Below are 56,195 nucleotides of genomic sequence, written 5' to 3' on the forward strand. Positions count from 1 at the left end.
GTCGTAGCCCGCCAGGAACTTGTTGATCTGAGGGTTGTCGGAGCCGCCCATGAACGCAATGTGGTCGTTCTTGGTGGTCATCGCCGCCGCCACGCCTGCTAAGTAGGAGCCATCCTCCTGCTTACTGATCAGGGACTTCACATTGGGAAGCTCGATCTCGCTGAATACCATGATAAACTCGCTGTCCGGGTACTCTGCGGATACCTTCGCGCAGGCGTCCTCCAGGGCGGACCAGCAGGGCATGATAATGTCATAACCTTCCTGACACAGCGCACGCAGCGTCTCCTCATACTCTCCAGCCTGAACCTCCACCACGGTGGGCTCGTAGCCAAACTCCTCACAGCCTCTCTTAAAGCCCTCGTAAGTGTTGTCCGTCACGCCCTTGTCCCCCAGGGGCTGCGCCGTGATCATCGCCGCTTTCTTGCCGCCCTCAGACTGCTCCGGAGCCTTCTGCGCCTCCGTGGAACCAGCCGCCGTAGTCTCGCTCTCCTTCGCCGCCTCCGTCGCAGTTGTCGCCGCTTCCGTTGCCGCCGTCTCAGGCGCGCCGGCTCCGCCGCACCCCGCCATGCCGAGTACCAACGCCGCTGCCAATGCTACTGATAACATTTTTTTCATTCGTTTTTCCTCCATTTCTCTTTTCCGCTTCACTGCTCATCTATGATGAGTATGATTATATTATAAAGACATCCACTATTTTTGTCAATATGTTTATGTTTTTTTATTTTTGATTTTATTAGTACGTTTTATTGCTTATTTTTTTAGATTTTAAGCTTTATTTTATAGATATTTTGTATCAATCATTCATCGTCAGCAAGTATCAGTGGTTAATTTTGCAGACATTCTCCTCTACATTTTCGCAGAACCCCCCCCCCCCCGCCCTAGCTCATCATAAAAGAGCTGTGATATTCAAAAATATAGCGGTGGAATCTGTTTATTCCACCGCTTTTCACTCTGTGCCGCTCTTGTAACTCCCGGCATGCGTATCCCGTTGTTCAGGCTCCGGCATTTTCAGGCTCATCCTCCTCTGCCATCTTCTCAATCTGTTCCCGAACCGCATTTAAAAGTGCGTCAATATGCCGTTCCATCAGCTGGACAGCCAGTTCCTCGTCGCGGGCCTCAATGGCGTTCGTAATGTCGTCGTGCTCAACCACGTACGCATCCCCTCGCTCCCTGGTCACCAGCTGCTCCATATTGTTCTCAATCTGGCGCTCCTCAAAAAACAGCATGTCCAGCATAGCCTTGATAAAACGGTTATGGCTCATATCCGCCACAACCATGTGGAAATCCAGAGCCGGCTCTGTGGGATCCCGGTTCTCCGCCACGTAGCGATAGTGGATCAACACCGATTTCTTCAGCGCTTCCACCTCCTGGGCCGTAGCGTTGGCTACCGCCAGGCGCACCGCCTCCACCTCAATGGCCTTTCTGGCCTGGATCAGATCCACCAGATCCGAGTATTTGTTCACCCTGAGCGCTTTTGAAGATTCATTGTGCATTTGGGCTCTGGCCACATTGCCGGACACCTTTGCCAGCCATTTTTTACCGTCCTCCGTCAAAATACGCCCCTGGTTACTCCGCTGCTCTGTCATCCCTCTGGAATCCAGTTCCTTCAGATAACGGCCGACCGTCGCGGTTCCGTAGTTGATCCCGCTCTGCTCCAGCTCCTCCTTCAACGTCCACGCGCCTACCGGTGACTCGCTCTTTCCGATCATGCGCGCCAACAGGTAGGTCACCACATCGTTCTGTGTGCGGAATACACCGGTCTGCATCAGACGTTTTTTCTCATCTCCTACCGCCGCCATATATTTCCCTGCTTTCTTCTAAAATAATTCCATCTTTTACCATCATACCATGAGGATTTCATTAATTCAATACAACCAAAGCAAGCGCGCCGGAAATTTCCCGGCACGCCATCAAGCTAACCACGCTCGTGCTTAAGCCATTCATTATAAAGCACAATTCCCTCTTCCACCGTCACTCCGGGCTTCCAGCCGAAATCGCGGTACATGCGCTCCATACTCATTGCGCCCAGATTGTCGTAGCCCAGCGTTCCCCCGCCGATCTGAATGGGGACCTGGGGATAAAGCATTTTCACCTGCTCCACAACTCTGGAATAGGGTACATTTTCCCCGCCTCCCACATTATATTCCCTGTGGGGAAGTTTCTTTGCCATAGAAACAGTCGCAATCGCCTCCACGCAATCATCCACAAATATATAGTCCATAACCTGGTCCATGCCGTGCTCCCAACATACCTCTTTGTGGTTCATGCAGTCGTCCAACAGCATATGGATGGGACACTCGAATTTTCTTCCCGGTCCGTACACAAACCCGATCCGCAACGACACGCTGTCCAGCCCATAGTTTCTGACCAGCTCCTCGCAGGCCACCTTTGTGGCGCCATAAGGACTTTCCGAATGCAGCGGCGTCTCCTCAGGCACCGTTTCCAGGGACACGTTCCCGTAAACCGCGCCGGAACTCATATAGACAAAACGTTCGACGCCATAGTTGCGCGCCGCTTCCAGAGCAGTCAGCGTTCCAACCACGTTGGTGCGGTATATCTTGTAAGGGTTGTCCAAAAACAGCTTTGGATGGGAGACCGCCGCGTTGTGCAGGATCCGGTCCACTTTGTGGGTGTGCAGAATCTGGTTGATCGTCCCGTACTCCGTCACGTCGCCCTGCACATAGGTACAGCCCTTCACCTCACAGGAAGGCTTATGTCCGCTGAAGCTGATCACTTCCTCCCCCATGCCGCACAGATGGGACACCAGCCTCGTTCCCACCAGACCGTTTCCGCCGATGATTAAAGTCGCCATTTATCATACCTCCATACTGAATTCTTTTGCTAATGTGCCCGTAAGCAGCCCGCAGTCCCATTCCCCCGTTTTAGCGGGACCAGTCATTTCCCCAGTGTATCCCAGATCCGGTCCGGCACAACCGCGTGAACTCCGCGTATCCCGTTGACAATCTGCGTCACCCGCAGGTCGGCTCCGACGCTGCAAAATGTCATTGCATCCGTTTCCTCCATATCAAACGCCCGTTTAAGAAGCAGGCGCATATTCCGCAGCGCCTCGTAAGCCGCCACCGTCAGGTCCTCGTGAAACCCAAATGTCATCCAGCCCTCCGCCGTATGCGCCACCGGGCTTTTAATCAGGTAATCCACAGCAGACAGGCGGAGGGAAATGCTCCGAAACGGACATTCCACAGCCGTCCCGCCGGACTCCCCATCCCCCTGCGCCCCATGGCCGTCTCCCACGGAAAACAGAGCGCCCGGGTGGAACACCGGCAGATACACAGTGCTTCCTGCAGTCAGGGCGCGGCAGTCCAGATTCCCGCCATGGTTTCCGGGTATGTGGGTCCGAACCGGACCCTCCCCCTCCGGCGCCACGGCCACAACGCCCGGAAAAGGAGAAAGCGGAACCGTCATGCCATCCGGCCCCTGGCATATTCCCCGATGGACGTCCAGATCCCATACCCTGAAATCCTCCTCCCCGGAGAACCCCAGCCGGTTTAAATGATCCCGGTTTCCGATTCCAACGGAGCTCCAACCCCAGTTCTCCGTGACGATCTCAGCAATTTCAACCTTTAGCGCCATGCCGGACCGCGCGCCCTCCACATAGATGGGACCGGACAGCGCATGCCCGTCGTCCCGTCCCTTGATCCTTGGAAACAGCGGCGCCTTAAGAGGTGATCCCTGGGGTCTGCCCAGCCGCCAGTCCGCCTCCAGAGTGGTCACATGGACCGTATCCCCAGACCGGACCCGGAGTGCCGGAGGAAGCTCCGGATCCAGAACTCCGTGAAGATTATCCCGCTGCGGCAGTAATGTATATTCGGCCATAGCGCCTCCTTTTAATCTTCCAGCACAGCGAAGGCCCGTACCGGAGATCCCGTTCCCTGATCCAGGAGCAGCGGAACCCCGTAAAACATAAATTCACCCGCCCCGATCAGAGCCGTCAGATTCACCAGCCACTCATAGTGGGTCAGCCCCGCATCCCGACAGGCTCTGTGGCTGGGAAACAGCTTGGTATCCATAATATCCGTGGACGGCCCTTCGACGCCATGGACCTTCGAGCCACGCGCAGCCAGCCACCGCACCACTTCCGGGGATATCTCCACATTCTGGGTAAGGACTTTGGGATCCGGGTAGTATCGCTCATGAAGTCCGGTTGCGAACAGGACAATATGCCCATCGATTTTAACCCCGTTCTCCCGCTCAGCACGCTCTACATCCGCCACGGTCACCTTCCCCCGCTCCGGGATGCAGGTCATATCCAGGCAGACCGCCTTCCCGAAAAACATGGACAGCGGCATCCGGTCAATGGTCAACCCGTCCGGCCTCATATGATAGAACGAATCTACATGAGTTCCCACATGTTCAATGATTGAAAGATAGTTATAAGAAGAAGTGATTGGATCATCCTTGGTCCCATTCCCCATTGCAACCGACTGTTCATGGGTCATCGCCTTTACGTAAACCGGGCGCTGGAAACAGTCGGGCGCCAGCATATTGTTCTCAATACGCAGTGTCAAATCCACGATACGTTGCGCCATATGTGCCCTCCTCGTTTATTCTTCGCATATTGCTCATCATTTATGAGTAGTTACAGAATAATCATAGCTTTGACACTTATGTTTGTCAAGTATTTTTTCCCATTTCAGCTCTGCACCCCTCCATGTTTTTATTTATTTTATATAAATCATCCTGCATTTGTTTCATCAATATCCAATAATAAGCCAACCAATCCCTTTATTTTTTCCATTTTTTGAATATTATTGACAATCACTCCGTTTCATGATAAGCTCTAATCACTCACCATTAATGATTAGTCAAAAGGAGGTTCTTATGAGCAATCCCAATTCTTCCATGACACCGGCTATCCTATATGTAGAGCCCGACGCTCCCCGTTTCCAGGACGATTATCGCAGATGGCAGGGTATTCCCTCCATCGAAGTCACAGAAAAAGGGCGTATTTTTGTAAATTTCTTTTCGGGTCAGGGCGCGGAGGTCGGCGGAAACTTCCTCATGCTGTGCACCAGCGACGACCGCGGGGAAACCTTTCGCTCCTGCGTCACTGTTATTGAACATCCGGACCCCCTCTGCCGTATTTACGACCCCTGTCTGTGGATATCGCCCGCCGGAGAACTGTGGATGATCTACAACCAGACGAAGGGATTCAACGACTGCCGCAGCGGCGTCTGGGCCACGGTCTGCAAAGAGCCGGACGCACCACGGCTGGAGTGGACACCGCCCCGCCGGATCGCCAATGGCATCATGATCAACAAGCCCATTGTGGACGCCTCCGGCGACTGGTTGTTCCCGTGCGCCATCTGGCGGGATGAGTGCGGCGCTCCCCCAACCGAGCGCCACGGCCTGGAACAGGAACAGTTTTCCAACGTTTACGCTTCCACGGATGGAGGTGAGACTTTCTCGCTGCGCGGCAGTGCCGACGTGCCCAACCGGAGCTTCGACGAGCACATGATTGTGGAAAAGAAAGACGGAACCCTTTGGATGCTGGTGCGAACCTTTGATGGAATCGGAGAGAGTTTCTCCCGCGACGGCGGGCGCACCTGGACTCCCGGACGTAAAAGCCATATTGACGGCCCCTGTTCCCGCTTCCACATCCGCCGGCTGAAATCCGGCCGACTGCTGATGATCAATCATTTTCATTTCGGGGAGCGCATCGATCTGGACAATATCCTTCAGCAGGGTAACGTGAAAAGCTGGAAGGGCCGCAGCCATCTGACTGCCATGCTCAGCGAAGATGATGGACAGACTTGGCCTTACACACTGCTGCTGGACGAACGCAACGACGCCGCCTACCCGGACGCAAAGGAAGGGGCGGACGGCTATATCTACGTGACCTACGACTACGAGCGCGTCAAACAGCGGGAAATCCTTATGGCACGTTTTACGGAGGAGGACGTTCTGACGGGCTGCTTAAAATCTCCCGGCGGAAGGAAACGCGTGCTGGTGAATCAGGCACTGGGGCAGCCGGATGTGAGCTAACACAGGAAATAAAAAGAGCCGTCCTCCCGCATCCCCGCGGCAGACGGCTCTTCACCCCTCTAATTTATCCTCAATTTATTCCGTATCCAGCGCACGCTTCAGAATACCGACCAATCCCTTTTCCTCATAGATGGTCTCCCCTTCGTCCCGGACCGGCATTTTGTCCATGGTTTCACAGTTCATGGTGCTCTCCCGCTCCACCTTGCGCTTGTAGTCTGCAAGATATTGCTCAATAGCGGAAATCTTATCCGCCTTGGCGGCGTAATCCTCCGCGGTCAAACCCAGGGCGCTCAGAATAATGTTTAAGTCCTGCTCGGACCAGTCGCCCAAAAAGGTGTTGGAAAGCATGTCAATACGCGCTCTGACTGTGGTGCACTCTACAAATTTTTTAATCATCGATATCTTCCTCCATCTCAAACCGCACTTGGCGGCCCACCCAAGCAAAAAAATAATGTTAGCAGCTTTTACACTGCTAACATTATAATGAATCTTAAGTATTTTTTCAATCGCTTTATTCACCAAATACAGCCTTGTAATCCGCCTGAAACTTAGCAATTCCCTGGTCGGTCAGGGGATGCTTCGTCATCTGCTCCAACACCTTGTACGGCACGGTGGCAATATCGGCTCCCGCCTTTGCACAGTCGATTACGTGGATCGGATTGCGAATGCTGGCGGCGATGATCTCCGTCTCAATATCGTGCATCTGGAAAATCTCGGTGATCTCGTAGATCAGGTCGATTCCGGGCATGGAGATGTCGTCCAGACGGCCCAGGAACGGGGAAACGTAGGAAGCTCCCGCACGAGCTGCCAGCAGCGCCTGCGCTGCGGAGAACACCAGGGTCACGTTGGTCTTTACGCCCTCGGCGTTCAGAACCTTGACCGCCTTTAAGCCCTCCACGGTCATGGGGATCTTCACCACCATGTTGGGGTGGATCTTGGCAATCTCGCGGCCCTCGGCGATCATACCCTCGGCGTCCACGGTGGTGGCCTTCACCTCGCCGCTGATGGGGCCGTCCACGATGTCGGTGATCTCCTTGATCACCTCCGCGAAATCGCGGCCTTCCTTGGCGATCAGGGACGGGTTGGTGGTTACGCCGCAGATGATGCCCATGTCGTTGGCCTTCTTGATCTCCTCAACGTTCGCTGTATCAACAAAAAATTTCATTTTCTTCCTCCTCATATGGGAGGCCGGCAGGGCCATTCCCAGCCGCCGCCGGCCGTCTTTGTTATGCCAGGCTTCTCATCTCAGCGATCTGGGCCTCGGTCAGGTTCAGAATATCGCTGTTTTCCATGGATGTGTTGGAATCCTCGATCAGGATCATCTTGGTGTCCTTGCAGGTGATGGTGTTGTGCCATAAGGTGGCCGGAATGTTGTAGACTTTGTCTTTCTCCATCTTCACAGCGCCGAACTCCAGTCCGCCCTCTGTCTCGTTGGCGTACACCAGGGTGCAGGAGCCTTCCACCAGCACGAACAGCTCGTCGGTCTTGTTGTGGCGCTCCAGGCAGTCGATGCCGGTCACGTCGTTGGCCGGTTTCCAGTTCTTGATACCAACCGTCCACTTCTCGTTCTCAAATACCCGCTGCATTCCCTCGCCGGTAAACTCATAATTTAAAATATTCATTGCCTCGTCCTCCGAAATGAATCCTGATTTATTTGAGCAGCTCTTTCGCCTTGGCGGCCACGTTGGCGGCGGTCAGACCGTATGCCTCGAACAGCTGATCCGGCTTGCCGGACTTGCCGAACTTATCCTGAATGCCGACCATGGCGAATTTCGCGCCGTCGTGGCCCGCAAGCACCTCTGCAACCGCGGAACCCAGCCCGCCGATCACGGAGTGCTCCTCAACGGTCACGATGGCCTTGCAGGTCTCGTTCATTTTCAGCACAATGTCCTTGTCGATGGGTTTGATGGTGTGCATGTTCACAACCGCGGCGCTCACGCCCTCTTTCTCCAGCTGCGCGGCAGCTTCCAGCGCCTTGGGAATCATCAGTCCGCAGGCGATGATGCACACGTCCGTGCCTTCCTTCATCACATTGGCCTTGCCGGGGATGAAGGGGGTGTCCGCCGTTGTGATATCGTCGCACACAGGTCTGGCCACGCGGATGTAAACCGGTCCGTCGATCTCAGCGGCTGCCATCACGGCCTTCTCGGTCTCAGCGGGATCACAGGGAACGAAAATGGTCATGTGGGGCAGTTCTCTCATCAGCGCGATGTCCTCGATGGACTGGTGGCTTCCGCCGTCCTCGCCCACGCACAGGCCGGAGTGGGAGAATCCGAACTTCACGTTGCAGTTGGTATAGCAGATGGAATTGCGGATCTGCTCAAACGCACGTCCCGCGCCGAACAGGGCGAAGGTGCTCACAAAGGGAACATAACCGGTGTGGGCAAAACCCGCGGCTGCGCACATCATGTTGGCCTCCGCGATTCCCATGTTGAAATGGCGGTCCGGATACACGTCCTTAAACATACAGGTCTGGGTGGCATGGGCCAGGTCGGCGTCCAGCACCACTACTTTATCATTTTTAGCGCCTAATTTTACCAGCGCCTCACCATAAGCAACTCTCAATGACTTTCCCATTTACTCCACCTCCTGCTCGCTTAACGCCTTCTCAAACTGTTCTTTGTTCATGGGGCTGCCGTGCCATCCGAACTGGTCCTCCATAAAGGAAACGCCCTTGCCCTTGACGGTGTTGCAGCAGATGAATTTCGGCTTTCCGGACACAGGGGCCTTGAGCGCCGCCACGATGGCGTCCATGTCGTGGCCGTCTACCTCGAAGCACTCGAAACCGAAGGCGTCGAACTTCTTCACAATATTTCCAAGGCTCATAACCTCGTCGTTGCTTCCGTCGATCTGCAATTTATTGTAATCCAGCATGAAGGTCAGGTTATCCAGCTTGTAGTGAGCCGCAGCCATGGCCGCCTCCCACACCAGACCTTCCTGGCACTCGCCGTCGCCCAGAACCGCATATACCTTGTACTCCGCCTTCGCATGCTTTGCGGCCAGAGCCAGGCCCATGGCCAGGGATGCGCCCTGTCCCAGGGAACCGGTGTTCATGTCCACGCCCGGGGTCTTGGTGCAGTCCGGGTGGCCCTGCAAATGGCTGTTAATCTGGCGCAGATCGGCCAGGTCTTCCTTCGGGAAGAAGCCTAAGTCGGCCAGGATCGCGTACAGGGTGGGGCAGGCATGGCCTTTGCTCAGCACAAAACGGTCGCGGTCCGGATCCTTGGGGTTCTTGGGATCCACCTTCATCACCTCATAGTACAGCGCCATCAGCATTTCCACACAGGAAAGTGACCCGCCGGGATGACCGGACTGGCAGGCGTAGAGCATCTTCAGGATCTCTGCCCGCAACTCTTTTGCTTTCTTATCATACTGCATAATTGTTTTCCTCCTCATTTATCGACGTCAACTCACCTTAAGGTGGGATGGCTGACAGATTGATTGATTAACCCTTCACAGCGCCTGCGGTCAGACCCTCGACCAGCCGCTTCTGCGCAAAGAAGAACATGATACAAACCGGAATGATGGTGATAATGCCGCCCGCGGTCAACAGATCCCACTGAACGCCCAGCTGGCCGATCAGGCTCTTTAATGCCACCGGGATGGTGCGGGTGTCGGTGTTGGTGAACATCATCGCAAAGGTATATTCGTTCCAGGATGTCATGAAAATGTAAACTCCGGTTGCCACCAGGCAGGGGCCCAGGATGGGAAGAATGATCTTCACAAACGCGGAGCCTCTGTTGCAGCCGTCCACCAGGGCCGCCTCCTCCAGGGACATGGGCAGGTCGTTTAAGAAGCCCAAAAGCAGCCACACGGAGAACGGAATGGTAAAGGTGGTGTAGGACAGTACCAGAGAGGTGGGGGTGTACAGCAGTCCCAGCTTGCGCATGATAGTGTACAGCGGGATCAGCAGCAGCACTGTCGGAAACATGTTGTTGCACAGGAAGGTGCACATGAGAAGCTTTCTTCCCGCGAACTGGTATCTGGAAAATGCGTAGGCCGCCAAAGTGGAGGCTGTCAGCGAAACGATGGTGGTAAAGCTGGCCACGATAAAGCTGTTCTTCATAGCCGCCAGGAAATTCACCGTGGTGGTGAACAGCTTGCTGTAGGCCTCGAAGGTCACGGCGCTGGGCCAGTATGTAACCACCGCCCCGTAAAGCTCATCCTGGGGCTTCACAGAGGTCACGAAGGTCCAGTAGAACGGGAACAGGATAAATACCATCAGCAGAATCAGCGGAAGGAATACGATGAAAAAGCGTTTTACATTGGATTGTTTTTTCATGTTCTCACCCCTCTTCCCGGAAATTCATTTTCAGATACGGAATCGCCACTACCAATAGCAGCGCCGCCATCAAAAGCGCCATAGCCGAAGCATATCCCAAATCCAGCGCGTTGCCCTTGTTGAAAATGTAAACGCTTAAGGTCTGTGTGGAGTAGGCCGGTCCGCCCTCCGTCATGTTGAAGATTACGTCCACGGAGTTGGCCACCCAGATCACACGCAGCAGGCCGGTGACGAAAATCGTGTTCTTGATAGACGGAAGCGTCACGTAAATCAGCTTCTGCCAGGCCGTCGCGCCGTCGATGTCGGCCGCCTCGTACATTTCCGTGGAAACGCCCTGCAGGGCCGCAAGCAGCATGAGGGCGAAGAACGGAATACCCTGCCAGACGATGGTCACGATCACGCTTGGAAACGCGGTTCCCACCTGGGACAGGAACGGAATCTTATCCCCGATGGCGTGAATCTTTAACAGCAGGTCGTTCAGCACGCCGAAGTTGCCGTCGTAAATCCAGCGCCACATCAGGCCGATCAGCACGCCCGGAGTCACCCAGGGAATCATGCTCACCGCGCGCACCATTCCGCGCCCCACGAACTTCTGGTTCAACAGAAGGGCGAGAATGAATCCGAACAGAAACTGGAAACCAACGCCTGCCACCACCCACACGATGGTTCTCCAGAGCGCTCCCCAGAACAATGGGTCTCCGAAGGCCTTGGCGTAGTTGGCAACTCCGTTAAATGCAATCTCCTTCGGTCTGCGCAGGTCGTAATTTTGGAAACTCATGGAAATAGCGTTGATGACTGGTATGAACACCACGCATAAGATGATGAGAACTGCCGGAGCAACCAGCAGGTATGGCCATATGGATCGTTTCTTGACCATTAATCAACTCCCCCTTCTGATTTATGGGGCTGCAGTTTTCGCTGCAACCCCATCGGTTAGTTACGGTTATCGGTATAATCCCTCCTGAAGGGTCTTCATGCACTGCTCAGCGGTGATGCTGCCGGTCAGGGCCTGGGATACGGTGTTGGGCCACAGGGTGGAAATCCACTCGGTTGTGGTGTCCAGGATGGGCAGGATGCCCGCATAGCTCTGTCCGTCGATGGATGCCTTCATGAAACGGTTGCTCTGGAAGAAGTCGCCCGCCTGCACGGTCTTGCTGACCGGAACGTTGCCGGTGCCCTCGCACCACATCTTCTGGCCTTCACCCGCCGCTAAGTAGGATACCCACTCAAAGGCAGCTTCCTTATTCTGGCAGGACTCGAAGATAACAGTCTCGGTGTCGCCCATGGAGGTCCACTGGCCCTTGCCTGCCGGGAACGGGAATGCGGACACGTCGTCGCCGAAGGTCGCTTCCATATCTGCGGAGGAACCGGTGTGGTGGATCGTCATGGCGGTTAAGCCGGACTTAAAGTTGGCGATAATCTCGTTGAAGCCGTCGCTGGTCGCCGTCGGCGGCACATAACCCTTGGTGTAGATGTCGATGAAATCCTGCATGCCCTGAACTGCCTCAGGCGTGGTCATATCCTCGAAGTTGCCGCCGCGGCCGTAGATAAAGCTGCCCCACGGCTCCTGTCCGCCCTTGGCGCCTCTCATGCCGAAGCCGTAAACGTCGGTCTTGCCGTCGCCGTCGGTATCCATGGTGCACTTCTCGATGGCGGTGAGGAACTCCTCGTAGGTCTTGGGAACCTCCACGCCGGCCGCCTCAAAAATGGACGGTCTGTAGTATACATACAGTACCTGAATATTCCAGGGCATCACATAGATGCTGTCGCTGCCGCCGGCCTGCTTCATAATATCGTAAATGTTCTCGTCAATGTCGTCCTTTTTGTCCCAGCCGTCGATCATGGGGGTCAGATCGGCCAGCAGGTCGTTGTTCACAAACAGGGGAGTGGAAGTCAGCTTCCAGGTTGCGCAGTCCACGTCGCCGCCGCCCATCTTGGCGTTGAACAGGTTCTCGGAGTAGGCGCCGCCGTCCCAGGGGCTCTCCTCGCCCACAACGGTGATTCCCTTGCCGTTCTCAGCGTTGAACTTCGCAATAATCTCCTGCATCAGAGCGGAATAGTCCGTGTTGTCCGCCCAGTAGCGGAACTTGATGGTAACCGCCTCGCCGGTTCCCTCCGCCGGGGCCGCGTCTCCGCCCGCCGCCGTCGTGTCAGCCGCAGCTGCGGCGGTGTCGCCGGCCGGAGCGGCAGTGGTTTCCTTGCTGCCTGAGGAGCAGCCCGCCAGCATCCCGGCAGCCATCAGAGCCGCCATGGTCATCGCCAGCGTTTTCTTTGCAAACAGTCTTTTTTTCATTTTCGTTCCTCCATTTCTCTTACATCATTTAATGTTTCCCACACATGCCGCTCGGCCTGAAACTTGGCTTCCACGAAATCGCCTGCGGCAATGGCTTTACAGATTCCCATGTGGCTGCGCTTCGCCCGCTTGAAGCTCTCCAGATCGTCATGTGTCTCCACATGGCTTCTGCGGATGGATTCGATGATGATCGGCACCACCCGGATCAGGACTTCGTTGTGCGTACACTCCGCCACCCCGGTGTGAAACTGGGCGTCCAGCTCCGCCGTAACCTTGCTGTTCACCTCGCAGCGTTCCATCTCCGCCACCAGCCGCTCCAGGTTCTTGATGTCCTGGGGCGTCGCCCTATGACAGGCCAGCCCGGCGATCTGCGGTTCGATCAGCATACGCGTCTCAAACAGGTTCTCAATCAGATTCTCCTGATTGGTGAAATGCAGTCCCAGCGGGTCCTCCCCGATTCCGGTTCCCGCGCTGACAAAGGTTCCGCTTCCCTGGCGGATCACAACCACGTTCTCCGCTCTCAGGAACTTCATCGCCTCCCGCAGCGTGGAGCGGCTCACCCCGAACAGGTCGGCCAGCTCCTTCTCCGTCGGAAGCCTGTCTCCCGGCTTCATCTGGCGCTGGATGATCATGGTCTTGACCTTCTGGGCCGTGGCCATCGGAAGCACATCAATATTCTGAAATTCTTTTAAATCTTTGCGCATCGGATCCCCCTTTCCGCGTGAACTCCGCCGTCATTTTGTCAGTTTCCAGTCGACATTTGCAAGTGATTATTGTGTACATTTTCATTTCATCTGTCCTTATACTACCATAACATATGATGTTTGTAAATAGCTTTTTAACTATTTTTTAAATTTAATCCGCTTTTTAGGTTGTTTTATCGTGTCTTTTGTATATTATTTGCATAATCATCCCATAAATTCATCATACCTTTAATGTCCATTTCATACAAATTGGTATGTTGTTTTTTGTTTTGTACAAATTTTTGCTACATTTCGCGCACTTTGCCACAGTGCATTCTGCACAATAAAAACAACAATATTACAGGTATTTGTAACATATTTAATACATAATATACAATTTTTATTGCCCCCATCCCCGGTTGCTGTTATAATATGGCCGAAATCAATTACGTCGGATTTTTGCAGGGAAAATCTATATGGAGGGACATATTTTATCAGCTTCATCGCCAAGACGCTGGGCGTTTCCGGAACCGCCCTATACAGGGCCCTGTACGGTAAACCAGGTGTCAGTCCGGCCGTGGCCGCCCTGGATTCGGACGGCGTGGCGAGGCAGAGCGGAATTTACATATTTACATGAAACATTTTCAGGGTTCAGAATCATTCTAAAGGAGAAAATTCATATGAGCAGACATACAGTTGCCGTCATGGGACTTAACGTGCGCGGGAGAATCCATATTCATGGACTTTTGGAGAATCCTGATTATTACGAGATAGTGGGGCTCTGCGATATCGACCAGGCCGCCATGGACCGGGTGGCGTCGGAATATCATCTGGAGCAGACCCCCAGGTTTTTGGATGCGGAGGAAATGTTAAAGACCGTGCGCCCGGAGGTGTTTGTATTTGTCACCTACCCGGACATGCGCCTGAACCTGATTAAGCTGGGGATCAAATACGGCGTGAAGGCTGTTTCCCTAGAAAAGCCCATGGCCGAATCCCTGCAGGAGGCCCGGGAGATGGCCCGCCTCTGCCATGAGAACGGCGTCAAGGCCGTGGTCTGCCACCAGCAGAAATATTTGTCCCAGTTCCAGCGAATGAAGGAGAAGATCGACGCCGGGGTCATCGGAGAAATCCGGAAAATCCACGTGGAGACCCAGACCTGGTTCTCCCAGCTGGGCACCCACTATGTGGACTACACGTTGTGGATCAACGGCGGGCGCCGGGCCAAATGGGTGGCCGGACACATACATGGGCCCGCCACCCTGGAGGACTCACACCCGGCGCCGGATTACCTTTTCGGCACCATGGAGCTGGAAAACGGCGTCCGGGCCTACATCGAGTGCGGCTATTTAAGCGAGGCCCACAACCCACCTGAATTTTCCAGCAGCGACAACCGCCTGACCGTTTACGACACCGACGGCTATATGTACGCGGAGACCGACGGCTTCTGGGGCGCCTGCACCAGGGAGACCGGCGGCCGTCCGGTGACCGGCAAGGACCCGGGCTGGCGCAATCACCAGCAGGTGCCCATCCAGACCCCCTACTATACCCAGTTCGCCCAGTGGATCGAGGACGATTCGGCGGTTCACTCCTGCAACATCGACACGGCCTGCCACGGGTTCGAGATTCTGGAAGGCATGTGCCTGAGCGCCTTAAACAATGTGCGCGTCGATCTGCCCATCACAGACCTGGGCTATACTCCGGTACTGCAGCGCATGAGACGGGAGCTTCCGCCCTGCGGCACTGTGCTGCGCAAGCTCTATGACGGGAAAACTCCGCGAAAGGAGCGGGATTGACCTGTAGGAAAACAGAACGAACAAAAAATTGGGATGTTGAAACAAACACTGCCAGGCCGCCTGTCCTTTCATTATAATGTTCCCATGCACAATGTTTTCGCAGAGAAAAAACCGTATAATCAAGGAAACGTATCTCTTGTCATCAACCTGCCGGTTGGTGACAAAGTATGATAACATCTTACAAATTCCGCACAAGCCGGATCGCACACAGAAAGGATGTGGTAATCATGTATGGTTGGAGGGCAAGAATCGGGTTAATCAGTCCCATGCCCGGGGAAAACATCGAGCACGCGTTTCATATTTATGCACCGGAAGGAGTTTCCTTCTCGTCCATGAAAATGCCGTTCCCCGGCCCCACCCCCGAGGGTCTGGCGATTCTCACGGATCAGCTGGAGAGCACGGCGGCGAAATACAAAGGGCAGAACCTGGATTTGATCGTGTTCGGCTGCACGTCAGGAAGCTTCATCAAGGGAATGGGCTGGGATCAGGAGTGCATCAAACGGATCGAAAATGCCAGCGGCTCTCCGGGCCTCACTACCAGCACGGCCGTGATGGAAGCGCTAAAGGCCCTTGAGGCGAAAACGGTGGCCGTACTGACCCCCTATCCCGACGCCACCAACGAGGCAGAACGGCAGTTTTTGGAAAATAATGGGATTCATGTGACCAATATCGCCGGTATGGACATGTCCGGCGTTCCGGGCCGCCGGATTCCTGACGCGGAAAAGCCGTTTCTCTACCGAAACTCCAAGGCTATGGATTTAAAGGGGGCCGACGTATTCTTCCTCAGCTGTATGGCTTTGGACACCCTGGGCTTCGTGGGCGCGCTGGAGACGGATCTGGGCCTCCCGGTCATCACCAGCCACCAGGCCACGCTGTGGAGCGCGCTGCGCCACTGTGGGGTCAGGACGAGGCAGCCTGAGCTGGGGAAGCTCTTTACCATCTGATCCCGGCTAAAACCAACTATTACACCCAAATTTTAAGAGCCAGGCATTTAACGCCTGGCTCTCAACATGTTGAAAATTTAAATCAATAATTTGTAATAATAAATTTGCTACCCGGATATGGCAGATAAATCACCTGTATTTCCGAAAAATACCCGTCTACCACATACTCCTGCCTGTTATTTGTTTTCGTATAATCAAACATGTTAATCGCATTGATTATATTCTCTTCGTCCGCTAACGGCGAAAGCAGTAATAATGCAAAATTAATCCGTTCTTTTAATTGATCCTGATCACTGCTCATAACCAATTCGAATCTCACATCATTCCTGTCTTTATAATTATCAACGTCAATATTAATATAGCCAATCTCATTGGTTCGGAAACCGTAATCATAAAACAACCCGTTATCCCATGTACCGCTGACATCAAGTTTGTATTCATCCGGGTAATTTTCTAAAAAAATGGAATTTAAGATAGCCGGATAAAGTTCGCCGCGGGGCACATCGGCATAGGCTAAATCACGCGCCTCCGTCCGTCCCGGGTCAAAGTTCACAAGGCTGTCATCGGGTTTAAACTCCATAATACTGCCGTCTCTGCCCTTATTCCCTCTTCCCGTAATCCAGTAATAGGTCTGATCATCTTCTTTGACATAAGCGGAGGCAACATATACGCCATCGACTTTAAATTTCTCCTTGTTGTCCTTTATGACCCATTCCCCGTCGCTGCTATTATATAATTTCGTGTTGCTCTCACCTTTTAATATGCTGTTCCAGGTCCCCCTTGAACTCGGCATAAATGTATCCTTTATGATCAGGGGGTCTCCCGTCGCTTCACATATATCTTCCTCTGTCCGGCTTACCGTCTCTGTTTCTTCCGCGCGTCTTTCCGGGGGTTCTGTATATCCCTCGTCATATACATCCTCTGTCTTAGGCCAGGTGGCTTCAAAATCTTCCTGCTTTTTACAGGATGTAACTGTCAATACCGCAAATACGGTCAAAGCTACGCGCAAACCAACTCTAAAAGGACACGCCTTTTTCATTTTGTTTTCCCCTTTGTATCCGCTGCCTCAGCGCATATCTTCAAAAAACTTCTGCATCCGATCCAGCCGCGACGTCATCGACACCAACAACAAATCGCACACCGTGAGCGCCGTCATAGCTTCCACCACCACCACCGCCCTTGGGACGATAATCGGGTCGTGCCTGCCATGTATCTCGATCTCCACCTCTTCGCCGGACCGGTTCACGGTCTGCTGGGCCGAGGCGATGGAGGGGGTGGGCTTGAAGGCGGCCCGGAATACCAGGTCGCTTCCGTCGCTGATTCCGCCCAGGGTCCCGCCGGAGTGGTTGGTGCGTTTGCAGACCGCTCCGCGCTCCAGGCCGAACGCATCGTTGTTGACCGATCCGGTGGACCCGGCAGCGGCAAAGCCGTCTCCGATCTCAAAACCCTTCACCGCGCCGATGGAGAGGATGGCTTTTGCCAGATTGGCGTCCAGCTTCTCAAATACCGGCTCGCCGACGCCCGCGGGAATCCCCGTCACCCGGCACTCCACCACGCCTCCGCTGGAATCCCGGCGGGCCATCAGCTCCTCCAGGTAAGCCTCCGCCGCCCTGGCGGCCTCTGCATCCGGCATGTAAAGCCGGTTCTTCCACATTTCCTCCGGGTCGAACCGCTCCGGAGAGATGGACACCGGGCCGATGGACCTGGTGTAGGCCTGAACCCGGATGCCCAGACTCTCCAGCACCTTGGCCGCGATGGCCCCCGCCGCCACGCGTCCGATGGTCTCCCGTCCTGAGGAGCGCCCGCCACCCCGGTAGTCCCGGAATCCGTACTTCCGGTCAAAGGTAAAGTCCGCGTGTCCCGGGCGGTACACATCCATGATATTCCCGTAGTCGTGGGAGCGCTGGTCCGTGTTGCGCACCTCCAGGGCAATGGGCGTTCCGGTGGTTTTCCCCTCGAACACGCCGGAGAGAATCTCCACCCGGTCGCCCTCCTGTCGGGCTGTGGTGAACTTGCTCTGTCCGGGCTTTCTGCGGTCCAGCCAGGCCTGAATGTCCGCCTCGCTAAGCTCCAGCCCCGCCGGGCAGCCGTCCACCACCACGCCGATGCCTGTTCCGTGGGACTCCCCCCAGGTCATTATCTTAAATATGGTCCCGTATGTTGAACCCGCCATGTCTAACTCCTTGTCCGTCTTTATATTCCGTCTCGTTATTTCGTCTCAAATACCGCCGTATCCGCTCTTCTCAGATCATCCGATCTTTACAATCGCGCAGCAGTTGGGCTCGTTGACCTCAACGGCCCGGCCGCTCATGACCAGCAGACCCTTTTCGTAGTCCACGCTGAAGAAGGTCAGGGTGCCGCTGTCGTGGTTCACGGAGGCCAGGTGCCGTCCGTCCGGGAAGATCGCCACGTCCTTGGGGTAATTGCCGCTGATGGGCAGGCAGCAGATCATGGACAGAAGCCCGGTCTGCTCATCCCGGCTGTAGATGCTGACCGTATTCTCACCGGCGTTGGTGCAGTAAATATACTTCCCGTCCCTGGACAGCCTCATGGCGCAGGCCGCGGTCAGATTGCCCGGCTTCGGAGTGCTGGTGGTGGAAATGGTCTGGATCTTCTCAATCACCGGGGACCGTTCGCCGGTCTCGTAGGTGAACACATCGATGACATTTTTCAGCTCGTACATCAAATAGATGAAGCGGCCGTCGTTGCTGAACCGGAAATGCCGGGGAGCCGACTCCAGGTCGCAGCGGATCGCGTCCACCTGGACCAGCTTGTTGTCCCGCTCGTTAAAACGGTAGATTCTCACCTGGTCGATGCCGTTGTCCACGCTCATGACAAAGCGGCCGTCCGGGGTTCTCCTGGTGCAGGTCACATGGGGGCGGAAGTTGCGCTCCGCAACGCTGCCGTAGCCCTTGTCGAACACGCCGTCCACAATATTCCCGACTGAGCCGTCCGGGTTCAGGCTGAGCACCGTGGTTTTCCCGTCGTGGTAACCGGAGACGAACACATACTTGTCCTCCTTATCCGTACACAGATGGCAGCCTCTCATACCGCGGATGGATGCGCTGTTCAGCCTGGCAAGGCTGCCGTTCTCCAGGATGCGGAAGGACACCACGCCCTCGTCCGCGATGGAGTAGAGGGTCTTTCCGTCGTTGGAGGCAATTACATAGGAAGAGTTGTCCACCTCCACCTCACACCGTTCCTTGAACGTTCCTTTTTCCACGTCCACATCAAAAACCGTGATTCCCTTTGCCTTCCCGGTGTAGGAGTAGGACCCTACATAAGCCATATATTTACCTTTCATCGCGCTTTTACCTCCCAGAATGATGCTTTTTAAAAACTAAAACAATCATACCATAATTTTTAGTTTTTGTTAACCAGAAAGTGTTTCCTGTTCCCATTTTAGGGAATTGGCGTAACCGGTCCGGGGGATATGCCGCCTGAACGGATACGAATTTGCGCCAGGCCCCGGGAAAGTTCCAAAAAGGTATTGACAGAACTGTAAAACGCGGTATAATTAGCTTCGCATGTGTTTATTATTACTAAACTTTTTGGTTATTTTTATCGTCAGTTAGTATTTGTAAACTTCCAGGCGTTTTTTATTATACTTTTGTGGATATTATCTCTGAAAAAAGAACGGGAGGTGCCATATGCAGATTGGCGCAAAACTAAAGGAACTGCGGATACTAAAAGGGTTGACCCAGGAAGAGCTGGCGGACCGCACGGAGCTCTCCAAGGGCTTCATCTCCCAGCTGGAGCGGGACTTAACCTCCCCCTCCATCGCCACGCTGATGGACATCCTGCAGTGCCTTGGAACCTCCATCGGAGAATTTTTCAACGAAACCCAGGAGGAACAGATCGTCTTTTGCAAGCAGGACTATTTTGAGAAGATCGACACGGAGCTGCACAACGAAATCAAGTGGATCATTCCCAACGCCCAGAAAAATGTGATGGAACCCATTCTCCTGACCCTGGAGGCCGGAGGTTCCACCTACCCGGACAATCCCCACGAGGGCGAAGAGTTCGGCTATGTGCTCCAGGGAAGTGTTTCCATTCACCGGGGAGCCAAGACATATAAGGCCAAAAAAGGGGAATCCTTCTACTTTGTGGCGGATAAAAAGCACTATCTGACCAGCAAAGGCGGCGCCGTAATCCTGTGGGTGAGTTCTCCCCCCAGCTTTTAACTTTAAATACCAAAGGAGAAGAATGCAATGAGCCAGCCATTGATTGATTTACAAAACATTTCCAAAAGCTTTGACGGAGAACTGGTACTGGATGATTTAAATCTCTCCATCAAGGAGAACAGCTTTGTAACCCTTCTGGGCCCCAGCGGCTGCGGCAAAACCACCACCCTGCGGATTCTGGGCGGTTTTGTGACGCCGGACAATGGGCGCGTGATTTTCGACGGACAGGACATCACCAAGCTGCCGCCTCACAAGCGCCAGCTCAACACCGTGTTCCAGAAATACGCCCTGTTCCCCCACATGAACATCGCGGAGAACATCGCCTTTGGCCTGAAAATCAAAAACAAACCCAAGTCCTACATCGACGACAAGATCAAATACGCGCTGAAGCTGGTGAACCTGCCCGGCTATGAGAAGCGGGACGTCACCTCCCTGTCCGGCGGCCAGCAGCAGCGGATCGCCATCGCCCGGGCCATTGTGAACGAGCCCCGGGTGCTTCTTCTGGATGAGCCTCTGGGCGCGCTGGACTTAAAGCTGCGCCAGGATATGCAGTACGAGCTGATCCGCCTGAAAAATGAACTGGGCATCACCTTCATCTACGTCACCCACGACCAGGAGGAGGCGCTGACCATGTCCGACACCATCGTGGTCATGAACCAGGGCTACATCCAGCAGATGGGTTCCCCTGAGCAGATATACAACGAGCCGGAGAACGCCTTTGTGGCCGACTTTATCGGGGAGAGCAACATCGTGCCCGGCACCATGATCCGCGACGAGCTGGTGGAAATCTTCGGAGCCCGCTTCGTCTGCGTGGATAAGGGCTTTGGCAACAACAAACCCGTGGACGTGGTGATCCGCCCCGAGGACATCGACCTGGTGAAACCCGAGAACGGCACGCTCCAGGGCGTGGTGACCCACCTGATTTTCAAGGGCGTGCACTACGAGATGGAGGTGACCACCCCGGACGGCTTTGAATGGCTGGTGCACTCCACCGACATGTTCCCGGTTGGACAGCAGGTGGGCATCCACGTGGAGCCCTTTGAAATTCAGATCATGAATAAGCCTGCTTCTGAGGACGAGGAGGCGTTGGGAGTCAATGAATAATGAAAACCGCGCGGCTCTGGGCAAAAAACTGTTATCCGGGCCTTACCTGTTCTGGATGGTGGGTTTCACCCTCATCCCCCTTGCGCTGATTTTCTGGTACGGCATCACCGACAAATCCGGCGCATTTACCCTGCAGAACGTGCTGGCAATCGCCTCGGCGGACCACGCCAGTGCTCTGTGGCTCTCCCTGGGCCTGTCCCTGGTGAGCACCTTAATCTGCCTGCTTTTAGCCTATCCCCTTGCCATGATTCTCCGGGGACGGGGCCAGGCGGCCAGCGGCTTTATCGTGTTCATTTTCGTGCTGCCCATGTGGATGAACTTCCTGCTGCGCACCATGGCCTGGCAGACCTTATTGGAAAAAAACGGCGTGATCAACGGAATCCTGACCTGGCTTCACCTGCCGAAGCAGTCCCTGATCAACACGCCCTGGGCCATCATCCTGGGTATGGTGTACAACTTCCTGCCCTTCATGGTCCTGCCCATTTACAATGTGCTTTCCAAGATCGACGACAATACCATTAACGCCGCCAAGGACTTAGGCGCAAACAGCTTCCAGACCCTGATCTTCATCTGGCTGCCCTTAAGCATCCCCGGGATCATCAGCGGCATCACCATGGTTTTCGTGCCCTCGCTGACCACCTTCGTAATCTCCGATCTGTTGGGCGGCAGCAAGATCCTGCTGATCGGAAATGTGATCGAGCAGGAGTTTACCAAGGGCAGCAACTGGCATCTGGGCAGCGGCCTGTCCCTGGTGCTCATGGTATTCATCCTGATCAGCATGGCGATGATCGCCAAATACGATAAAAATGGAGAGGGGACGGCATTCTGATGACAAAAGGAACACAGACACTGCGGAAAATCATTTCCGATTTTTATATGGTAATCATCCTGGTCTTTTTATACGCCCCGATTTTCACCATGATGGTCCTCTCCTTCAACCGTTCCAAGTCCAGAACCCAGTGGGGCGGGTTCACCCTGGACTGGTATGTGCAGATGTTTGACAGCCGCCCCATTATGAGCGCGCTGTACACCACCCTGCTGATCGCATTTGTGTCCGCCCTGGCGGCCACGATCATCGGCACGGCGGCCTCCGTGGCCATCAACAACATGCGGGCGCTGCCCCGCACCGTGATCATGGGGATCACAAACATTCCCATGCTGAACGCGGACATCGTCACGGGCATCTCCCTGATGCTGGCGTTCATCGCCTTCGGCATCTCCCTGGGATTTCAGACGGTTCTGATCTCCCACATTACCTTCAACATCCCCTATGTGATCCTGAGCGTTATGCCCAAGCTCAAGCAGACGGACCGCACCACCTACGAGGCGGCCCTGGACTTAGGCGCAACGCCGGTGAGGGCATTTTTTAAGGTGGTGTTCCCGGACATCATGCCCGGCGTGCTGTCCGGCTTCCTGCTGGCCTTCACCATGTCGCTGGACGACTTCATCATCACCCACTTTACAAAGGGAGCGGGCATCAACACCCTCTCCACCCTGATTTACAGCGAGGTCAGGCGCGGGATACGGCCTTCCATGTACGCCTTAAGCACCGTCATTTTCCTGACCGTGCTCATCCTGCTTCTGATCGTCAATTTCCGTTCCGCAAAGAAACCCGATGACCATTAACGGCCGGGGATCACTTATAACACATCATTTTTAAGAGGAGAACAATTATGAGAAAAAAGACTGTGAGAACAATGACCCTGACCGCCCTGATTGCCCTGGCCGCAGCCGCTATGCTGGCCGGCTGCGGGAAATCTGACAAAACAGCCGAGACCGGCGCGGAAGCGGAGAGCAACAAGCTCTACGTGTACAACTGGGGCGAATACATCGACGAGGACGTGGAGGCCATGTTCGAGGAGGAAACCGGAATCGACGTGGTTTACGACGTATTTGAGACCAACGAGGAGATGTTCCCCATCATCGAGGCCGGGGGCGTGAAGTACGACGTGGTATGTCCCTCCGATTACATGATCCAGCGCATGATCCAGAACGACATGCTGGTCCCGCTGAACTTCGACAACATCCCCAACGTCAAGGAGATCGGCCCGGAATACATGGAAATGTCCAAGGACTTCGACCCGGAGAACAAATACTCCGTGCCCTACTGCTGGGGTACCGTCGGCATCCTCTACAACAAACAGCGCCTGGAGGAGTTAGGCGTGCCCGCCCCCACCAAATGGGCCGATCTGTGGGATGAGCGCTTAAGCGGGGAAATCCTCATGCAAAACAGCGTGCGCGACGCCTTCATGGTGGCCTTAAAGAGCAAGGGCTATTCCTTAAACAGCACCAACGAGGCGGAGCTGGCCGAGGCCAGAGACCTGCTGATCGCCCAGAAACCCCTGGTGCAGGCCTACGTGATCGACCAGGTACGCGACAAGATGATCAACGCCGAGGCCGCCGTGGGCGTGATTTACTCCGGCGAGATGCTCTACATTCAGGAGCAGGCGGCGGATCTGGGGCTGGATTACGATCTGGAATATGTGATCCCCGAGGAGGGCACCAACCTGTGGCTGGATTCCTGGGTGATTCCCGCCAACGCGGAGAACAAAGAGAACGCGGAAAAGTGGATCGACTTCATGTGCCGCCCGGACATCGCAAAGCGCAACTTTGAGTACATCACCTACCCCACCCCCAACAAGGGCGCCTTCGATCTGCTGGATCCGGAATTGCAGGAAAACAAGGCTGTGTTCCCGGACATCAGCTCCTTAAAGGGGAGCGAGACTTTCCAGTATCTGGGAGATGAGGTGGAGACCATCTACAACGACATGTGGAAAGAAGTTAAGGCGGCGAAATAACCCAACACATTGTATTTAACGAAAACCCCTGCGGTTCAGCTCACCTGAAACCGCAGGGGTTTTTTATCGATCATCTCCGTGGCCATAGTCTCGTTCCTGACTGCTTATGGCCATTCTTTTGCTCAGTTTTCCTCTTCCTCACGCTCCACAGGCTCCACCGACGCGACCACCGGGAAAAACTCATCCGCATAGGTGGCAAACAGCGCTGCGCTGTACGGCGGCATCTTAAGCTTCAGCATACCGTCCCTGACCGGATAACGCAGGGCGCCCACATTGTAGCCCTCCTCTGTGGAGAGCATCAGGCGGGCCAGGGGCGCTTCCCCTGTGATCCCAAGCTGCCATACCGGAAGTTCCAGCTCCCGCTCCTGCGCGTTGTTGTTCACCGCAACCACCGCCTGGTATTTCCCCAGCATGCGGCCGTAGGCGATCACATTCCGCCCCGCAAGCAGTTCCTTGACCGCTCCTCTGCGCAGTACGGGCAGCGCCTTGTGGATGCGGATCATGTAGCGGTGATATTCGATCAGCTCCAGATCTTCATGTCCCCAGGGGTAGGTCCTGCGGCTGTCCGGGTCGGTCCAGCCGCAGACCCCGGCCTCGTCGCCGTAGTAAACGGTGGGTGCGCCGGGCCATGTCATCTGCACCATCACGGCCTCCCGCAGCACGCAGACCTTCACGCCACGGTTTGCAGCCTCAGCCCCAACCGTGCCGATCCGCCCCACCACCCCGTTGGTGCGGGTGAGGAACCGGGAATGGTCGTGGTTGGACAGCTCGTTCATGGCGGTCAGGATGGAGGACGGCTGCATGCGGCTCATATGGTAGCTCATGGCGTTGAAGAAGTTCTCGCCGTTGCCCAGAAGCTCGCCGCTGAAGCTGTCGCTGTGCTTCTCCATCCCGGTCAAAAACCAGGTCAGAGGCTCCATAAACGCATCGTAGTTCATCACGCTGTCCCACTGGTCCCCTTCCAGCCAGGGCCCCGGATCGCCGTAGTGTTCCGCCAGAATCAGGGCATCGGGATTGACCTCCTTCACTGCGGCGCGGAACTTGCGCCAAAACTCGTGATTGTAATCCGCCGTGTGCCCCAGGTCCGCCGCCACGTCCAGCCGCCAACCGTCCACGTTAAAGGGCGGAGACACCCAGCGGCGCGCAATGTCTAAAATATACTCCACCAGCTTGGGGGAACTCTCGTAGTTCAGCTTGGGAAGCGTATCGTGGCCCCACCAGCCGTCGTAGGACTTGTTCCGCGGCCAGGCGCTGTCCTTCTCATCGTAAAACTGGAAAAAGCTGCGGTAGGGACTGTCCTTTGCCAGAAATGCCCCCGGCTCGTAGCCTCCCTGGCGGGCGTAAATCTCCTCGCCGTCCAGCCACTTGTTGAAGGAACCGCAGTGGTTGAACACGCCGTCCAGAATCACCTTCATCCCGCGCCGGTGGATTTCCTCAACGAATTCCGCGAAAAAGCGGTCGCTGGCCTCCAGATTCCGCGGAGAGGCGGTGCGGACCACGTATTTTTCAGCATCTCCGTTATCCACGGCGTCCGCCGCCACCAGGCCGTCCTTATCCTCCACGATCACCCCGAAGTGGGGATCGATGTGCTCGTAATCCTGAATATCGTACTTGTGGTTGGAGGGAGACACGAAAATGGGATTTAAGTAAATAACCTCCACGCCCAGCCCCTGAATATAATCCAGTTTTTCCCAAACACCCTTTAAGTCGCCGCCGTAAAAGCAGCCCACATCCATGGTGGTGGGATTCTTCCCCCAGTCCTCCACCCGGTTCACCGGTCTGCCGATGTACACGTACTCGCAGGTCTGAACGTCGTTGCTCTCGTCCCCGTTGCAAAACCGGTCCACAAAGATCTGGTACATCACCGCGCCCTTGGCCCAGTCCGGGGTGTGAAATCCCGGTATGATGGCAAAATCAAAGCAGCTCCTGTCATCATCCGTCACCCCCAAGCGGTTGTAAATACAGGAATCCTGTCCATTCACAACTTTAAAGTGGTACAGTACGCAGTCGCTGCCTACGGTTATCTCATATTCGTAATAGTCAAACAGCTCGTCGGAGTCCGCTTTCCCGATCTCCACCTCCGCGCCGTCCTCCACATAATATACATGCTGTGCGTTGTTTTTACCCGTTCGAAAACGCAGGAGTACGTCCTGGTCCTCATCCGGCTCAGGAGGAGTACGGTAATCTTCCGTCGCCGAACAAAAGAGCGCCTCCCGGTTGATGATTCTTTTATTATATTCTTCCACTACCCAAAACCCTTTTCATGTTCATAAATTAGCATTTGACTCCTTTATTGTATATGAATCCGATCTAATATACAAGTAACATTCCCGTAAAAATGCAGGATATCACGGATTCGCACCGAATTTGGAGCGCCAAAGGCTCATGTCATTTTACACATGATGGGCGGGAAAGTCAAGGGACTTCGTATTTCTTTGCGTTTTCACCACGGGAACGGTCCGAAAAAGCAAACAATGAAAAACCCGGCGGGGGGGCCGGGTTTTTCAGGAGAAGGTATTTCGTTTCTTATGGGGTGTAGCAAAAACTATATAATGTATTGGGGGGGTTACATCTATTATAATAGCATGAAGTTGGGAAAAAGTGTGCACAAACATGCAAATCTTTGATTTTCTTTTCTATGCAAGATATACAGCCCGCTTGTCCTCCATTTTCTTCCAATCTCAAAACTTTTACAAACAAACGTCTTTTATTCCCCCAAATATGAAACCGCGGCTTTGCAGGCCCTTTTCAGGTACCCGACAAAGCCGCGGCGTTTCATTTGAATGGAACGGGCCGCCGGGCTCAGCCTGCGGGCCATTCCATTGTTTTATGCCGTGACCGTTGGGGCGTTAAACAGTGCCTCAAACTCATCCTGGCCAATTTTTTCTTTCTCAATCAGCAGATTGGCGCAGGAGTGCAGCACGTACTCGTACTCCTTGATAATGGAGCGGGCCTTCTGATAGCAGTCGTCGATAATCCGCTTCACCTCGCTGTCGATGGTATCCGCCATCCCGTTGCCGTAGCTCTTGGTATGAGCCAGGTCGCGGCCGATGAACACCTCGTCGTCGTCGCTTCCGTACTGGATCATGCCCACCTTGTCGGACATGCCATACTGGGTTACCATGGAGCGGGCAATCTGGGTCGCCTGCTTGATATCCTGGGACGCGCCGGTGGTGATATCGTCGAAGATCAGCTCCTCGGCGATCCGCCCGCCCAGATCCACCATGATGTTCTGGAGCATCTTACCCCGGGTGTTGAACATCTCATCCCGCTCCGGCAGCGGCATCGTATATCCCGCCGCGCCCACGCCGGTGGGGATGATGGAAACCGTGTGAACCGGCCCCACGTCGGGCAGCACGTGGAACAGAATCGCGTGACCGGCCTCGTGGTAAGCCGTGATCTTCTTATCCTTCTCGGTGATCACCTTGCTGCGCTTCTCCGCGCCGATGCCCACCTTCACAAAGGCCCGGTCGATATCGGACTGGCGGATAAACCGGCGTCCCTCCCGGGCGGACAGGATGGCCGCCTCGTTCATCAGGTTCTCCAGGTCCGCGCCCGTGAATCCGGCGGTGGTCTGCGCAACCCGGCGCAGGTCCACATCCTCGCCCAGGGGCTTATCCTTGGCGTGCACCTTTAAAATCTCCTCGCGGCCTCTCACATCCGGCCTTCCCACCGCCACCTTGCGGTCGAAACGGCCCGGGCGCAGGATGGCGGGATCCAGGATATCCACCCGGTTGGTGGCCGCCATGACGATGATTCCCTCGTTGACTCCAAAACCGTCCATCTCCACCAGGAGCTGGTTTAACGTCTGCTCCCGCTCGTCGTGGCCGCCGCCCATGCCGGTGCCCCGGCGTCTGGCAACCGCGTCGATCTCGTCGATGAACACGATACAGGGCGAATTCTTCTTCGCCTCCTCAAACAGATCGCGGACACGGGATGCGCCCACGCCCACAAACATCTCCACAAAGTCGGAACCGGAAATGGAGAAGAAGGGCACGCCCGCCTCCCCGGCCACCGCCTTGGCAAGCAGCGTCTTGCCCGTTCCGGGCGGTCCCACGAGCAGCAGGCCCTTGGGGATTCTGGCACCAACGCTGGTGTACTTCTGGGGATTGCGCAGGAAATCCACCACTTCCTCCAGCTCTTCCTTCTCTTCCTCCAGTCCGGCCACGTTGCTGAAATTCACCTTGTTGTCCCGGCTCATCCGCGCGCGGCTCTTGCCGAAGTTCATCATCCGGGCATTGGCCCCGCCGCCTCCGGCGCTGCGGTTCATCACCATGATAATGATCACCACCACCACGGTGGAGAGCAGAATGGGAAGGGCAACGGTCAACAGAATATTTTCCTGGGGCACGTCGGTCACGTTGTAGCCGTCGATCCCGCTCTGCCGCAGCAGCTGCTCCACTTCATTCACGTCCGTAACATACATCTGCTTCTCAGTGCCATCCGCCATATTGATAATCACCTCGCCCGTAGGCACCTGGGGATTCTGGTTGATGGTGACCTGCGCGATCCTGGCATGGTCTTCCGACAGTAATGTTACCAATTCCTGATGCGTGATCTTATCCGCCGCTCCCTGGTGGGGCAGCATCGCCGCCATGGCGATCAGGATGAGCATCAGAAGCACAAATCCAAATCCTCTAAATGTCGACTGCTGTCTCAACGAATTGCCTCCTTAAACCCTCGATTGTTATGATGCCGGTCTGATCCGGCCGTCCTCAGCCCAGCTCCACCACTCCGATATAGGGCAGATTCCGGTACTTCTGGTCAAAGTCCAGGCCATAGCCCACTACGAATTCGTCCGGAATGGTAAAGCAGGTGTAATCCACATGCACCTGTTTCTTCACCCGGCGCTCCGGCTTGTCGAGCAGGGTGCACAGGTGGACGCTGTTCGGCTTGCGCTGCTTTAAAACCTCGATCAGGTAGGAAAGCGTACGTCCGGAGTCGATAATATCCTCCACGATCAGCACATCCTTGCCCTCAAGCGGCTCATCCAGATCCTTGATGATCTTCACCACGCCGCTGGACTCCGTCCCCGCGCCGTAACTGGATACGGACATAAAGTCCATGGAAACCGGAACGGTCAGGCGCTTTGCCAGCTCACAGGTAAAGAATACGCCTCCCTTTAAAATACAGATCAGATGAATCTGCTTTCCGGCATAGTCCTCGCTGATCTTAGCTGCGATCTCATTGATCTTTGTATCCACTTCCTCTTCCGTCAACAACACACGAATCTTATCTGCCATGGTCTTTTCCTCCGTTTTCATCCTCTTTTATCACATCACTGGCCGGATCATCCCGGGCCGGGGCCTCCATACGGACCTCCATCACCCGGACCGTATCCGGCCCGACTTTGTAGTATTCACTGATCCGATAACCCACGATCCACAGGATATGGCTCCCGTCCGCCAAAAGCAGCACGGAATCCCGCTTCTCCCTGGGAATCTTTTCATCGATCATAAAGCGCCGGACCGTCTTTGTCCTGCCGTCCGCCAACGTGATATAATCGCCGGACTGCCGATTCCGTACCACGGGCATACCCTTTATTCTACCACAGTCAAACCATTTCGTATACTGGTTTTTGGGAATTTCTGTCCCTTTTTTATAAGAAAAATACCGAAAAACCGCCTCTGTCCGGGGCTGTCCGAAAGCCGTCTCCCGGCGGCCGACCGCCACCCCTTCATACTCCCGGACCGCCCGGATCCCGTAGGGCAGATCCTGGCTGCGCCCGGCCTGCATCCCAAACAATCCCAGCACCTGGTCCACATGTCCGGAGGTGAGATCCTTCGCCCGGCCGCCCACCCGGGCCATCGCCTGGAAAATCACATAGGCGCGCAGGATTTCCGGCAGCTGTTCAAACTCCTTCTCCGGAATCAGAATCCGCCCGTCCTCCTCCCGCGCGTGCCGCCCGGTCCACTCTAAGGCCTGCCCGCTCAGGTAATCGTCTGCCTGTCCGGCCAAACGCCCCACACGCAGAATGCTCTCCACCGCACCGGGATTCACCTGCTCCTGCAACATGGGGATCAGCTGCCTTCGGATGCGGTTGCGGGTATAGTGATCCGTGTCGTTGGTGGAGTCCTGGCAGAAGGACAGGCCATTCGCCGAAAGCCACTCTAAAATCTCCTTGCGGCCCACCGCGATCAGCGGCCGGATAATCCTGCCCCTCACCGGGCGCATGCCGCCCAGGCCCTTTAACCCGCTGCCGCGGCAAAGGTTGTGGAGAATGGTCTCCGCCTGATCGTCGCCGTGGTGGGCCACGGCCACCCTGACGGCATCCGTTTCCGGAGGATCGCCGGCCGCCGCGCCGTGGTTGCCGCCGCCGGCCTCCCTAGTCTCTTTTGCCCACGCGTTGCCGCCGCCGGCCTCCCTAGTCTCTTCCGGCCACGCGTGGCCGCCGCCGGCCTCCCCGGTCCCTTCCGGCCATACCGTGCCTTCATCAGCCTCTTCCGCCCACGCTCCACTCTCCCACGCCGCCGCGCACTCCTCAAACGCCCGGTAGCGCAGCAGCCTTCCGGCCTCCTCCTCGGACAGCTTCTCTGCCCGCGCGAACTGCCGCACGTCCACCCGGCGCAGCACAAAGGGCACCTCAAAACGTTCGCACAGCTGCCGCGCAAACTCCGCGTCCCGGTCCGCCTCGGCCCCGCGCAGGCCGTGGTGCACGTGGACCGCCCGCACCTGGACTCCCAGCTCCCCGCGCAGACCGCATAACAGCGCTAAGAGGCAGACGGAATCTGCCCCTCCTGACACGGCCGCGACCACCCGGCCGCCCTGCCGCAGCATATGATATTGTTCAATCGTTTCCCGAAACTTCCGCCGTACATCTTCCATTTTTTTCCACCTCGCGCCGGTTCCGGGCGTCCGAAAAACACCCGCAGCCAACGTTTACGGGGGCCTGGGGCCCCCGCGGTCTGCCGTCACCTGTTGCCGATGACTCTACTATAACCGCAAACCCGGCGGTTTGCAACGGCTAATTTGCCGCAGCCCGGCGCGATCTGCCTCTCCCGCGAAACCGCGCCGGACGCCCCGGCTCCCGGCGTTCTTACCTCCGTTTCCAGATTCCCGCCACCAAAGCCGTCATATCGTCCCTGGCAGCCGGGATAAAGGAGGACGCGAACTCCAGAATCTGCTCCGCCAGCTCCTGGGGCGGCATGTTCTCCACGCTCTCCAGATACTCCTTCATCACCTGCTCCTTGTTGTCCCCGGGCAGCGCGTCCAGCACGCCGTCGCTGACCATGATGATGCGGCTGCCGTCCCACAGCTTTTTGCTGATCAGCTCCGGCTCCACCGCAGTCAGCACACCCATCGGCACCTCCCCGGCCTCCAGAAGCTCCACACCGTCCTCGCCGATGATAAAGGTGGGCACGGCTCCCAGCTTCATGCACTCCAGCACGCCGGTGTGCAGATCCACACAGCACAAATCCAGGGTAGCCGGATGCTGTTCCCGGCCTGCCAGCAGCAGCACCGTGTTCACCAGCTTTAAGGCCGATCGGGCGGAAAATCCCGTCTCCACCAGCTGCTCCGTCAGCTCCACCACCTGGCGGCTCTCCCGGTCCGCCTGCTCCCCGCTGCCCATACCGTCGGACAGGCTCATCACCACCTGGCTTCCCTGGCTCTCCACAAAGGTGTAGTTGTCCCCGCTGATGCTCTCCCCCTGTTTGGGGATTCTGGCGGCTCCGCACAGCATGTGGTAGCTGCCGTCCTCCAGAAAACGCACCGTGGCGTACTGGCGGGTGATAATGGTCCGGCTGTCCCTGGCCGGACTCCAGAAGCTGCCCTCCATGGCCTGTCCCACGATCCCGGCGGCCTCCCGGCTGGTCATGCAGCGCCCGTTGGTGGTGCGCGCGGTTATGTAGGCCTCTCTCTGGCCGTTCTCATACTCCAGAATCAGCAGGTTCTGCACCGACATATGGGCCCGCCTGAAAGCCTTGCGCAGCTCTGCCTCGTAGTCCTCGCTCACATCCCTGGCCTGGTCCATCTGATGGGAGAATTCCTCCAGAATCATGGACATCTCCCGAAACTGCACCACCACCGCATCCCGGCTCTCCATAAACCGGTTTTTCCAGGACAGATTCATGGTGGCCCGTCCCAGGTTGCGGTTCAGCTGTCCCAGATACTTGTCCTTTTTCCGGCAGCTGGACTGGAACATCTGGGGCATGTCCTCATTGTCGATATGGCCTTTCTGCTCAAAGGCCCGCAGGAGATAATACAGGTAATAGCTGTCCTCCTTCTCCGTGTCCGTGCGCAGGCTGCATTTGGTGCAGCCGTCGCACACCAGGGCCGACGAGGTCTGCATGGCCGCCAGGCCGTCCTCTCTTGTCAGCTGCCGCCCGTTTTCAATCTCGTCGTCAAACGCTTTGGCCAGCCGTCCCAGGGAATCCGCCATGTCTCCCAGACGCCGGGCCGTATAATAATTCACATCGCAAACGCGTCGTTTTTCTTTCCTCTTTTCAAACACAAAAATCCCTCCTCACCGCGTACTGTCCAGTATACGCAGGCAGGAGGGAAATATCTGTCATATTTTGCAGGCCTGTCCACAAAATCTTTCGACAGGCGGGGACATTAAGCCCCATTATTCGCTGGGTTTGAGCAGGATTTCGTCAGGGTTGACCAGGCCCAGCTTCTCCTTGGCCACTTCCTCCGCATATTCTTTCGTTTTGACGTAGACCTTGTAGTCCTCCAGCTCGTCGGCCCGCTTGCTCTCCGCTTCCAACTGGGCCTGCAGGTTCTCCTGGCGGACCTTGTACTCCAGATCCATACGCCGGAGGCTGGCTCCCTTAGCATTGATCACGACCGCCAGGCATGCGACTACCAGCGTAATCCCAAGCAGCGCCATACGGTTTGCCCACTTGTCCCGCCTAAGACACCTAGATTTTCCATATGTTTTCATCCTGATCAATCACCAACTTTTTCCGTCTGTTCTTTGCCCGTCACTTTCCGGGTATTTTTGCCTGATTTTATTGTAAACTTTTTACCGAGCTTTTTCAAGCCTTTAAAAAAAATTCTGCTGATCAAACGGTCGTATAAAATCATACCGCCCAGAACCCCGCCGATCACGTAGGCGCGCAGCCCTCCGTCGTTCTGCTGGTACAGGAGATTGAAGGTCACAACCCCCGCCCCGATCCAGTAAAAAAAGTCCTCAAGTCCCACCGCAAAGGCGCTGTGGCGGATCATCAGCCGGAACACCCGCAAGGTGTCGTAGACCAGCATCAGCCACCCGCCGGTGGCCAGGCTCAGCATCAAAAGCCACGCCTCGTAGCGAATCACCCCGCTCATAAGACCGCCCCCGTCACTTGAACAGGCGGGAGAACAGGGACTCCCCTGATTTGCGCAGCGCCTCGTTGGAGGAATAGGCCATGCTGTCGATGGTGCCGTCCACATCCACCTCCCCCTTCTCCAGGGTCAGCCGGCTGACATGAAGTTCCTTGCCCTTGATGGTCAAAAGCCCCATGTCCGTGTCCAGCACAATGGTGTTCTCGTCAAAGGAGACCACGTCCGCGATACCGGTGATGCTGCCCGCAGACCGGTTCTGGAACACCAGCTTGTGCAGACGGCCGTTCAGTTTTTCTTCCATGCAAAAACCTCCTAACATATCTAACCTATGTTAAATATATTAGGAGGTTGGCCAATATATGCCATTATTCAGAATGAAACATCGATCACAGGTAACGGAACAGCTCTTTTGCCTCGTCCTTCTTAACGGTCTCCTGCACGTCCAGCACCTCTACCCGAACCGCCTTTTCCCCGAACCGGATCTCGATCACATCCCCGGTCTTGACATTCAGGGAAGCCTTGGCCGGCTTTTCGTTCACCAGAACGCGTCCGGCGTCGCAGGCTTCGTTGGCGACAGTCCTGCGCTTGATCAGGCGGGAAACCTTCAAAAACTTGTCCAGTCTCATGGATTAGTTGTTAACCGCATCCTTTAAGGCCTTGCCGGCTTTGAACTTCGGAGTCTTGGAAGCCTCAACGTTCATCGGCTCGCCGGTCTTGGGATTTCTGGCCACTCTGGCAGCTCTTGCGCTGACCTCAAAGTTGCCGAAGCCAACCAGCTGAACCTTCTCGCCCTTAACCAGCTCTTCCGTTACCACGTCCGTAAATGCCTTTACTGCCTTCTCTGCATCTTTTTTGGAAAGCTCTGCCTTTTCAGCAACTGCTGCGATCAATTCTGTCTTGTTCATCAATTCTTCCTCCTAAAATATGATCCGGACAAAGGCCGGAATTTTTACCCTTACGAGTCTTGGTGTACTTAATCATTTATAGCCGTTTCTCTACGTTTTGTCAAGGTTTTTTGGCTTTTTCCTGCAATTTTATCTCTTTCCAGAGAGCCAGTGCTTCCTCCGGTGAATTGACCTCTATATCGCCAAACACGTGGGGGTGTCTGCGCACCATTTTCTCGCTGATTCCGTCGATCACATCGTCGATGGTGAACGCGCCAGCCTCCTTTGCGATCTGGCTGTACAGCACCACCTGGAGCAGCACGTCCCCCAGCTCCTCGCAAAGATTTTCCATATCCTTGTTGTCCACCGCCTCAAAGACCTCCTGGGCCTCGTCGGCCAGGCACTTTTTTAGGCTTTCAAAGGTCTGCTCCTTATCCCAGGGGCAGCCGTGGTCCGAGCGCAGCTCGGCTATGATACCAATCAGGTCGTCAAATGTGTGCATCGTCTCTCCTCACGTCTTTTCCTTGTTCCGCTTGATCACCTTTAGGCGGGTGAATTCCTCCCGCTCCTTCTCCTCCAAAGCCTCGGAAATGTCCTTGGACAGGGTTTCGTACTTGGGAATGGTAATATTTTTCAGGGCGTTGGCCCGCTTTTGGGTTTTCTTGATGCTGTTGGCAAGCCGGTAGGCGGAATTCTCCACCATGGACAGCTTGATGGTCAGCTCCTTCACCCGCTCGAAATGGTAGCGCGCCTCGTCCAGGGACTGGGTCGTATTGTAAAATCCATAGGTCAGCTGCAGCGGCTTCGCCTCGTGCTGTACCAGGGGAATCTCCGTCCCCATGATGCTCCGGGCCTTGATCTTCACGCCCGTCTCCACCGGCACCGAGGCCCCCACCTCCTGGACGTAGTTGATGCCCAGCTCGATGTTGGCCTTCTGCAGCGCCGCGTAGGCGGCCCGGAAGGTGGAGTCGATCTCCGACTGGATTCCCTTGGCCTCGTCGATCAGGCCCATGAGCTCGCGGATCAGAATATTCCGCTTTTTGTCCATCAGCCCATAACCCTGTCTGGCCAGCACCAGGGAGTTTTTCGCCCGCATCAGATTGCCTTTTGTGGGAAATGTATTCGGATCCATTTACATCACTCCTTGTGTGGAAAACGCCGCCCGGCCCAAAGTGCCGGCCCGCGCTCCCGCCTGATCCGGCGCGCCAGGGCGCGCCATTTACGCTGCTACTGAATCTCCTCGGTGGGCTTGTAATACTGGTCCAGAATCTTGGTGTCGATCCGGTCCAGCTCCTCCCTCGGAAGCATTCCCAGAAGCCGCCAGCCAATCCCCAGCGTCTCCAGAATGTTCCGGTTCTCGTGGGGATCCTGGCCCACGAACTGCTCCTCAAAGGCCTTGCCGAATTCCAGGTATTTTTTATCCATGGGCGAGAGCTCATCCTCGCCGATTACCGAAGCCAGCGCCCTGGCGTCTCCCACCTTGGCGTAGCAGGAGAACAGCTGGTTGGCCACGTCCTGGTGGTCCACCCGGGTAAAGCCCTCGCCGATGCCGTCCTTCATCAGACGGGACAGGCTGGGCAGCACGTTGATGGGCGGATAGATGGACTGCCCGTGCATCTGGCGGTCCAGCACGATCTGCCCCTCGGTGATATACCCGGTCAGGTCGGGGATGGGATGGGTAATGTCGTCGTTGGGCATGGTCAGAATGGGAATCTGCGTCACGCTGCCCGCCCGTCCGGCCACGATGCCCGCTCTCTCGTAAATGGATGCCAGGTCGCTGTATAAATAGCCCGGGAAGCCCTTACGGGACGGGATCTCGCCCTTGGAGGAGGAGACCTCGCGCATAGCCTCGGCGTAGGAGGTCATATCCGTCAGGATTACCAGAATGTGCATGCCCTTCTCAAAGGCCAGATACTCCGCCAGGGTCAGCACCACCTTGGGAGTGATCAGACGCTCCACCACGGGATCGTTGGCCAGGTTGATGAACATGGAAACGTGCTCGGAAACGCCGCTCTCCTCAAAGGTCCTGCGGAAGAAATCCGCCACGTCGTACTTGACGCCCATTGCGCCGAACACGATGGCGAACTGTTCGTCGGAATTGTCCCCAAGGGAGGCCTGCTGCACGATCTGAGCCGCCAGCTGGTCGTGGGGCAGGCCGTTGCCCGAGAAGATGGGCAGCTTCTGTCCCCGGATCAGGGTGGTCAGGCCGTCGATGGCCGAGATTCCGGTGCGGATATAGTTTCTGGGGTACTCCCGGGTCACCGGGTTTAAGGGCTTTCCGTTGACGTCCAGCTTGATGTCGGAGATAATGTCTCCCAGGCCGTCGATGGGTTCGCCGATGCCGTTGAAGGTCCGCCCCAGCATCTCCTCGGACACCGCGATCTCCATGGGATGGCCGGTGAGCCGGGTGTGAGTGTTGCGCAGCGCCATCCCCTCGGTGCCCTCAAACACCTGGATAATGGCCTTATCCCCGTAGATTTCAATGATACGGCCGATCTTGCGGGTATTTCCGCCCACGGTCATTTCCACGATCTCATCGTAAGCAGCTCCCTGAACGCCTTCCAGAACCACCAGCGGGCCATTGATTTCGCTTAAACCTAAATATTCAACTGCCATCCTTTCGTCCTCCTTACGCGTTCTGCTCCACGACCCGGTCGTAGAACTGATCGATCTGCTTCATATAATCGTCGAACATGTCCAGGCGGTCGTTGGGCACGTCGTATTTGATCGAGATGATCCGGTCGAAGATCTTCTCCTCCCTCAGCACGGACACAGGCATGCCCATGCCCACCAGCGCCCTGGACTTCTTGTACAGGTAGAGAATCACTTCCATCATCTTAAACTGTTTTTCCATGGGCACGCTGGTGTCGTCCTTGTGGAAGGCGTTCTGCTGTAAAAATCCAAGGCGGATCACCCTGGCGATCTCCAGCACCAGCTTCTGATCGTCCGGCAGCACGTCCGCGCCGATCAGCTTCACAATCTCCATCAGGTTGCTCTCCTGGTTTAAGAGGGCCATCAGGCGGTTGCGGTAGTCCACGAATTTCTTGCTCACATGGTCCGTGTACCAGGGCGCCAGGTCGTTTATATACTCCGAATAACTGGTCAGCCAGTGGATGGCCGGGAAATGCCTGGCGTAGGCCAGGGATTTATCCAGTCCCCAGAAGCAGCGCACGAAACGTTTGGTGTTCATGGTCACCGGCTCCGAGAAGTCGCCGCCCTGGGGGGACACCGCGCCGATGATGGTCACGGACCCCTCGGTCTGGTTCAAGTTCTGCACCATGCCCGCCCGCTCGTAGAACGCGGAGAGCTTGGAGGCCAGATAGGCCGGGAAGCCCTCCTCCGCGGGCATCTCCTCCAGACGGCCGGACAGCTCGCGCAGAGCCTCCGCCCAGCGGGAGGTGGAATCCGCCATGATGGCCACGTGGTAGCCCATGTCCCGGTAATACTCCGCCAGGGTCAGCCCGGAGTACAGACTGGCCTCACGGGCCGCCACCGGCATGTTGGAGGTGTTGGCGATCAGGGTGGTGCGGTCCATCAGCGGGTTGCCGCTCTTGGGGTCGATCAGCTCCGTGAACTCCTCCAGCACCTGGGTCATCTCGTTGCCCCGCTCCCCGCAGCCGATGTAGATGATCACATCCGCGTCGGACCATTTGGCGATCTGGTGCTGGGTCATGGTCTTGCCGGTGCCGAAACCGCCGGGAATCGCCGCCGTACCGCCCTTTGCCAGGGGAAACATGGTGTCCAGAATCCGCTGCCCCGTGATCAACGGCTTGGTGGCCGGAAAACGCTTGGCGATGGGACGGGGTACGCGGATGGGCCATTTCTGCGTCATGGTCAGCTTCCGCTCCGTTCCGTCGATCAGCTGCACGGTGACCAACTCCTGGCCGATGGTGTAGGAGCCGTCCGGAACCACCTCCAGGATATATCCCTCCACGTCCGGCGGAACCATCACCTTGTGGGTAATGGCCCTGGTCTCCGGGACCTCGGCGATGATGGAGCCGGGGAACACCCGGTCGCCCTTTTTCACCGTCATATGGGTTTCCCATTTTTTATCCGGGTCCAGGCTCTCCACGCTGACGCCGCGGCTGATATAGTGGCCGCTGGTCTTGGCGATCTCGTTTAACGGGCGCTCGATGCCGTCGAAAATGCTGCTCAGGATGCCGGGCGCCAGGGTAACCGACACCGGAGCGCCGGTTCCGGTCACAACCTCCCCCGGCTTGATTCCGCTGGTCTCCTCGTACACCTGGATCGTGGTCTTTTCCGAGGTCAGTCCAATGACTTCGCCCACCAGATTTTCCTTACCAACGTAAACCATCTCGTTCATCTGAAATCCCGGATCGCCCAGGATGGAGACGACGGGTCCGTTGATGCCGTAAATCTCACCTGTCTTAGCCACTCTACTTACCTCCTAAATCAAATTTGAACTCATGACGGGCTTCCTTCAGTTTCGTCTCAAAGGAATTGTCGATGAGAATATGTTTGGCCGGGATCACCGCCCGCGTGCCGCCCATGAAGGAGTATTCGCTGACCTTGATGGTGGCGTTGTGGTGCATGGCGATGCGCTGGAGCTTATCCTGGTCCGAGGGGTCCATGTAAATGATCAGCTCCGCGTCCCCGGCAAACTCCTTAGCCGCCTTGACCTGGCTCTCCAAAAGGCGCTGGTAGTCTCCTGTATCCATAAAATTCTCCAGAAGATCCTTAAGCTCCACAAATAATTTATCCTTCAGCTCTTCCTGCTTATGGCTGACTTCCCGCTTCAAATCCAGCTGTGCGATGGAAAGGCGCTTGTTCATCTCGCGCTCCAGCTTTTCAGTCTCCATCGCCACCTGCATGTCAGCGCGCCGTTTGGCATCAGCGGTGTGCTCCTCAAAGGATTTTTCAAGGGCAGCCATGTAGTCGTCCAGCATCTTGGCGCTTCTGTCCCTGGCGTCCTCCATACAGATATCCTGAAAATGCTTCAGTTTCTCCTCTGTTGTCAAACTCTTCACCTGCTTTCTATGGTCTTACAGTTTTAATCCAATGGCTTCGTTTACATAAGAAGTGATAAAGTTCGGCTTGCGGCCGGTTCCGTGTCGGTCCGGGATCTCCACGATCAGCGGCAGCTTGCGCTCCAGCTTCACGTTGTCGATGATCTCGGGAAATTCCCTGCCGAATTTCTCAGTCAGCAGGATGATACCGATCTCTTTGTCGGCCAGGACCTTATCCAACTGCGCTTTCAGTTCCTCCCTCTCATGTACCACTGCGCCCTCCACGCCGGCCAGCCGCATGCCGGTCAGCGTGTCCACGTTGTCGCTGATCAGGTACATTTTCATAGGATCACAGCTTACCTAAGATCATGAAGGAAATGATCAGACCATACAAGCAAACACCTTCGGCAAGGCCAACGAAGATTAACGATTTACCAAGGATGGTGCTGTCCTCGCTGATGGCTCCCAAAGCCGCGGAGGCAGCTGCGGAAACGGCGATGCCGCCGCCTAAGCAGGACAGGCCGGTGGAGAGCGCCGCGGAGAGATAACCCATACCCGCGGAGGATGCGGCCCCGGAGGCAGCCTCCGCCGCGTACGCATTTCCGGAGAACATCACCGCTCCGGCAAACACCATGGTTCCGAAGAACATAAACAGGTTAACGGCCAGGGCGGTTTTATAACGTCCCTTGGTCTTTTCCCCTGCCGCAAAGGCTCCGAAGGGGATAACAATACTTAACAACAGTGCCACGACCAATGTGATTTTTACAATTACGCTCATGATTCATTCTCCTCTTTCCCTAGATATTAATTTATAAACGCTACTGCTGTTCCGCAGCCTTGCCGTAGGGCTTGAAGGCCCGGCCGCTGCCCCGGTAGAACCGGCTGAACAGTTCATAGTATTCCAGACGCAGCACCTGAATGCCCACGATCAGGCCCTCCATGCCGCAGACAAACAGGTTTCCGCCGATGACCACCGCCCAGTTGGGACTTCCGGCCTCAGCTCCCGCCAGCATCAGCACCACCTGCATCATGGCCGCGTGGCTCACCGCAAAAGCGCCCACACGGACAAAGGACAGGGTGTTGGAAAAATAGCTCAGCAGCACCTCGAACAGCTCGAACAACCCCTGGGTGATGAACATTCCCACGCCGCCCTCGATTTTCTCCGCCTTCTTCTCCACAATGGCGGTGAGAGGCTCCTTGAAAAACATCACAAAGAGCGGAACCACAAACATCACCACCAGAATCACGGTGGCCGGAAGGGCTTTTCCGCTCATGTAGAGCACGATGGTGCAGGCCAGGGCGAAGTAGAATACCAGGCCCGCCACGCCGTTGGTGTCAAAGTAAACCTTCTCCGTGTCGTGGGAGCGCAGGCTGTTGACGATGTTAAGCACCATGCACATGAGAATGATCAGCATGCCCAGGCCCACGGCCACCACAAACACGGTGTTCAGCTTGCCGATAAACGGCAGGTTGGTCATCGCCTCGGAGGGCCTCAGCCACATGGCCGGAATCAAATCCTCAAACCCGAACACGCTGCCGAACAGCAGGCCGAAGATGGTGGAGAACACGCCGCAGCAGGAGATGATTCCCGCAAGGCGGACTTTCTTAAACCGGTAGAGCAGGAACCCGCCAATGAGAAGGCACAGCCCCTGGCCCGCGTCCCCGAACATGAAGCCGAACAGGAAGGAGTAGGTCAGGCCGATGAGAATGGTGGGGTCGATCTCGTTGTAGCTCGGCAAGCCGTACATTTCCACATACAGTTCAAAAGGTTTAAACAGCCCCGGGTTCTTCATCTTGGTGGGCGGCTTGCTCATAATGTTCGCGTGGTCGTCCTCGATGATACAGAAGGTATTGTCGTCGTTTTCAATCTCCTTCTGGAAGCTTCTGGCATCCTGCTCCGTCATCCAGCCGCACAGAATGTAGAAGGTGTGGTCGTCGTGTTTGGTGCAGGCCGCCAGCTTGCGCACGTCGAAGTTGGTGGAAAAGGTGCTGATCCGCTGGTAGGAGGCAATCAGGTCGTCCTTGCGGCTGTTGATGGCAGCCACGATGTCCTGATCCACCTGGAGAATCTTCGCCTCCAGCTCCCGGATCTGATCCTCCAGGTTGTGGCCCGCCTGGGTGGGTGTGCCGTCGTACTCGTCCGGCAGGAACATGCGCTCAAAATGCATGGACGCGTAGATGGCGTCGATCTTGTCCTCCAGCTTTTCCGGCACAAAGTACACGATCCAGATATACTGGGCGTCCTCCTTGCACTTGAAGAGGATGGTGTCGATGGTGTCGTAGACGTACGCGGAGAATTTCTCGTAATACTCCCTCGATATGCGGCCAAAGCGGAACTTGATATACTGGAACCCCAGAATCCGCCTGACGTCGTAATTCAGCCCGGAAAACGGAACCACCTTGTCCATAGATTCCTGAAGGGCGGCCCGCTGGGCCAGCAGTTCATTTTTCTGCTCCGTGAGTTCGGAGAGCTTGCGGTCCAGGCTCCGGACAGTCTCAAGGGCCGTCTCCAGGGAAGCCCGCCGCTCGCTGCCGCCGGGCAGCAGCTCGTGGTAGCTCTCCATCATAGCCTGGGCCTTTAAAAGCTCCTCCTTATACGGATTCGTCTCAATATAAGGTCTCAAGTCCCTTACCGTTTTCAGTTCCGACAAGGCGTTCTCCAGATGGATCTCATACCGGGAGAGATAGGTATCGACCACGCGGTCGATATCCGCCTTGGGGCCGGTAATGCTCAAGAACTTCATTTTCTCAATCACTTGTAAACCCCCTTTAACTTATTTTTACGCCATAGCGGATGCTTTCCAGGGTGGTGATAATCCGCTCGATTTCCCGCTCCTTAAAGTAGAGGTAGGAATTCAGGATCGCGATGGAGTACGGTTCCCTGCGGCTGGTCAGCAGGTAGATCCGGTCGTTGATTTCATCGGCAACGGATTTTAAATCCGGTTCGTCCCTGAGGCCCGCCGGAAGGCTGCGCTTGTACCATGTGGTTTCCAACAGCGTCAGAAACTCGTCCGCGCTTTCCGCCTCAACCATGCGGTTGATCTGCGCTTTGGTCAGGTGCAGGTTTATGGGAATCAGAATCGCGTAGATATCCGCCGGAGCCAGGTGATAAAACTTCTTGGACCGGTAGATCCACTGCAGATTCAATACATCCATTCGGGTGCCGAAGCACTGGGCGATGATCTTCTGTTCACCTTTTGTCAGATACTTTTTCTTGATGCGCCAGATATTCCGGAAATAGATCATATCCAATGTATTCTCACATTCCGGAAGCGTGAGCTTTCCCTTCTGCTGGAGCTGGCTTAAGGGCCCGTAATACGGTGATCCGTTTAGATTTGCCACGAATTGCTCCATATTCTGGGATTCCGAGAGCTGGATTAAGTCCAGACTGGAATGTTTGTCAAAAAACTCCCGGAACATGGACAAGTCCTGCCGCTGGTCCCGGTGCCCCGCCGCGTTTCGCAGACAGGTCTTGATGATTCCGATCTCATAATGCATGAAGTAAAGATCCAGGAATCTGCGCTGTTTTAAGTTGGCAAACTTGTAAAGCTTGGCAAAATCCCGGTATTGGGACAGATTCAGCTGCTGCTCGATGTTGCCCCGGTGCAGCTGCCCGTCCTCCAGCCCGTTAAAGATATCCCCGTAGGGCGGAAACCTGCGCAGGTAGTCCACTGCCTCGGGAACGGACTCCAGCAGCCCCATCTCTTCAAACTGGCTGTCGCTTATACGCCATCGTTCCATTGCCTTTACTTTCGTGGTGATCCCACTGTAAGCAATCAGGCTTCCCATATCCTCACTCCTTTATCATGGCCTTAAAAAGAGCCTCTGCATACGTTTCATGCTTTTTCTCATAATTCTCCGCTATCTGCCGGATCAGTGCGTCCGAATCCGCCTTCTGCTGGGCCAGCTTCCGGTTCATATCCGCTTCCATCGACTCCTGCACCTTGCGGATTCTGGCGGACGTCTCCTGCTCAAGCTCAGCGTCAAACGCCTTGGTCTTCTGATCCATCTCCTGGGCAAACGCCTTCTTGCGGGCGTTCGCTTCGTCCGTAATGGCCTGAGCCGTAGCCTCAATCTCAGAGAGCTTGTCAATCACAGTATCCATATCGCTCCTCCTTGTTCTTTGATCTGATCGCTTCCATATTTAAGATAAGCCCTTCTTATTGCTATATAAAAATAGCTTTTCTAAAGACTATTCTCTTATATTTAAGCTCATATCATTCTACTACTTTTCAAAAAAAATACCAGCTTAAATTTTTATAAAAATTAATTATTTAACAATATTCCTGTGTAAATATGAAAAAAAGGATGGCAGCCGGGAGTTTGCCTCCCAGCTGCCATCCTGCCGATTTATATATTTTTTATAAATAGTTTATAAATTTTTTATAATTTATTTAGGCTACTGAACCGTCGAGTTCGGGGCCGGTGCGTTCTCACCCTCTGTGGCGGGAACCTGTTTTTCCAGATACTGGCTGGCCACGTAGGCTTCCTGCCCGTCGTAGTTGATCACCGCCCACTCGTTGGAGTAGCGTTTGACGTAATCCACCGTGGCGCCCTTGGACAGCTGGGCCAGAATCCTGGCATCCTTCGAGGGCTCCTTGCGCACGTTCACCGCGCTGCCGGTGATCACATAGACGCCTCCCGTCTCCTCCGCCTCGGTAGGCGGCTCAGTGGGCTCCGGTACCGGCTCCTGGGTGGGAGGCTCGGTGGTCGCCTCCACGGTAACCGGCGCGGTGGTCTCCTTCACCTTGTCCTTCTTGTCCGGAAGCAGCGCCCGGATCACAACGATCAACAGGATGACTGCCAGAAGGGGCACCAAAAACCTCAGCACATAATAGGCCGGGGACACTCTCTTGCGTTTTTTCCTGCGGTTGCCGCCGGAACCGGACGGGCGGCGTCCCTGCTGCTGGGCCGGACGGCGGTTCCCGGAGGAGCTGCGCCCCTGACTGCCCCGCGCTCCGGACCCGGAAGGCCGGGCGGCCGGGCGGCCGGAACTGTACTCGTCGGCGAAAGCCTTGACCTCCTGAACCAGCATCTGGTATGCCTGATTCGCATCGTAGGCCGTGTCATCCCCCTCGTGCACCGCTTTATTTCCTAAAATGCGGATGTTGTGGTAGTGATCCTTGGTGTTGCGGCTGATCCATCTGCCCTCGTAGAGCTGGTCGATGGTGTCGGATAAATCTCCTTCCACCAGGCAGGCCTTCTCCGCCATGCAGCGCACCATATATTCCAGAGTCTGCCTGGCCTTCACCATCGCCAGGTTAAACTCCTTGTGTCCGATCAGGCGTTCCGTCTCTCTGACGCCCTGCTGGATCTGCTTCCAGCTGGTTGTGTTCTCCACATTTGCCATTTTCCTCTCTCCTTTGTACCTTATGTTACAAATCCGAATCACAAAATTATGCAGGCCCCTGAAAAGCCGCTCATTATGTATAGTATACTAAATTTCCCCAGGTTTTGCATTATAATTTTTAAATTGTTCAGTAAAAATCTGAATATTAAGGAAAAAGTAAATTTTCTTGCAAATATATAGGCCCGATGATAAAATGAGCTTGCGGACAACCGCAAAATTTGTAGCTATGAGAGGAAAAATACATGCGATTACGCCACATTCCCGGCGCCGAGGAGACCATTGCTGCGAGTCCCTATGTCGTGCAGGACCCGCAGGCGCAGAAAGGCCGCTGGGACCAGCTGTTCGGCAACACCACCCCCATCGAGATCGAGGTGGGCATGGGCAAGGGCCGGTTCATCATGGAGCTGGCTCAGAAAAACCCCGGGATCAACTACATCGGCATCGAGCGCTATTCCAGCGTGCTGCTGCGGGGCCTTCAAAAGAGGGCCGAGCTGGAGCTGGACAATATCTTTTTTATGTGCATTGACGCAAAAACCCTGGCGGACGTGTTCGCCCCAGGCGAAGTGAACCGGATCTATTTAAATTTCTCCGATCCCTGGCCCAAGGACCGCCACGCCAAGCGCCGTCTCACCTCGCCGGAATTCATGGCGGTTTACGACAGCGTGCTGGCCCCGGAAGGCACTGTGGAATTCAAGACCGACAACCGCGGCCTGTTCGACTATTCCCTGGAATCCATTCCCGCAGCCGGCTGGACCGTGAAGGCCCACACCTTTGACCTTCATCATTCTGATATGGCCGAAGGCAACGTGATGACGGAATACGAAATAAAATTCTCCGCCAAAGGGCAGCCGATCTGCAAGCTGGTCGCCTGCCGGACGCCGCAGCCGTAAGCGTCTGAGCCGCCTGCGCAGCATCGCCCGGTGTATAATTTTCACCAGGCCACGCACACTAACAGTGATTGGCTCATATCCTGGCAGTAAGACATAGCGGCCAGGAGGCGGACAGGATGGCTCTCCCCGAAAAGATGACGCGGAGCCTGCTAAGGGCCACCAGCGACAAGACCGACTTAAACAAAAAGGTACTGCGGCTTCACCGTTCTTTCAAGGAAGTCGACAAAATCATCAACGGTAAAGTTAAAAAAAGCGATAAAAAATGAGAAAGGAACCAAACATTATGGAAATGAAATTTACATCCGAAAACTTTGACACCGAGGCACTCAAGAGCGACAAGCCCGTTTTAGTGGACTTCTTCGCCGACTGGTGCGGCCCCTGCAAGATGATGGCTCCCGTTGTGGAAGCCCTGGCCTCCGAGTATGAGGGCAAAGCCGTGGTGGGCAAGCTGAACGTGGACGACGCCAGCGACATCGCCGGCCGCTACGGCGTAATGTCCATCCCCACCCTGATCGTTTTCAAGGACGGCCAGATTTCCGATAAATTCGTGGGCGTAACCTCCAAAAACGAGCTTTCCGCAGCCTTAAACAAGGCTTTATAAAGGGATTCTGAAGCTCATCTGAAAGAAAAATAAAATTTTTTTAAAAAAATAGTTGACTTTTTTATTTTTCAGTTATATAATAACGTTCGTGCCGCTGAGAAACACAACACAGCCAAGCACGAACAAGCGCCTTTAGCTCAGTTGGTAGAGCAGTAGACTCTTAATCTATTTGTCCAGGGTTCGAGTCCCTGAAGGCGCACTTAAAAGGTCTGATTTTGCGGATATTGGAAGCCGCGGGGTCGGACTTTTTTTTGATATCCGAACATAATTGTATCTCATAAATAAATTCCGGACGCGCTGGCCGGTGCCGATCAGGCGCGCCCGGATTATTTTTTGAGATACCATTAGTACCCTTTTTGGAAGAATATCGGATCAAGCTGGTAAATGTCTGTGCCTGCGATCTGGTACTGCGCCGCCAGGTGCAGATACTTTCGCGTTACCGAGTAATCGAAATGTCCCAGCAACAAGCGCAGCGTCTCAAGATTTCCGCCTCCCATGATATAAGACGTTGCAAATGTATGCCGCAACAGGTGCGGATGGAGCCGCTCAATACCGGTATTACGAACGATACGCTGGAACAGCGCCTTGACCACAGAACCATTAATCCCTTTATTCTCTTCCAGTTTGCGAAATAGCGTTCCTTTTGGATGAAACACCTGCACATATTGCCTCAGTAGCTTCTCCAGCAGCGGACACATCAGCACCACCCGTGATTTATTGCCTTTGCTGCGGTTTATGACAATCGTGTTGCTGTCGAAAACCAGGTCCCCTGGCTCCAGGGCAATCACCTCACAGGAGCGCAGGCCAGCGTCAAGCATCAGATGGACAATACACAGCGCCCGCAGGTCCCCTGGCTTCTCCTCGTCAAATATCCGGTCAATCCGGTATACTTCACTGGCCAGCAGCGGAACGATCTGGTCATCATCTGACCGCGGCAGCTTTAGGCCCTCGGTATACCGAATTCCGGTATATTTCCTTCGATACAGATAGTTAAAAAAGCATTTTACCGCGCGCATATAAGTATTAACCGTATTATTTTTGATCGTACCGTTTACATTCATTGCACCCCGGAGCGGATGGCCCGCATATTTCTCTTTTGACCGCAGCCAAACCACATACTCCGCAAGGATTGTTTCCGGCAGCTCCGACAGCTCCACGGAACCCGACGGCCGACCATACCGGTTCGCCAGATAGTTAAAAAAGTAGTCGACGTTCCGTTTATAGTATTGATAAGAGGACGGCGCCCAGTACGTGCTGCCGTCTCTCAAAAAATCTTCAAAGCATTCCTGCAACCTCATAAATTTCAGCTCCAATCTTGAATATCCAATGAATCTATGCTATCATCATCGTAGATCACACCAGATTCACGATCCAGCAGGACGTATTTTTGCGGCATGTTGGGTTCCGTAATGCCTGGCAGCTCATTCCCGTTGAACTGCCGGGCTTTTTTCCGCTTATACCGCAGCGCGTCCATTAAATCGTTATCGTTCATCCTCAGCAATGCATTATAGCAATCTTTCATCACACTATCTTCATTTAATCCCCGGTCATAAAATCCATACACCACCACGCTGTTCAACAGCCGACGCTTCATGGCTTCTTTATTCAGCTTACGGTTATAATCCCGAACCATATGCAGATCATCCGGAAGCCGAGGCGAATCTACCAAGCGACACCTGCGCAGCGCACGCCAGAATCCACAATCATTCCGGCGGCTTTTATTGCTGTCCCCGGCCGGTTCTACCAACCGAAAAATATCACGCGTCAGGTAGTCCACAATCAACGGCCGGTTATCCAGGTAATCATACACCCGGCGGGCAGCTCCATGGGCGCTGTTATCCTTGACCGGCAGCAGCACATAAGATTTCGTTCCTTTCCGCATGGTCTGATACTCCACATTGGTGATCAGATGGACCGGAGGGGTCAGCTGACCAGCCAGCCGGATCATGACATCCGTCACTTTGCCGGACTTCTCATACTGCTCCGCAAAACGCCGGCAGCTTTCCTTCATTGGTTCTGATTGTCCATACTCAATGTAGAACAGCAGGCGTGCAATGGTCATATACGGCCAGGAACGACGCACATACGCCTTCTCATAGCAATACAGATCATACCGCGATATAAGCCCATGGAACAGCCAGAGCTTGAAGAAGAACGCCTTGTAGCCCTGCTCTACCACCTCTTTGGACTTTAGGTAGATACGGATAAAGCACTTGCCTCCCCGGTTTCCCAAGCTCACATAATCAATTTCATAGCTTTCCGATCCAACCTTTGCGGTATGGTAATTCGCACCTTTGTAGCGGTCCACACGCATTTTGTAAAAGTTCTCAATATCAAAGAATTTTTCCGGATTGCTTAAATAGTTACTGTGCCAGCAATAGTCGATTCTGTTTTCCTGTATGTAGGCAATCTGTAAATCGAACATATCCACAATTCCCTGTATGTAACTTAGACTACTCTCAAATGCGCCATGAACACCATACATCCAAAGCATGTACGAACGAATCTGTACGATGATCTCACATGTCACAGATTCACGGCCGCCAGCGCCAGGCGGCACCTGGGAGGCCATGAACACATGGAAATATTCCGGACATTCCAGGCACACGTTGTAGTATTTCCCATAGGACAAGTTTAACAGATTCATGTTGCCTATCCCCGGGACATAAAAAGGAATCGAATCATTGTAACTCATTTTCGCCTGCAGCATCCGGAGCCTGGTGCGAAATTGTAATACAGATCGGTCATGGGTATCTGCCGTAAAGTCGTTACATAACTTCACGCTGTAGTAAAACGTATCGATGTTATGCAGGAACTTTTGTTGTTTAAAATCGAACCAATATCCGCGGTCCGATTGATCAAATTCCTGATAGATCATATAGGTATTTAATTCTCGATTTTCAAGCATTTTACACCACCTTCGAAATTTCGGGAAAAGGCCGTTTCCCGAAACGTACTTTTTACCATTTTTCCCAGTATTTACAAGGCTTTGCGCCTGTATCTCGTTGTATTTTGAGACCACCTATTAGAAGACGGTGGCCGTCCTATTTCCGTAGCCTTGAGATACACTTTTTCACCTTGTCTTTTATGGCCTGCACACTCCCGGCCGCGCACCGTCTGGCTGCGCCGGCACAGCCGGCCGCCGCCCGCCGGATGCGCTGCCGCAGCGGGGGAAGCTCCTTTAATGGAATATACTGAAACTCCTTTAGCGGAAGCTGGGGCGTGTCAAAGCTGTTAAAGTATTTCACGTACCTGGGAATATAGGTAAATTTAATACCGCCAAAGAATGCGAAAATCAAAGGATCGAATTTCATGTCATCCACCAGCTTTGTCTCTCCGGTTGAGTTTTTATCCGCATGGGAAATGGTTATGGTCTTGGTAATCCTCCTGGCAATGGAAAAGCAATTCATCACATTCAGGATCAGATACATATGGTCCGTCAGGTCGCGCAGCTTCTTGTCCACGTCAAAGCTCTGGGAGAACAGAAACACGATATGACGGTAATGGCGCTGAAGCTTGAAGTAATCCCGGACTTCTTTTTTGAACGACTTGAAGTCGCGGTTATCCCAGATCATACCGACCTCGTCCACCAGCAGCACGGAATTTTCCGGGAAATGGTAAAAGCCGACATCAGCAGCATCAAAATAGTAGGTACCTGGAATGTAGCTGTTGCAGTAAACGGTAAATCCACGTTTCCCATACTTTAAGGCCAGCTTACACATCAGCATACTTTTACCGCTGCCCTTTTTGCCAAAGACCATATAGAGCTTGTAGGGGTTCCGGTATCGGATGAAATGGTACAGGAAAAATGCAACCAGCAGAAATATAACCGTATAAACCTTTAAATAGAACCCAAGCATGTCATAATCCTCCTTAAAACGCTCCAAACCGCCATAACCAGGATCACCACATAAATCAGCACATAAATATCATTGTCAAGTGTCATGGCGTACAGAGGCGCGAAAAACAGGTCAAAAAACGCTCTCAAAAAGTCATACATACCGTTTCCTCCTAATTTTTTGTAGAACAAAGTGCCTTCGGCACTCTCAACTCCCCTGCCCCTCACTCATGAGGGGTTAATAGCGTAACATTACTTTCGGGTAATTAGTTGATGGAAAATTATGTAAACTAATAAAAACAAAAAAAGAAAGCACCGCTTTGTGGTATGATTGGATTTGCGAAAAACGATCACAACAAAGGACGGTGCTTTCTATGTATAATAGTATACTACATTTTATCGAAAATGACATCAAGGAAATTGAAAATCTCGTAGCGGCCATGCTGAAAGGTAATAAAGAGCCTCATGACCTGTCACAGGATATCCATGACCGGATGCTGGGGCTCGGGGCCAGGCTGATTGCAGAACTGTATGAAAAAATAGATGATGAGATTAGAGAAAGTCTGATACGAAAGAAAAAATGGAACATTGAACAGCGCAATGAATCGAAGGAACTGTTGGATATCCTGGGACCGATCCGGTTCCGCAGGACTGGCTACAGGGATAAGAAAACCGGGAAATTCGTCTACCTCCTGGATGAAATCCTTGGAATTGAAGGACATCAGAGGATCACGCTTGGGGCAGCCGCATGCATTCTGGAAGAGGCGGTACAGACCAGTTACGCTAAGGGAGGCCAGACCATCCCCCTTATGGGACAGGTCAGTAAACAGACTGTAAAACGTCTGGTTCATGACACAGAGGCCCAGCTCCCTGTCGCACCACCGGCAGAAAAGAAGCGGTTGGAATACCTGCATATCGTAGCGGACGAGGACCATGTGGCGGCCCAGTTCTGGAACCAAAAGGGGGACCTGGGGAAGGACAGCCGCGGGAATAAGATCAACACCATCATGCCGAAACTCATCTGCCTGTATGAGGATGTGGTAGATGAGGCGGGGGAAACCTCAAAGAGCCCAAGACACAAACTAACCGGGAAACACTACTTCTGCGGTATCTACAAGGGACAGGAAGCAAACAAAAGGTTATGGGAGGAGGTAAGGGACTATATAGACACCTATTATGATACTGAATATTTGAAATGCGTTTACATAGCAGGAGACGGTGCTGGCTGGATTCGCGCGGGCTGTGAAGTGCTGGGGAAGGGGAGGTTTGTGCTGGACAAGTTCCATATGATGAAATATGTGAATATCTCCGTATCCCATCTGCTGGACAGCGCGCAAGAAGTAAAGAGTGAGATTTGGGAATGCTTGAACGGCCGCTACAAGAAACGGCTGCAGAAGGTCTATGCTGAAATACTGAAGATAACAGAGGAAGGCGGGAAGTATCGGGATGTAGAGGGTGCCCTTGGCTATTTTCTGAACCAATGGGATGGGATTCAGATCCGGACGGAAGAGGCAGGGGCCAACTGGAAATGCTGTGCGGAAGGCCAGGTGAGTCATGTGCTAAGCGCGAGGATGAGCAGTCGTCCGATGGGCTGGAGCGAGCAGGGGTGTGGCCGGATGTCAAGGCTACGGGCATATACGAAAAATGGTGGTAAAATCATAGATCTTCTGGCATATCAGAAAGAACGCCGGAGAGAGAAGCCGCTGTCGGAGGAAGAAATAGAGATGAAAAAGGAGGTGTGTAAAAAGCAGGCCGGATGGAGATATCAGGAGCGTCTCCGGGGGCGTCTCCCCGGACTTGAGCAGCATAGTATGAAATGGATGCGCGTATGGATTAACCAGGAACTGGGCGCCTAGAATGCGGCTTTTTTCTGCTTGACTACAATCGTACAGGGAAGCAAACACACAAGTCAAGGGCAGAAAGCTGAAAGGAACCCTTGAGTTGTGTGTTTGCTGAACGTAAAATCAAAAAGCAGAAAAGAGGCGGTAGAAAAAATGGGCAAGATATGATAACCTAGAAAGAACAAATCTAAGTTCTGCCATATGGGTGAATTCTATCCTTTTGTTTCCGAAAGTAAAGTGACGCTATCTGAGGGGTTTTAGGGGATTTCCTTTTTTGCTGCTTTATTGTAAAATGTTCTTATGCATAAGAACATCCTCCAAACTATTTTTTCTGACCACTTTGAATATATCCAATATGTTATTCGACCTGATAAAAATGTTTTGGATAACATCAACCGGATGATCCTCTGCCATGATCCTTCTTATGGCGGAGCTTTCTTTGGCTGTCCTCATTGTGGTAACCTTAAATTTGTTCCCTTTTCCTGTAAAAGCCGGTTCTGTCCCTCATGCGGCAACGTCTATAACCAGAAACGTGCTTTTCGTATGTCTTGTAAACTCGTTTCCTGTATCCACAGACACTGTGTCTTTACCATTCCTGAGGAACTGCGCATCTTCTTTCTTAAGGACCACTCACTCCTTAACTGCCTGTTCCATTCTGTCAGGGATGTCGTCCTACGCATGTTCTTCAAGATGAATAGGTCCGAACTCTTTACTCCTGGTTTTATCTGCGTCCTTCATACCTTCGGTAGAGATTTAAAGTGGAATCCTCACATCCATGCCCTGATTTCGGAAGGCGGTGCTGGCAACATTACTCCCTGGCGACCCAATCCCCATTTTGATTATGATTTCCTGCGCCTGGCTTTTCGGAAAGTCCTTTTGGATCAGCTCTCTCTTAAACTGGGACCGCCTTTTAAGAAGCTTAAAAATCAAATCTACAAAGACCATCCCGAAGGCTTTTATGTGAGAGCCAAACCTAATTTGTGTTCTCCTGATATCACCATTAAATACATCAGCAGATACCTTGGACGGCCTGTCATTGCCACTTCCAGGATGGATGCCTATGACGGGGATTCTGTGACGTTCCATTATCAGCGACATGAGGACCATAAAACGATCACAGAATGCATCCCCGCCATTGACTTTATCAAACGCCTGATCCTGCATATCCCTGACAAGCATTTTAAAATGGTCCGCTACTACGGCATTTATGCAAAGCACCACAAACAGGAAAAAAATCTCCGGAAATGTTTATCCAAGCAGAAGCAGCATTATCTTTCTAAGCTCCTAGATTGGCGGAATTTGATTCTTCTGACCTTTGGCTATGATCCGCTCAGATGCCCGGAGTGTGGCACTTCTATGTTGGTTTTAGAAGTTTACCACAAAAAAACTGCACTATTTGAACGCTATCGAAAGGTTATGGGATATGGATAGTTCCATATGCCCTATTCTTTCTCTACCGTCAGATAGTGCAGCCTAAACCAAAAACAAAAAATACATAGACAACGTCATGGCGAAGTCACACCTTCGCTCTTTTGCTATGCCTTTTTTATTTCCAATTTATTATACACCATCTTCGCTGATTTGAGAAGTTTCCTATAAAGTAAGAAAAGGCAGGCCGCGCCTGCCCTGTCTTTGTATCTCACTTTCTTCCCGCTGCAGCTGCGATCCGCTCCGGCCGGGGAAATTAGCGAGATACAATTACACGCTGCGATAAATCCGCATCACAAACGCGATGATCGCGCCGATGAAAAACAGGCTCATGGAGATCATCAGGATCGGCTTGTTAAGCATCCAGGCTAACAACTTCGCCCCTTCATCCAGAACCCATTTAAACAACTGGGAGAAGATCCCCAGCATGTCCGTAATGCTTCCGCTGTCAACAACACCTTCACCGGATGCATACGCCGGAAATGCGCCGGCAAAGGACACCAAACCAACCATCCCGGGAACTGCACGGTATTTCACCAGTGCGTTTTTAAGTTTCATCATACGCTTCTACCTCCTCTAATATAAACTTCTGAAAATATTAACCAGCTTCCGCGCAATCGGAAGCAGGATAACCGCGATCCCTACCCAGGCATAATCATGCAGCAGGGCGTTCACCACCAGCAGCAGCCAGTTATACAGACCCTCATTTAAAACCAGTCTCAAATCATCGTACATGTCACCACCTCAATATCAGCAGCTTTAAAAACTCCGCGAAAAATGATATCAGAAACAGGAGAATCCAAGCGCCTAAAAAGTATTCCAACGGCTGGAACTGAGAGGGCACAGTCCCTAATAACGCTTGAAGCGATTCAACCAGCAAAGCAGCACACCTCCTCCCACCAGGAAAATGATGATATATGTTAAGGTATCCCCAACCAGAAAGGCAAAATAGGACTTCTTTACCACGATCTGGACGTACCGGTCATCATAGGTAAGACGGCCGGAGCTGCTCCAGTAATACTCGCGGAAATAGTTGGGGCTGCCGTAGTTGTGATTAACTGAAAAGTTATTTCCAAGACACGGGGCCAGGTAAACCAGCTTCCCCTCTGTTTTATATGGATCAAAGCCGCCCTCCAGCACAAGGCCCTGAATCGAACTGGTTCCCATATTCCAAAGGCGCTTTTGGGCGTCTACATACAATTGATCCAGATAGGACGGAGAAAACAATAAAGTATAATCAATACCAGAAACAGATACATCGAATCGAACAACATTGACGAAATGATCCTCACCCGGCGCCGCAAGGAGTAAGGGAGCATTAAAAGAATACACTTCACCAAGTATCGGATCATTCGGATCGGTTTCCTGATCTTCCATATCAGCTTCCGAGGCAGTCGCATGTTGAGGGCCTCCCACAATCGAATTCATCCATTCAAAGAACAGATCCTTAAACTCCATGTCCGTCATTTCCTCGATCTCTTCCAGATCGGTCTCCGTCAGGGCCTCGGAGGGGCTTGCCTCGGAAGGGGTAGCGGCTGCATGGACCTCCAGGGAAAAACAAAAGGAAATGGCAAGGGACAGAAGGAACATCTTATGTACTCTCACTTGATTTTAGGCCCCCTAAACTTTACCAGAATCGACGCCAGGACAATGGAAAGCATACAGACGGACACAATCACCACTTCATAGGAAATACCGTCCAAGGCAGTGTTTTTAAACAGCTTGACCACCATCAGGAAACAGTCTAAAACAAATTGTAAAAATTCTGATATCATGTTATCCTCCCTTGTTGAGCAGTTGAATCAGTACCGATACCGCTATGGTCACCAACAGAAACGTCACACAGAATGACGGCAGGTTCGGAATAAGTGCGAACAAAAAACCGATTCCGCCGAAAATAATGCGGATCAGATGCAGGATCATTTCCACCGTTGAAACGATGAAATTGACTATGGTCGTAAAAACAGATACGATTGCGTCGAAAAACTGGAACATCAGCTTCCCCCCTTAAACCGGTATATACCGACTACCATCAGCGCGATCCCCAGGACAAAGGAAAGGTTGATCACGTCCTGGAAGCTGCCGGAGCTGACAAATAGCGATTGCAGGAAATTTCCAAAGACCTTGAAGGTATCCAGATATTGCGTTACCGGATTATCAAATTTGAAGTCGTTGAGCGGCTGGGATATCTGATCGACAATCTGGCTTTCCTGCTCATCCAGGCCCTGCAGCGTGTCACTCAGGCGGTCATTCTGCTGTTCCATACCAGCGGAGTCATAGCCGTTCGTGATCTTCTCCGTATTCTCGTTATTATTGTTGACGATGGTTGTCGTATTGGCCTCCTCGGCAGCTATGATATCCTCCGTGTTCTGCCGGTCAGCCTCCACCTGCTCCTCAATCGCGCCAGTTATCAAACCAGTGTTTTTATCATCATTGGCAAGCTGCGGAACGTGCATAAGATTGAACATTTGGTCCCAAAGAGCCTCTAATTGATTCGATATTGTACCAACTATTTCTTCCAGCGTATCGGCCATCTTAGAAGTATTTAAAGCAGTATCAGTTGCGGCATTATCAGGCGTATAAGAACCACCTGCACCAGTATACGATGGCGTTTCCGTCGTCTTTTCAAAATAGACCGACACATAGCCGCCATAAGGCAATATAGCAGTAGTACCAGATTTTGGATATACACCAATATCCAACTGCTGTGCACCACCAAGATCAATGACATCTGACACATTCCAATCACCCGATACTTGCGACACATCAATCAAATGCGATGACGACTGCACCGCCGCATTTGTATTAGTCTTTTGAGTCCAAAAATAACCACCACTATATTCAACACCCGTATTGCTTGAAAAACGTACCTTTATACGATATCTTCCAGAAGAAGGTAGCCCAGACTTGGAAATAGATATAAAAAACTGATTCACAAAAGCACAATCAGATGGCAAAGCCAAACTAGCATAATATCGGGAATCAAATGGTTTATGCACATACTTTACGATACCCGACATATCAGAATAACCAACACCCAAAGAT

At 53.9% G+C, this 56,195-nt stretch carries 61 protein-coding genes, 1 tRNA gene and 1 pseudogene (2 of these 63 running past the window's edge); 15 read left to right on the forward strand and 48 right to left on the reverse strand.

Translation table 11 applies throughout. From position 1 onward, the window contains the following. The 5 genes from ACK2JC_RS11700 to ACK2JC_RS11720 form a co-directional block, all read right to left on the reverse strand. On the reverse strand, positions 1-615 hold the 5' portion of the coding sequence (locus ACK2JC_RS11700) for a BMP family ABC transporter substrate-binding protein (RefSeq protein ID WP_276855799.1). Its footprint begins 468 nt before the window's first position; only the first 615 of its 1,083 coding nucleotides appear in the window; its start codon is at positions 613-615; the stop codon falls past the left edge of the window. 377 nt (positions 616-992) lie between these two features. Further along, on the reverse strand, positions 993-1,799 hold the full coding sequence (locus tag ACK2JC_RS11705; RefSeq protein ID WP_227167682.1) for an FCD domain-containing protein: 807 nt from the start codon (positions 1,797-1,799) through the stop codon (positions 993-995). Positions 1,800-1,915: 116 nt separating this feature from the next. Next, complete coding sequence (locus ACK2JC_RS11710) at positions 1,916-2,812, reverse strand: NAD-dependent epimerase/dehydratase family protein (RefSeq protein ID WP_227167681.1); 897 nt, start codon at positions 2,810-2,812, stop codon at positions 1,916-1,918. An 83-nt stretch (positions 2,813-2,895) separates the two neighbouring features. Continuing rightward, positions 2,896-3,834, reverse strand: coding sequence for an acetamidase/formamidase family protein (locus tag ACK2JC_RS11715; RefSeq protein ID WP_309472121.1), 939 nt, complete (start codon positions 3,832-3,834; stop codon positions 2,896-2,898). 11 nt (positions 3,835-3,845) lie between these two features. Continuing rightward, complete coding sequence (locus ACK2JC_RS11720) at positions 3,846-4,547, reverse strand: cyclase family protein (protein ID WP_227167679.1); 702 nt, start codon at positions 4,545-4,547, stop codon at positions 3,846-3,848. A gap of 292 nt (positions 4,548-4,839) precedes the next feature. Here ACK2JC_RS11720 and ACK2JC_RS11725 point away from each other — a divergent pair, with 292 nt between their 5' ends. After that, positions 4,840-6,003, forward strand: a complete 1,164-nt coding sequence (locus tag ACK2JC_RS11725) for a sialidase family protein (protein WP_320937228.1) — start codon at positions 4,840-4,842, stop codon at positions 6,001-6,003. Between the two features lie 75 nt (positions 6,004-6,078). On the opposite strand, the gene ACK2JC_RS11730 is transcribed toward ACK2JC_RS11725, so the two are convergent. The 9 genes from ACK2JC_RS11730 to ACK2JC_RS11770 form a co-directional block, all read right to left on the reverse strand. Beyond that, a complete protein-coding gene (locus ACK2JC_RS11730; protein WP_320937227.1) occupies positions 6,079-6,399 on the reverse strand; it encodes a hypothetical protein in 321 nt (106 codons plus the stop codon). Positions 6,400-6,514: 115 nt separating this feature from the next. Continuing rightward, the gene (gene fsa, locus ACK2JC_RS11735) at positions 6,515-7,168 is read right to left on the reverse strand and encodes a fructose-6-phosphate aldolase (protein ID WP_024737554.1); all 654 of its coding nucleotides are present in this window, start codon (positions 7,166-7,168) and stop codon (positions 6,515-6,517) included. A gap of 61 nt (positions 7,169-7,229) precedes the next feature. Beyond that, positions 7,230-7,625: a cupin gene (locus tag ACK2JC_RS11740; RefSeq protein WP_092370082.1), complete on the reverse strand. Its 396-nt coding sequence runs from the start codon at positions 7,623-7,625 to the stop codon at positions 7,230-7,232. Positions 7,626-7,653: 28 nt separating this feature from the next. After that, positions 7,654-8,580 carry a transketolase family protein gene (locus tag ACK2JC_RS11745; protein WP_092370085.1) on the reverse strand — a complete coding sequence of 309 codons (927 nt, stop codon included), beginning with the start codon at positions 8,578-8,580 and terminating at the stop codon, positions 7,654-7,656. After that, positions 8,581-9,381 (reverse strand): transketolase, encoded by an 801-nt coding sequence (locus ACK2JC_RS11750; protein ID WP_092370088.1) that lies wholly within the window; start codon positions 9,379-9,381, stop codon positions 8,581-8,583. It lies immediately after the preceding gene. 67 nt (positions 9,382-9,448) lie between these two features. Beyond that, positions 9,449-10,285: a carbohydrate ABC transporter permease gene (locus tag ACK2JC_RS11755; protein WP_092370091.1), complete on the reverse strand. Its 837-nt coding sequence runs from the start codon at positions 10,283-10,285 to the stop codon at positions 9,449-9,451. A 4-nt stretch (positions 10,286-10,289) separates the two neighbouring features. Next, a complete protein-coding gene (locus tag ACK2JC_RS11760) occupies positions 10,290-11,162 on the reverse strand; it encodes a carbohydrate ABC transporter permease (RefSeq protein ID WP_007719631.1) in 873 nt (290 codons plus the stop codon). 66 nt (positions 11,163-11,228) lie between these two features. Then, positions 11,229-12,578, reverse strand: a complete 1,350-nt coding sequence (locus tag ACK2JC_RS11765) for an ABC transporter substrate-binding protein (RefSeq protein WP_092370094.1) — start codon at positions 12,576-12,578, stop codon at positions 11,229-11,231. Continuing rightward, positions 12,575-13,282, reverse strand: coding sequence for a FadR/GntR family transcriptional regulator (locus ACK2JC_RS11770; RefSeq protein ID WP_007719635.1), 708 nt, complete (start codon positions 13,280-13,282; stop codon positions 12,575-12,577). The genes ACK2JC_RS11765 and ACK2JC_RS11770 overlap by 4 nt, the downstream gene beginning before the upstream one ends. Before the next feature lie 659 nt (positions 13,283-13,941). Here ACK2JC_RS11770 and ACK2JC_RS11775 point away from each other — a divergent pair. Then, positions 13,942-15,054 (forward strand): Gfo/Idh/MocA family oxidoreductase, encoded by a 1,113-nt coding sequence (locus ACK2JC_RS11775; RefSeq protein WP_320937225.1) that lies wholly within the window; start codon positions 13,942-13,944, stop codon positions 15,052-15,054. A gap of 227 nt (positions 15,055-15,281) precedes the next feature. Further along, entirely contained in the window at positions 15,282-15,998 is a 717-nt protein-coding gene (locus ACK2JC_RS11780; RefSeq protein ID WP_320937224.1) for an arylmalonate decarboxylase, read from the forward strand. A gap of 82 nt (positions 15,999-16,080) precedes the next feature. On the opposite strand, the gene ACK2JC_RS11785 is transcribed toward ACK2JC_RS11780, so the two are convergent. The 3 genes from ACK2JC_RS11785 to ACK2JC_RS11795 all read right to left on the reverse strand — a co-directional run bounded on the left by ACK2JC_RS11785 (position 16,081) and on the right by ACK2JC_RS11795 (position 19,302). Then, entirely contained in the window at positions 16,081-17,037 is a 957-nt protein-coding gene (locus ACK2JC_RS11785; protein ID WP_368272097.1) for a hypothetical protein, read from the reverse strand. A 27-nt stretch (positions 17,038-17,064) separates the two neighbouring features. Beyond that, entirely contained in the window at positions 17,065-18,171 is a 1,107-nt protein-coding gene (aroC, locus tag ACK2JC_RS11790) for a chorismate synthase (RefSeq protein ID WP_320937222.1), read from the reverse strand. A 75-nt stretch (positions 18,172-18,246) separates the two neighbouring features. Continuing rightward, complete coding sequence (locus ACK2JC_RS11795) at positions 18,247-19,302, reverse strand: lactonase family protein (protein ID WP_118757431.1); 1,056 nt, start codon at positions 19,300-19,302, stop codon at positions 18,247-18,249. Positions 19,303-19,648: 346 nt separating this feature from the next. Here ACK2JC_RS11795 and ACK2JC_RS11800 point away from each other — a divergent pair, with 346 nt between their 5' ends. The 5 genes from ACK2JC_RS11800 to ACK2JC_RS11820 are packed head-to-tail and all read left to right on the forward strand — an operon-like array spanning position 19,649 to position 24,084. Next, entirely contained in the window at positions 19,649-20,182 is a 534-nt protein-coding gene (locus ACK2JC_RS11800; RefSeq protein ID WP_024737545.1) for a helix-turn-helix domain-containing protein, read from the forward strand. A 27-nt stretch (positions 20,183-20,209) separates the two neighbouring features. Then, the gene (gene potA / locus ACK2JC_RS11805; RefSeq protein WP_320937221.1) at positions 20,210-21,286 is read left to right on the forward strand and encodes a spermidine/putrescine ABC transporter ATP-binding protein; all 1,077 of its coding nucleotides are present in this window, start codon (positions 20,210-20,212) and stop codon (positions 21,284-21,286) included. Continuing rightward, on the forward strand, positions 21,279-22,115 hold the full coding sequence (locus tag ACK2JC_RS11810) for an ABC transporter permease (protein ID WP_092370109.1): 837 nt from the start codon (positions 21,279-21,281) through the stop codon (positions 22,113-22,115). The genes potA and ACK2JC_RS11810 overlap by 8 nt, the downstream gene beginning before the upstream one ends. Further along, on the forward strand, positions 22,115-22,912 hold the full coding sequence (locus ACK2JC_RS11815) for an ABC transporter permease (RefSeq protein ID WP_007719669.1): 798 nt from the start codon (positions 22,115-22,117) through the stop codon (positions 22,910-22,912). The genes ACK2JC_RS11810 and ACK2JC_RS11815 overlap by 1 nt, the downstream gene beginning before the upstream one ends. A gap of 47 nt (positions 22,913-22,959) precedes the next feature. After that, complete coding sequence (locus tag ACK2JC_RS11820; RefSeq protein ID WP_320937220.1) at positions 22,960-24,084, forward strand: ABC transporter substrate-binding protein; 1,125 nt, start codon at positions 22,960-22,962, stop codon at positions 24,082-24,084. Positions 24,085-24,206: 122 nt separating this feature from the next. Here ACK2JC_RS11820 and ACK2JC_RS11825 read toward each other — a convergent pair whose 3' ends face one another. From ACK2JC_RS11825 to ACK2JC_RS11925, 21 genes are all read right to left on the reverse strand, one after another. Then, positions 24,207-26,330 carry a glycoside hydrolase family 13 protein gene (locus ACK2JC_RS11825; RefSeq protein ID WP_320937219.1) on the reverse strand — a complete coding sequence of 708 codons (2,124 nt, stop codon included), beginning with the start codon at positions 26,328-26,330 and terminating at the stop codon, positions 24,207-24,209. A 581-nt stretch (positions 26,331-26,911) separates the two neighbouring features. Then, the gene (gene ftsH / locus ACK2JC_RS11830) at positions 26,912-28,744 is read right to left on the reverse strand and encodes an ATP-dependent zinc metalloprotease FtsH (RefSeq protein WP_107435663.1); all 1,833 of its coding nucleotides are present in this window, start codon (positions 28,742-28,744) and stop codon (positions 26,912-26,914) included. Positions 28,745-28,799: 55 nt separating this feature from the next. Continuing rightward, complete coding sequence (hpt, locus tag ACK2JC_RS11835; RefSeq protein WP_092371119.1) at positions 28,800-29,327, reverse strand: hypoxanthine phosphoribosyltransferase; 528 nt, start codon at positions 29,325-29,327, stop codon at positions 28,800-28,802. Continuing rightward, positions 29,317-30,909 carry a tRNA lysidine(34) synthetase TilS gene (gene tilS, locus ACK2JC_RS11840; protein ID WP_320937218.1) on the reverse strand — a complete coding sequence of 531 codons (1,593 nt, stop codon included), beginning with the start codon at positions 30,907-30,909 and terminating at the stop codon, positions 29,317-29,319. Before tilS ends, hpt begins: the two co-directional genes overlap by 11 nt. Positions 30,910-31,120: 211 nt before the next feature. Next, positions 31,121-32,536 carry a SpoIIE family protein phosphatase gene (locus tag ACK2JC_RS11845; protein WP_092371125.1) on the reverse strand — a complete coding sequence of 472 codons (1,416 nt, stop codon included), beginning with the start codon at positions 32,534-32,536 and terminating at the stop codon, positions 31,121-31,123. A 114-nt stretch (positions 32,537-32,650) separates the two neighbouring features. Next, the gene (locus tag ACK2JC_RS11850; RefSeq protein WP_368272448.1) at positions 32,651-32,968 is read right to left on the reverse strand and encodes a septum formation initiator family protein; all 318 of its coding nucleotides are present in this window, start codon (positions 32,966-32,968) and stop codon (positions 32,651-32,653) included. Positions 32,969-32,973: 5 nt separating this feature from the next. Further along, complete coding sequence (yabQ, locus tag ACK2JC_RS11855) at positions 32,974-33,354, reverse strand: spore cortex biosynthesis protein YabQ (protein ID WP_118757436.1); 381 nt, start codon at positions 33,352-33,354, stop codon at positions 32,974-32,976. Positions 33,355-33,367: 13 nt separating this feature from the next. Continuing rightward, entirely contained in the window at positions 33,368-33,652 is a 285-nt protein-coding gene (yabP, locus tag ACK2JC_RS11860; RefSeq protein WP_092371131.1) for a sporulation protein YabP, read from the reverse strand. Between the two features lie 85 nt (positions 33,653-33,737). After that, the gene (locus ACK2JC_RS11865) at positions 33,738-33,977 is read right to left on the reverse strand and encodes an RNA-binding S4 domain-containing protein (protein WP_320937217.1); all 240 of its coding nucleotides are present in this window, start codon (positions 33,975-33,977) and stop codon (positions 33,738-33,740) included. A 3-nt stretch (positions 33,978-33,980) separates the two neighbouring features. Continuing rightward, a complete protein-coding gene (locus tag ACK2JC_RS11870; RefSeq protein WP_007719737.1) occupies positions 33,981-34,256 on the reverse strand; it encodes an HU family DNA-binding protein in 276 nt (91 codons plus the stop codon). 100 nt (positions 34,257-34,356) lie between these two features. Beyond that, on the reverse strand, positions 34,357-34,737 hold the full coding sequence (locus tag ACK2JC_RS11875; protein ID WP_024737539.1) for a MazG family protein: 381 nt from the start codon (positions 34,735-34,737) through the stop codon (positions 34,357-34,359). A gap of 9 nt (positions 34,738-34,746) precedes the next feature. Further along, positions 34,747-35,367, reverse strand: a complete 621-nt coding sequence (locus ACK2JC_RS11880) for a V-type ATP synthase subunit D (RefSeq protein ID WP_092371134.1) — start codon at positions 35,365-35,367, stop codon at positions 34,747-34,749. Between the two features lie 95 nt (positions 35,368-35,462). Continuing rightward, the gene (locus ACK2JC_RS11885; RefSeq protein ID WP_092371137.1) at positions 35,463-36,851 is read right to left on the reverse strand and encodes a V-type ATP synthase subunit B; all 1,389 of its coding nucleotides are present in this window, start codon (positions 36,849-36,851) and stop codon (positions 35,463-35,465) included. Positions 36,852-36,864: 13 nt separating this feature from the next. Continuing rightward, the gene (locus ACK2JC_RS11890) at positions 36,865-38,631 is read right to left on the reverse strand and encodes a V-type ATP synthase subunit A (protein WP_092371140.1); all 1,767 of its coding nucleotides are present in this window, start codon (positions 38,629-38,631) and stop codon (positions 36,865-36,867) included. A gap of 1 nt (position 38,632) precedes the next feature. Beyond that, on the reverse strand, positions 38,633-39,214 hold the full coding sequence (locus ACK2JC_RS11895; protein WP_092371143.1) for a V-type ATP synthase subunit E: 582 nt from the start codon (positions 39,212-39,214) through the stop codon (positions 38,633-38,635). Positions 39,215-39,238: 24 nt separating this feature from the next. Next, positions 39,239-39,547, reverse strand: coding sequence for a V-type ATP synthase subunit F (locus ACK2JC_RS11900; protein WP_007719743.1), 309 nt, complete (start codon positions 39,545-39,547; stop codon positions 39,239-39,241). Positions 39,548-39,551: 4 nt separating this feature from the next. Then, entirely contained in the window at positions 39,552-39,980 is a 429-nt protein-coding gene (locus ACK2JC_RS11905; protein WP_092371146.1) for an ATP synthase subunit C, read from the reverse strand. A 40-nt stretch (positions 39,981-40,020) separates the two neighbouring features. Then, positions 40,021-41,958, reverse strand: coding sequence for a V-type ATP synthase subunit I (locus ACK2JC_RS11910; RefSeq protein ID WP_320937215.1), 1,938 nt, complete (start codon positions 41,956-41,958; stop codon positions 40,021-40,023). Between the two features lie 13 nt (positions 41,959-41,971). Next, positions 41,972-42,991 carry a V0D/AC39 family V-type ATPase subunit gene (locus ACK2JC_RS11915; RefSeq protein WP_092371151.1) on the reverse strand — a complete coding sequence of 340 codons (1,020 nt, stop codon included), beginning with the start codon at positions 42,989-42,991 and terminating at the stop codon, positions 41,972-41,974. A gap of 4 nt (positions 42,992-42,995) precedes the next feature. Then, complete coding sequence (locus ACK2JC_RS11920; RefSeq protein ID WP_320937214.1) at positions 42,996-43,307, reverse strand: ATPase; 312 nt, start codon at positions 43,305-43,307, stop codon at positions 42,996-42,998. Between the two features lie 294 nt (positions 43,308-43,601). Further along, positions 43,602-44,552, reverse strand: coding sequence for an SH3 domain-containing protein (locus ACK2JC_RS11925; RefSeq protein WP_302327123.1), 951 nt, complete (start codon positions 44,550-44,552; stop codon positions 43,602-43,604). A gap of 242 nt (positions 44,553-44,794) precedes the next feature. On the opposite strand from ACK2JC_RS11925, the gene trmB reads away from it, so the two are divergent. The 4 genes from trmB (at position 44,795) to ACK2JC_RS11945 (ending at position 46,242) form a co-directional block, all read left to right on the forward strand. Continuing rightward, on the forward strand, positions 44,795-45,442 hold the full coding sequence (gene trmB / locus ACK2JC_RS11930; protein WP_320937213.1) for a tRNA (guanosine(46)-N7)-methyltransferase TrmB: 648 nt from the start codon (positions 44,795-44,797) through the stop codon (positions 45,440-45,442). Between the two features lie 116 nt (positions 45,443-45,558). Beyond that, entirely contained in the window at positions 45,559-45,708 is a 150-nt protein-coding gene (locus tag ACK2JC_RS11935) for a hypothetical protein (protein WP_166434580.1), read from the forward strand. 17 nt (positions 45,709-45,725) lie between these two features. Further along, complete coding sequence (trxA, locus tag ACK2JC_RS11940; RefSeq protein ID WP_092371184.1) at positions 45,726-46,043, forward strand: thioredoxin; 318 nt, start codon at positions 45,726-45,728, stop codon at positions 46,041-46,043. A 126-nt stretch (positions 46,044-46,169) separates the two neighbouring features. After that, positions 46,170-46,242 (forward strand) — tRNA-Lys (locus tag ACK2JC_RS11945). 145 nt (positions 46,243-46,387) lie between these two features. Here the strand turns inward: ACK2JC_RS11945 and ACK2JC_RS11950 are convergent. From ACK2JC_RS11950 to ACK2JC_RS11965, 4 genes are all read right to left on the reverse strand, one after another. Then, entirely contained in the window at positions 46,388-47,341 is a 954-nt protein-coding gene (locus tag ACK2JC_RS11950; protein WP_368282900.1) for a tyrosine-type recombinase/integrase, read from the reverse strand. A gap of 5 nt (positions 47,342-47,346) precedes the next feature. Further along, positions 47,347-48,951: a hypothetical protein gene (locus ACK2JC_RS11955; RefSeq protein WP_368272586.1), complete on the reverse strand. Its 1,605-nt coding sequence runs from the start codon at positions 48,949-48,951 to the stop codon at positions 47,347-47,349. A 136-nt stretch (positions 48,952-49,087) separates the two neighbouring features. Continuing rightward, complete coding sequence (locus ACK2JC_RS11960) at positions 49,088-49,903, reverse strand: zonular occludens toxin domain-containing protein (RefSeq protein ID WP_368272584.1); 816 nt, start codon at positions 49,901-49,903, stop codon at positions 49,088-49,090. Further along, a complete protein-coding gene (locus tag ACK2JC_RS11965) occupies positions 49,885-50,043 on the reverse strand; it encodes a hypothetical protein (RefSeq protein ID WP_368272582.1) in 159 nt (52 codons plus the stop codon). The genes ACK2JC_RS11960 and ACK2JC_RS11965 overlap by 19 nt, the downstream gene beginning before the upstream one ends. Before the next feature lie 212 nt (positions 50,044-50,255). On the opposite strand from ACK2JC_RS11965, the gene ACK2JC_RS11970 reads away from it, so the two are divergent. The 3 genes and pseudogenes from ACK2JC_RS11970 (at position 50,256) to ACK2JC_RS11980 (ending at position 53,153) form a co-directional block, all read left to right on the forward strand. Further along, positions 50,256-51,737 (forward strand): ISLre2 family transposase, encoded by a 1,482-nt coding sequence (locus tag ACK2JC_RS11970; RefSeq protein ID WP_411337599.1) that lies wholly within the window; start codon positions 50,256-50,258, stop codon positions 51,735-51,737. A gap of 285 nt (positions 51,738-52,022) precedes the next feature. Next, positions 52,023-52,256, forward strand: a pseudogene (locus tag ACK2JC_RS11975) (transposase zinc-binding domain-containing protein); the annotation flags it as partial. A 144-nt stretch (positions 52,257-52,400) separates the two neighbouring features. Beyond that, positions 52,401-53,153 carry a transposase gene (locus ACK2JC_RS11980; protein ID WP_411338514.1) on the forward strand — a complete coding sequence of 251 codons (753 nt, stop codon included), beginning with the start codon at positions 52,401-52,403 and terminating at the stop codon, positions 53,151-53,153. A gap of 267 nt (positions 53,154-53,420) precedes the next feature. Here ACK2JC_RS11980 and ACK2JC_RS11985 read toward each other — a convergent pair whose 3' ends face one another. From ACK2JC_RS11985 to ACK2JC_RS12010, 6 genes are all read right to left on the reverse strand, one after another. Continuing rightward, on the reverse strand, positions 53,421-53,711 hold the full coding sequence (locus ACK2JC_RS11985; RefSeq protein ID WP_368272302.1) for a hypothetical protein: 291 nt from the start codon (positions 53,709-53,711) through the stop codon (positions 53,421-53,423). A gap of 15 nt (positions 53,712-53,726) precedes the next feature. Beyond that, on the reverse strand, positions 53,727-53,885 hold the full coding sequence (locus ACK2JC_RS11990; protein WP_368272301.1) for a hypothetical protein: 159 nt from the start codon (positions 53,883-53,885) through the stop codon (positions 53,727-53,729). A gap of 114 nt (positions 53,886-53,999) precedes the next feature. Then, positions 54,000-54,755, reverse strand: coding sequence for a hypothetical protein (locus ACK2JC_RS11995; RefSeq protein ID WP_368272300.1), 756 nt, complete (start codon positions 54,753-54,755; stop codon positions 54,000-54,002). Further along, positions 54,752-54,925 carry a hypothetical protein gene (locus tag ACK2JC_RS12000; RefSeq protein WP_368272299.1) on the reverse strand — a complete coding sequence of 58 codons (174 nt, stop codon included), beginning with the start codon at positions 54,923-54,925 and terminating at the stop codon, positions 54,752-54,754. Before ACK2JC_RS12000 ends, ACK2JC_RS11995 begins: the two co-directional genes overlap by 4 nt. 1 nt (position 54,926) lies before the next feature. Then, complete coding sequence (locus tag ACK2JC_RS12005; protein WP_368272298.1) at positions 54,927-55,145, reverse strand: hypothetical protein; 219 nt, start codon at positions 55,143-55,145, stop codon at positions 54,927-54,929. Further along, positions 55,145-56,195, reverse strand: the 3' portion of a protein-coding gene (locus ACK2JC_RS12010) for a hypothetical protein (RefSeq protein ID WP_368272297.1). The gene runs 266 nt beyond the window's last position; 1,051 of the gene's 1,317 nt are visible here — the last part of the coding sequence; its start codon lies beyond the right edge, outside the window; it ends in the stop codon at positions 55,145-55,147. Before ACK2JC_RS12010 ends, ACK2JC_RS12005 begins: the two co-directional genes overlap by 1 nt.

The organism is Enterocloster lavalensis (genome assembly GCF_046603895.1).
Lineage (GTDB): Bacteria > Bacillota > Clostridia > Lachnospirales > Lachnospiraceae > Enterocloster > Enterocloster lavalensis.

Coding starts and splice junctions, on each gene's coding strand:
- ACK2JC_RS11705 (WP_227167682.1), bottom strand. CDS start 1,799: ATGGCGGCGGTAGGAGATGAGAAAAAACGTCTGATGCAGACCGGTGTA.
- ACK2JC_RS11710 (WP_227167681.1), bottom strand. CDS start 2,812: ATGGCGACTTTAATCATCGGCGGAAACGGTCTGGTGGGAACGAGGCTG.
- ACK2JC_RS11715 (WP_309472121.1), bottom strand. CDS start 3,834: ATGGCCGAATATACATTACTGCCGCAGCGGGATAATCTTCACGGAGTT.
- ACK2JC_RS11720 (WP_227167679.1), bottom strand. CDS start 4,547: ATGGCGCAACGTATCGTGGATTTGACACTGCGTATTGAGAACAATATG.
- ACK2JC_RS11725 (WP_320937228.1), top strand. CDS start 4,840: ATGAGCAATCCCAATTCTTCCATGACACCGGCTATCCTATATGTAGAG.
- ACK2JC_RS11730 (WP_320937227.1), bottom strand. CDS start 6,399: ATGATTAAAAAATTTGTAGAGTGCACCACAGTCAGAGCGCGTATTGAC.
- fsa (WP_024737554.1), bottom strand. CDS start 7,168: ATGAAATTTTTTGTTGATACAGCGAACGTTGAGGAGATCAAGAAGGCC.
- ACK2JC_RS11740 (WP_092370082.1), bottom strand. CDS start 7,625: ATGAATATTTTAAATTATGAGTTTACCGGCGAGGGAATGCAGCGGGTA.
- ACK2JC_RS11745 (WP_092370085.1), bottom strand. CDS start 8,580: ATGGGAAAGTCATTGAGAGTTGCTTATGGTGAGGCGCTGGTAAAATTA.
- ACK2JC_RS11750 (WP_092370088.1), bottom strand. CDS start 9,381: ATGCAGTATGATAAGAAAGCAAAAGAGTTGCGGGCAGAGATCCTGAAG.
- ACK2JC_RS11755 (WP_092370091.1), bottom strand. CDS start 10,285: ATGAAAAAACAATCCAATGTAAAACGCTTTTTCATCGTATTCCTTCCG.
- ACK2JC_RS11760 (WP_007719631.1), bottom strand. CDS start 11,162: ATGGTCAAGAAACGATCCATATGGCCATACCTGCTGGTTGCTCCGGCA.
- ACK2JC_RS11765 (WP_092370094.1), bottom strand. CDS start 12,578: ATGAAAAAAAGACTGTTTGCAAAGAAAACGCTGGCGATGACCATGGCG.
- ACK2JC_RS11770 (WP_007719635.1), bottom strand. CDS start 13,282: ATGCGCAAAGATTTAAAAGAATTTCAGAATATTGATGTGCTTCCGATG.
- ACK2JC_RS11775 (WP_320937225.1), top strand. CDS start 13,942: ATGAGCAGACATACAGTTGCCGTCATGGGACTTAACGTGCGCGGGAGA.
- ACK2JC_RS11780 (WP_320937224.1), top strand. CDS start 15,282: ATGTATGGTTGGAGGGCAAGAATCGGGTTAATCAGTCCCATGCCCGGG.
- ACK2JC_RS11785 (WP_368272097.1), bottom strand. CDS start 17,037: ATGAAAAAGGCGTGTCCTTTTAGAGTTGGTTTGCGCGTAGCTTTGACC.
- aroC (WP_320937222.1), bottom strand. CDS start 18,171: ATGGCGGGTTCAACATACGGGACCATATTTAAGATAATGACCTGGGGG.
- ACK2JC_RS11795 (WP_118757431.1), bottom strand. CDS start 19,302: ATGAAAGGTAAATATATGGCTTATGTAGGGTCCTACTCCTACACCGGG.
- ACK2JC_RS11800 (WP_024737545.1), top strand. CDS start 19,649: ATGCAGATTGGCGCAAAACTAAAGGAACTGCGGATACTAAAAGGGTTG.
- potA (WP_320937221.1), top strand. CDS start 20,210: ATGAGCCAGCCATTGATTGATTTACAAAACATTTCCAAAAGCTTTGAC.
- ACK2JC_RS11810 (WP_092370109.1), top strand. CDS start 21,279: ATGAATAATGAAAACCGCGCGGCTCTGGGCAAAAAACTGTTATCCGGG.
- ACK2JC_RS11815 (WP_007719669.1), top strand. CDS start 22,115: ATGACAAAAGGAACACAGACACTGCGGAAAATCATTTCCGATTTTTAT.
- ACK2JC_RS11820 (WP_320937220.1), top strand. CDS start 22,960: ATGAGAAAAAAGACTGTGAGAACAATGACCCTGACCGCCCTGATTGCC.
- hpt (WP_092371119.1), bottom strand. CDS start 29,327: ATGGCAGATAAGATTCGTGTGTTGTTGACGGAAGAGGAAGTGGATACA.
- tilS (WP_320937218.1), bottom strand. CDS start 30,909: ATGGAAGATGTACGGCGGAAGTTTCGGGAAACGATTGAACAATATCAT.
- ACK2JC_RS11850 (WP_368272448.1), bottom strand. CDS start 32,968: ATGAAAACATATGGAAAATCTAGGTGTCTTAGGCGGGACAAGTGGGCA.
- yabQ (WP_118757436.1), bottom strand. CDS start 33,354: ATGAGCGGGGTGATTCGCTACGAGGCGTGGCTTTTGATGCTGAGCCTG.
- yabP (WP_092371131.1), bottom strand. CDS start 33,652: ATGGAAGAAAAACTGAACGGCCGTCTGCACAAGCTGGTGTTCCAGAAC.
- ACK2JC_RS11865 (WP_320937217.1), bottom strand. CDS start 33,977: ATGAGACTGGACAAGTTTTTGAAGGTTTCCCGCCTGATCAAGCGCAGG.
- ACK2JC_RS11870 (WP_007719737.1), bottom strand. CDS start 34,256: ATGAACAAGACAGAATTGATCGCAGCAGTTGCTGAAAAGGCAGAGCTT.
- ACK2JC_RS11875 (WP_024737539.1), bottom strand. CDS start 34,737: ATGCACACATTTGACGACCTGATTGGTATCATAGCCGAGCTGCGCTCG.
- ACK2JC_RS11880 (WP_092371134.1), bottom strand. CDS start 35,367: ATGGATCCGAATACATTTCCCACAAAAGGCAATCTGATGCGGGCGAAA.
- ACK2JC_RS11885 (WP_092371137.1), bottom strand. CDS start 36,851: ATGGCAGTTGAATATTTAGGTTTAAGCGAAATCAATGGCCCGCTGGTG.
- ACK2JC_RS11900 (WP_007719743.1), bottom strand. CDS start 39,547: ATGAAAATGTACCTGATCAGCGACAACGTGGACACGCTGACCGGCATG.
- ACK2JC_RS11905 (WP_092371146.1), bottom strand. CDS start 39,980: ATGAGCGTAATTGTAAAAATCACATTGGTCGTGGCACTGTTGTTAAGT.
- ACK2JC_RS11915 (WP_092371151.1), bottom strand. CDS start 42,991: ATGGGAAGCCTGATTGCTTACAGTGGGATCACCACGAAAGTAAAGGCA.
- ACK2JC_RS11920 (WP_320937214.1), bottom strand. CDS start 43,307: ATGGATACTGTGATTGACAAGCTCTCTGAGATTGAGGCTACGGCTCAG.
- ACK2JC_RS11925 (WP_302327123.1), bottom strand. CDS start 44,552: ATGGCAAATGTGGAGAACACAACCAGCTGGAAGCAGATCCAGCAGGGC.
- trmB (WP_320937213.1), top strand. CDS start 44,795: ATGCGATTACGCCACATTCCCGGCGCCGAGGAGACCATTGCTGCGAGT.
- ACK2JC_RS11935 (WP_166434580.1), top strand. CDS start 45,559: ATGGCTCTCCCCGAAAAGATGACGCGGAGCCTGCTAAGGGCCACCAGC.
- trxA (WP_092371184.1), top strand. CDS start 45,726: ATGGAAATGAAATTTACATCCGAAAACTTTGACACCGAGGCACTCAAG.
- ACK2JC_RS11950 (WP_368282900.1), bottom strand. CDS start 47,341: ATGAGGTTGCAGGAATGCTTTGAAGATTTTTTGAGAGACGGCAGCACG.
- ACK2JC_RS11955 (WP_368272586.1), bottom strand. CDS start 48,951: ATGCTTGAAAATCGAGAATTAAATACCTATATGATCTATCAGGAATTT.
- ACK2JC_RS11960 (WP_368272584.1), bottom strand. CDS start 49,903: ATGCTTGGGTTCTATTTAAAGGTTTATACGGTTATATTTCTGCTGGTT.
- ACK2JC_RS11965 (WP_368272582.1), bottom strand. CDS start 50,043: ATGTATGACTTTTTGAGAGCGTTTTTTGACCTGTTTTTCGCGCCTCTG.
- ACK2JC_RS11970 (WP_411337599.1), top strand. CDS start 50,256: ATGTATAATAGTATACTACATTTTATCGAAAATGACATCAAGGAAATT.
- ACK2JC_RS11980 (WP_411338514.1), top strand. CDS start 52,401: ATGTTCTTCAAGATGAATAGGTCCGAACTCTTTACTCCTGGTTTTATC.
- ACK2JC_RS11985 (WP_368272302.1), bottom strand. CDS start 53,711: ATGATGAAACTTAAAAACGCACTGGTGAAATACCGTGCAGTTCCCGGG.
- ACK2JC_RS11990 (WP_368272301.1), bottom strand. CDS start 53,885: ATGTACGATGATTTGAGACTGGTTTTAAATGAGGGTCTGTATAACTGG.
- ACK2JC_RS12000 (WP_368272299.1), bottom strand. CDS start 54,925: ATGATATCAGAATTTTTACAATTTGTTTTAGACTGTTTCCTGATGGTG.
- ACK2JC_RS12005 (WP_368272298.1), bottom strand. CDS start 55,145: ATGTTCCAGTTTTTCGACGCAATCGTATCTGTTTTTACGACCATAGTC.